At 47.7% G+C, this 57,671-nt stretch carries 58 protein-coding genes; 53 read left to right on the top strand and 5 right to left on the bottom strand.

What is annotated here, in order from left to right:
• The first annotated feature begins 47 nt into the window (after positions 1–47).
• From rpsG to AAE250_RS13845, 34 genes are all read left to right on the top strand, one after another.
• Positions 48–524, top strand: coding sequence for a 30S ribosomal protein S7 (gene rpsG / locus AAE250_RS14010; RefSeq protein WP_004291247.1), 477 nt, complete (start codon positions 48–50; stop codon positions 522–524).
• Positions 525–581: 57 nt separating this feature from the next.
• Positions 582–2,699 carry an elongation factor G gene (gene fusA, locus AAE250_RS14005; protein ID WP_342289063.1) on the top strand — a complete coding sequence of 706 codons (2,118 nt, stop codon included), beginning with the start codon at positions 582–584 and terminating at the stop codon, positions 2,697–2,699.
• Between the two features lie 86 nt (positions 2,700–2,785).
• A complete protein-coding gene (rpsJ, locus tag AAE250_RS14000) occupies positions 2,786–3,091 on the top strand; it encodes a 30S ribosomal protein S10 (RefSeq protein ID WP_106040861.1) in 306 nt (101 codons plus the stop codon).
• Between the two features lie 19 nt (positions 3,092–3,110).
• A complete protein-coding gene (gene rplC, locus AAE250_RS13995) occupies positions 3,111–3,728 on the top strand; it encodes a 50S ribosomal protein L3 (protein ID WP_342289061.1) in 618 nt (205 codons plus the stop codon).
• The gene (rplD, locus tag AAE250_RS13990; protein WP_342289060.1) at positions 3,728–4,354 is read left to right on the top strand and encodes a 50S ribosomal protein L4; all 627 of its coding nucleotides are present in this window, start codon (positions 3,728–3,730) and stop codon (positions 4,352–4,354) included. The genes rplC and rplD overlap by 1 nt, the downstream gene beginning before the upstream one ends.
• Before the next feature lie 16 nt (positions 4,355–4,370).
• Positions 4,371–4,664: a 50S ribosomal protein L23 gene (gene rplW / locus AAE250_RS13985; RefSeq protein ID WP_342289059.1), complete on the top strand. Its 294-nt coding sequence runs from the start codon at positions 4,371–4,373 to the stop codon at positions 4,662–4,664.
• Between the two features lie 5 nt (positions 4,665–4,669).
• On the top strand, positions 4,670–5,494 hold the full coding sequence (gene rplB, locus AAE250_RS13980) for a 50S ribosomal protein L2 (protein ID WP_342289058.1): 825 nt from the start codon (positions 4,670–4,672) through the stop codon (positions 5,492–5,494).
• A gap of 20 nt (positions 5,495–5,514) precedes the next feature.
• Complete coding sequence (gene rpsS / locus AAE250_RS13975) at positions 5,515–5,784, top strand: 30S ribosomal protein S19 (protein ID WP_342289057.1); 270 nt, start codon at positions 5,515–5,517, stop codon at positions 5,782–5,784.
• A gap of 36 nt (positions 5,785–5,820) precedes the next feature.
• Positions 5,821–6,231 (top strand): 50S ribosomal protein L22, encoded by a 411-nt coding sequence (gene rplV / locus AAE250_RS13970; RefSeq protein WP_004291236.1) that lies wholly within the window; start codon positions 5,821–5,823, stop codon positions 6,229–6,231.
• 5 nt (positions 6,232–6,236) lie between these two features.
• The gene (rpsC, locus tag AAE250_RS13965) at positions 6,237–6,968 is read left to right on the top strand and encodes a 30S ribosomal protein S3 (RefSeq protein ID WP_005656540.1); all 732 of its coding nucleotides are present in this window, start codon (positions 6,237–6,239) and stop codon (positions 6,966–6,968) included.
• Between the two features lie 21 nt (positions 6,969–6,989).
• Positions 6,990–7,424: a 50S ribosomal protein L16 gene (rplP, locus tag AAE250_RS13960; protein ID WP_004291234.1), complete on the top strand. Its 435-nt coding sequence runs from the start codon at positions 6,990–6,992 to the stop codon at positions 7,422–7,424.
• 5 nt (positions 7,425–7,429) lie between these two features.
• Positions 7,430–7,627, top strand: coding sequence for a 50S ribosomal protein L29 (gene rpmC, locus AAE250_RS13955; protein ID WP_294601874.1), 198 nt, complete (start codon positions 7,430–7,432; stop codon positions 7,625–7,627).
• The gene (gene rpsQ / locus AAE250_RS13950; protein WP_005825701.1) at positions 7,624–7,893 is read left to right on the top strand and encodes a 30S ribosomal protein S17; all 270 of its coding nucleotides are present in this window, start codon (positions 7,624–7,626) and stop codon (positions 7,891–7,893) included. Before rpmC ends, rpsQ begins: the two co-directional genes overlap by 4 nt.
• Positions 7,894–7,895: 2 nt before the next feature.
• Positions 7,896–8,261, top strand: coding sequence for a 50S ribosomal protein L14 (rplN, locus tag AAE250_RS13945; RefSeq protein ID WP_004296340.1), 366 nt, complete (start codon positions 7,896–7,898; stop codon positions 8,259–8,261).
• Positions 8,262–8,281: 20 nt separating this feature from the next.
• Positions 8,282–8,602 carry a 50S ribosomal protein L24 gene (rplX, locus tag AAE250_RS13940; RefSeq protein ID WP_294601873.1) on the top strand — a complete coding sequence of 107 codons (321 nt, stop codon included), beginning with the start codon at positions 8,282–8,284 and terminating at the stop codon, positions 8,600–8,602.
• Positions 8,602–9,159, top strand: a complete 558-nt coding sequence (gene rplE / locus AAE250_RS13935; RefSeq protein WP_294601871.1) for a 50S ribosomal protein L5 — start codon at positions 8,602–8,604, stop codon at positions 9,157–9,159. Before rplX ends, rplE begins: the two co-directional genes overlap by 1 nt.
• 4 nt (positions 9,160–9,163) lie before the next feature.
• A complete protein-coding gene (gene rpsN, locus AAE250_RS13930; protein WP_294601869.1) occupies positions 9,164–9,463 on the top strand; it encodes a 30S ribosomal protein S14 in 300 nt (99 codons plus the stop codon).
• Between the two features lie 54 nt (positions 9,464–9,517).
• A complete protein-coding gene (rpsH, locus tag AAE250_RS13925; protein WP_004291226.1) occupies positions 9,518–9,913 on the top strand; it encodes a 30S ribosomal protein S8 in 396 nt (131 codons plus the stop codon).
• An 18-nt stretch (positions 9,914–9,931) separates the two neighbouring features.
• Complete coding sequence (gene rplF, locus AAE250_RS13920) at positions 9,932–10,501, top strand: 50S ribosomal protein L6 (RefSeq protein WP_294601866.1); 570 nt, start codon at positions 9,932–9,934, stop codon at positions 10,499–10,501.
• Positions 10,502–10,521: 20 nt separating this feature from the next.
• Complete coding sequence (gene rplR, locus AAE250_RS13915) at positions 10,522–10,866, top strand: 50S ribosomal protein L18 (protein ID WP_294601864.1); 345 nt, start codon at positions 10,522–10,524, stop codon at positions 10,864–10,866.
• Positions 10,867–10,871: 5 nt separating this feature from the next.
• Entirely contained in the window at positions 10,872–11,390 is a 519-nt protein-coding gene (gene rpsE / locus AAE250_RS13910) for a 30S ribosomal protein S5 (RefSeq protein WP_005656517.1), read from the top strand.
• Between the two features lie 11 nt (positions 11,391–11,401).
• The gene (rpmD, locus tag AAE250_RS13905; protein ID WP_294601860.1) at positions 11,402–11,578 is read left to right on the top strand and encodes a 50S ribosomal protein L30; all 177 of its coding nucleotides are present in this window, start codon (positions 11,402–11,404) and stop codon (positions 11,576–11,578) included.
• A 30-nt stretch (positions 11,579–11,608) separates the two neighbouring features.
• A complete protein-coding gene (gene rplO / locus AAE250_RS13900; protein ID WP_005825692.1) occupies positions 11,609–12,055 on the top strand; it encodes a 50S ribosomal protein L15 in 447 nt (148 codons plus the stop codon).
• A gap of 4 nt (positions 12,056–12,059) precedes the next feature.
• Positions 12,060–13,403: a preprotein translocase subunit SecY gene (gene secY, locus AAE250_RS13895; RefSeq protein WP_294601856.1), complete on the top strand. Its 1,344-nt coding sequence runs from the start codon at positions 12,060–12,062 to the stop codon at positions 13,401–13,403.
• A 13-nt stretch (positions 13,404–13,416) separates the two neighbouring features.
• Positions 13,417–14,217 (top strand): type I methionyl aminopeptidase, encoded by an 801-nt coding sequence (gene map, locus AAE250_RS13890; protein ID WP_294601855.1) that lies wholly within the window; start codon positions 13,417–13,419, stop codon positions 14,215–14,217.
• 9 nt (positions 14,218–14,226) lie between these two features.
• The gene (gene infA / locus AAE250_RS13885) at positions 14,227–14,445 is read left to right on the top strand and encodes a translation initiation factor IF-1 (RefSeq protein ID WP_002558052.1); all 219 of its coding nucleotides are present in this window, start codon (positions 14,227–14,229) and stop codon (positions 14,443–14,445) included.
• An 8-nt stretch (positions 14,446–14,453) separates the two neighbouring features.
• Positions 14,454–14,570, top strand: a complete 117-nt coding sequence (gene ykgO / locus AAE250_RS13880) for a type B 50S ribosomal protein L36 (RefSeq protein ID WP_002558051.1) — start codon at positions 14,454–14,456, stop codon at positions 14,568–14,570.
• 34 nt (positions 14,571–14,604) lie between these two features.
• Positions 14,605–14,985, top strand: coding sequence for a 30S ribosomal protein S13 (gene rpsM, locus AAE250_RS13875; protein ID WP_004291218.1), 381 nt, complete (start codon positions 14,605–14,607; stop codon positions 14,983–14,985).
• A gap of 11 nt (positions 14,986–14,996) precedes the next feature.
• A complete protein-coding gene (rpsK, locus tag AAE250_RS13870) occupies positions 14,997–15,386 on the top strand; it encodes a 30S ribosomal protein S11 (protein WP_002558049.1) in 390 nt (129 codons plus the stop codon).
• A 116-nt stretch (positions 15,387–15,502) separates the two neighbouring features.
• Complete coding sequence (rpsD, locus tag AAE250_RS13865; RefSeq protein WP_342289056.1) at positions 15,503–16,108, top strand: 30S ribosomal protein S4; 606 nt, start codon at positions 15,503–15,505, stop codon at positions 16,106–16,108.
• Positions 16,109–16,119: 11 nt separating this feature from the next.
• The gene (locus AAE250_RS13860) at positions 16,120–17,112 is read left to right on the top strand and encodes a DNA-directed RNA polymerase subunit alpha (RefSeq protein ID WP_342289055.1); all 993 of its coding nucleotides are present in this window, start codon (positions 16,120–16,122) and stop codon (positions 17,110–17,112) included.
• Positions 17,113–17,115: 3 nt separating this feature from the next.
• A complete protein-coding gene (gene rplQ / locus AAE250_RS13855; RefSeq protein WP_294601850.1) occupies positions 17,116–17,625 on the top strand; it encodes a 50S ribosomal protein L17 in 510 nt (169 codons plus the stop codon).
• Positions 17,626–17,763: 138 nt separating this feature from the next.
• Entirely contained in the window at positions 17,764–18,180 is a 417-nt protein-coding gene (locus tag AAE250_RS13850) for a hypothetical protein (protein WP_294601848.1), read from the top strand.
• A gap of 108 nt (positions 18,181–18,288) precedes the next feature.
• Positions 18,289–18,828: a hypothetical protein gene (locus AAE250_RS13845; protein ID WP_294601846.1), complete on the top strand. Its 540-nt coding sequence runs from the start codon at positions 18,289–18,291 to the stop codon at positions 18,826–18,828.
• Between the two features lie 44 nt (positions 18,829–18,872).
• Here AAE250_RS13845 and AAE250_RS13840 read toward each other — a convergent pair whose 3' ends face one another.
• A complete protein-coding gene (locus AAE250_RS13840; RefSeq protein ID WP_294601844.1) occupies positions 18,873–20,765 on the bottom strand; it encodes a MutS family DNA mismatch repair protein in 1,893 nt (630 codons plus the stop codon).
• A 163-nt stretch (positions 20,766–20,928) separates the two neighbouring features.
• Here AAE250_RS13840 and AAE250_RS13835 point away from each other — a divergent pair, with 163 nt between their 5' ends.
• Positions 20,929–21,573 (top strand): DUF6563 family protein, encoded by a 645-nt coding sequence (locus AAE250_RS13835; protein WP_294601842.1) that lies wholly within the window; start codon positions 20,929–20,931, stop codon positions 21,571–21,573.
• Positions 21,574–21,592: 19 nt separating this feature from the next.
• A complete protein-coding gene (locus AAE250_RS13830; protein ID WP_294601840.1) occupies positions 21,593–22,045 on the top strand; it encodes a DUF6078 family protein in 453 nt (150 codons plus the stop codon).
• Between the two features lie 324 nt (positions 22,046–22,369).
• On the opposite strand, the gene AAE250_RS13825 is transcribed toward AAE250_RS13830, so the two are convergent.
• Complete coding sequence (locus AAE250_RS13825; protein ID WP_294601838.1) at positions 22,370–23,104, bottom strand: hypothetical protein; 735 nt, start codon at positions 23,102–23,104, stop codon at positions 22,370–22,372.
• Between the two features lie 411 nt (positions 23,105–23,515).
• Here AAE250_RS13825 and AAE250_RS13820 point away from each other — a divergent pair, with 411 nt between their 5' ends.
• From AAE250_RS13820 to AAE250_RS13760, 13 genes are all read left to right on the top strand, one after another.
• Positions 23,516–25,495, top strand: a complete 1,980-nt coding sequence (locus AAE250_RS13820; protein ID WP_294601835.1) for a urocanate hydratase — start codon at positions 23,516–23,518, stop codon at positions 25,493–25,495.
• Positions 25,496–25,558: 63 nt separating this feature from the next.
• Positions 25,559–26,455 (top strand): glutamate formimidoyltransferase, encoded by an 897-nt coding sequence (gene ftcD / locus AAE250_RS13815; RefSeq protein WP_294601833.1) that lies wholly within the window; start codon positions 25,559–25,561, stop codon positions 26,453–26,455.
• Between the two features lie 6 nt (positions 26,456–26,461).
• Positions 26,462–27,715, top strand: coding sequence for an imidazolonepropionase (gene hutI, locus AAE250_RS13810; protein WP_294601831.1), 1,254 nt, complete (start codon positions 26,462–26,464; stop codon positions 27,713–27,715).
• Positions 27,716–28,039: 324 nt separating this feature from the next.
• Entirely contained in the window at positions 28,040–28,669 is a 630-nt protein-coding gene (locus AAE250_RS13805; protein ID WP_294601830.1) for a cyclodeaminase/cyclohydrolase family protein, read from the top strand.
• On the top strand, positions 28,666–30,162 hold the full coding sequence (hutH, locus tag AAE250_RS13800; RefSeq protein ID WP_294601828.1) for a histidine ammonia-lyase: 1,497 nt from the start codon (positions 28,666–28,668) through the stop codon (positions 30,160–30,162). Before AAE250_RS13805 ends, hutH begins: the two co-directional genes overlap by 4 nt.
• Positions 30,163–30,319: 157 nt before the next feature.
• Positions 30,320–30,982: a TetR/AcrR family transcriptional regulator gene (locus tag AAE250_RS13795; protein ID WP_294601826.1), complete on the top strand. Its 663-nt coding sequence runs from the start codon at positions 30,320–30,322 to the stop codon at positions 30,980–30,982.
• A gap of 25 nt (positions 30,983–31,007) precedes the next feature.
• Positions 31,008–32,366, top strand: coding sequence for a TolC family protein (locus AAE250_RS13790; protein WP_294601824.1), 1,359 nt, complete (start codon positions 31,008–31,010; stop codon positions 32,364–32,366).
• Positions 32,367–32,381: 15 nt separating this feature from the next.
• A complete protein-coding gene (locus tag AAE250_RS13785) occupies positions 32,382–33,398 on the top strand; it encodes an efflux RND transporter periplasmic adaptor subunit (RefSeq protein WP_294601822.1) in 1,017 nt (338 codons plus the stop codon).
• Positions 33,399–33,423: 25 nt separating this feature from the next.
• The gene (locus tag AAE250_RS13780; protein ID WP_294601820.1) at positions 33,424–36,594 is read left to right on the top strand and encodes an efflux RND transporter permease subunit; all 3,171 of its coding nucleotides are present in this window, start codon (positions 33,424–33,426) and stop codon (positions 36,592–36,594) included.
• 25 nt (positions 36,595–36,619) lie between these two features.
• A complete protein-coding gene (locus AAE250_RS13775; protein ID WP_294601818.1) occupies positions 36,620–36,913 on the top strand; it encodes a PG0541 family transporter-associated protein in 294 nt (97 codons plus the stop codon).
• A 124-nt stretch (positions 36,914–37,037) separates the two neighbouring features.
• Positions 37,038–38,417 (top strand): SGNH/GDSL hydrolase family protein, encoded by a 1,380-nt coding sequence (locus AAE250_RS13770; RefSeq protein WP_294601816.1) that lies wholly within the window; start codon positions 37,038–37,040, stop codon positions 38,415–38,417.
• Positions 38,404–39,321 (top strand): SGNH/GDSL hydrolase family protein, encoded by a 918-nt coding sequence (locus AAE250_RS13765; RefSeq protein WP_446715759.1) that lies wholly within the window; start codon positions 38,404–38,406, stop codon positions 39,319–39,321. Before AAE250_RS13770 ends, AAE250_RS13765 begins: the two co-directional genes overlap by 14 nt.
• Positions 39,311–40,780, top strand: a complete 1,470-nt coding sequence (locus AAE250_RS13760) for an MBOAT family O-acyltransferase (protein WP_294601814.1) — start codon at positions 39,311–39,313, stop codon at positions 40,778–40,780. The genes AAE250_RS13765 and AAE250_RS13760 overlap by 11 nt, the downstream gene beginning before the upstream one ends.
• A gap of 74 nt (positions 40,781–40,854) precedes the next feature.
• On the opposite strand, the gene AAE250_RS13755 is transcribed toward AAE250_RS13760, so the two are convergent.
• A complete protein-coding gene (locus AAE250_RS13755; RefSeq protein ID WP_294601812.1) occupies positions 40,855–42,408 on the bottom strand; it encodes a cellulase family glycosylhydrolase in 1,554 nt (517 codons plus the stop codon).
• A gap of 73 nt (positions 42,409–42,481) precedes the next feature.
• Positions 42,482–46,474, bottom strand: a complete 3,993-nt coding sequence (locus AAE250_RS13750; RefSeq protein ID WP_294601811.1) for an ATP-binding protein — start codon at positions 46,472–46,474, stop codon at positions 42,482–42,484.
• A gap of 259 nt (positions 46,475–46,733) precedes the next feature.
• On the opposite strand from AAE250_RS13750, the gene AAE250_RS13745 reads away from it, so the two are divergent.
• The 4 genes from AAE250_RS13745 to AAE250_RS13730 are packed head-to-tail and all read left to right on the top strand — an operon-like array spanning position 46,734 to position 55,218.
• Positions 46,734–49,919 carry a SusC/RagA family TonB-linked outer membrane protein gene (locus AAE250_RS13745; protein ID WP_294601809.1) on the top strand — a complete coding sequence of 1,062 codons (3,186 nt, stop codon included), beginning with the start codon at positions 46,734–46,736 and terminating at the stop codon, positions 49,917–49,919.
• 50 nt (positions 49,920–49,969) lie between these two features.
• A complete protein-coding gene (locus AAE250_RS13740; RefSeq protein WP_294601807.1) occupies positions 49,970–51,649 on the top strand; it encodes a SusD/RagB family nutrient-binding outer membrane lipoprotein in 1,680 nt (559 codons plus the stop codon).
• A gap of 32 nt (positions 51,650–51,681) precedes the next feature.
• On the top strand, positions 51,682–52,932 hold the full coding sequence (locus tag AAE250_RS13735; RefSeq protein WP_294601805.1) for a hypothetical protein: 1,251 nt from the start codon (positions 51,682–51,684) through the stop codon (positions 52,930–52,932).
• Between the two features lie 24 nt (positions 52,933–52,956).
• Positions 52,957–55,218: a glycoside hydrolase family 3 C-terminal domain-containing protein gene (locus AAE250_RS13730; RefSeq protein ID WP_294601879.1), complete on the top strand. Its 2,262-nt coding sequence runs from the start codon at positions 52,957–52,959 to the stop codon at positions 55,216–55,218.
• A gap of 46 nt (positions 55,219–55,264) precedes the next feature.
• Here the strand turns inward: AAE250_RS13730 and AAE250_RS13725 are convergent, their stop codons facing one another.
• Positions 55,265–56,947 (bottom strand): beta-N-acetylhexosaminidase, encoded by a 1,683-nt coding sequence (locus AAE250_RS13725; RefSeq protein ID WP_294601803.1) that lies wholly within the window; start codon positions 56,945–56,947, stop codon positions 55,265–55,267.
• Positions 56,948–57,671 lie beyond the last annotated feature (724 nt).

Genomic DNA, 57,671 nt, shown 5'->3' with positions numbered 1-57,671 from the left:
GAAGACAGAGTAAACAACCAAGAACGAAAACATTATTCTTTCAGAAAATGAGAAAAGCAAAACCAAAAAAACGCGTTATCCTGCCGGATCCCGTGTTTAATGATGTAAAAGTTTCCAAATTCGTGAATCATTTGATGTACGACGGAAAGAAGAACACTTCTTATGAAATCTTCTACGCTGCTCTGGAAACAGTGAAGAACAAAATGCAGAATGAAGAGAAATCCGCTCTTGAAATCTGGAAAAAGGCTTTGGACAATGTGACTCCTCAAGTCGAAGTGAAATCTCGCCGTGTGGGTGGTGCTACTTTCCAGGTTCCTACCGAAATCCGTCCTGACCGCAAGGAATCAATTTCCATGAAGAATTTGATTATTTTCGCCCGCAAGCGTGGCGGTAAGTCAATGGCTGATAAATTGGCTGCTGAGATCATGGATGCGTTCAATGAACAAGGAGGTGCTTACAAACGTAAAGAAGATATGCACAGAATGGCAGAAGCTAACCGTGCGTTCGCTCATTTCAGATTCTAATACTATAAGACATAACCAATTAATAGATTAAAAACTTAAAGTAAAGGGAATTAGAAAATGGCAAAGCATGATTTACATTTGACGCGTAATATCGGTATCATGGCTCATATCGATGCCGGAAAAACAACAACCTCTGAACGTATCCTGTTCTATACGGGTTTGACCCACAAAATCGGTGAGGTACATGATGGTGCCGCTACGATGGACTGGATGGAGCAAGAGCAAGAACGTGGTATTACTATCACTTCTGCTGCTACTACTACCCGTTGGCAATATGCAGGTGATACTTATAAAATCAACTTGATTGATACTCCGGGACACGTTGACTTCACTGCTGAAGTAGAACGTTCACTGCGTATATTGGATGGCGCTGTTGCTACTTACTGTGCAGTAGGTGGTGTAGAACCGCAGTCTGAAACCGTATGGCGTCAAGCTGACAAATACAACGTACCGCGTATCGGTTACGTTAACAAAATGGACCGTTCGGGTGCTGACTTCTTTGAAGTTGTTCGCCAGATGAAGGACGTGCTGGGTGCTAATCCGTGCCCGATCGTAGTTCCTATCGGTGCAGAAGAAACTTTCAAGGGCTTGGTAGACCTTATCAAGATGAAAGCTATCTACTGGCACGATGAGACAATGGGAGCTGACTACACTGTAGAAGAGATCCCTGCGAACCTGATGGACGAAGCTAACGAATGGAGAGATAAAATGCTTGAAAAGGTAGCTGAGTATGATGATGCTTTGATGGAGAAGTATTTCGACGACCCTTCTACTATTACTGAAGAAGAAGTGTTGAGAGCTCTTCGCAACGCTACAGTGCAGATGGCGATCGTTCCGATGCTGTGTGGCTCTTCATTTAAGAATAAGGGTGTGCAGACCTTGCTTGACTATGTTTGTGCATTCCTGCCGTCTCCGCTGGATACGGAAAATGTAGTCGGTACAAATCCTAATACGGGTGCTGAAGAAGACCGTAAACCGGATGAAGACGAAAAGACTTCTGCTCTTGCATTTAAAATCGCTACTGACCCGTATGTGGGCCGTTTGACTTTCTTCCGTGTTTATTCTGGTAAGATTGAATCTGGTTCATATATTTATAATAGCCGCTCTGGTAAGAAGGAACGTGTTTCCCGTCTGTTCCAGATGCACTCAAATAAGCAGAATCCGGTTGAAGTGATCGGTGCCGGTGATATTGGTGCAGGTGTTGGCTTTAAGGACATCCACACTGGTGATACTTTGTGTGATGAAACAGCTCCGATTGTATTGGAATCTATGGACTTCCCGGAACCGGTAATCGGTATCGCAGTTGAGCCCAAAACTCAGAAAGACATGGATAAGCTGTCTAACGGTTTGGCTAAGTTGGCTGAAGAAGACCCGACGTTCACAGTGAAAACTGACGAACAGACTGGTCAGACAGTTATCTCCGGTATGGGTGAGCTTCACTTGGATATCATTATCGACCGTCTGAAACGTGAGTTTAAGGTTGAGTGTAACCAAGGTAAGCCGCAGGTTAACTACAAAGAGGCTATTACGAAGACTGTTAACCTCCGTGAAGTTTATAAGAAACAATCCGGTGGTCGTGGTAAGTTTGCTGATATCATTGTGAACATCGGTCCGGTTGACGAAGACTTTGTACAGGGCGGTCTGCAATTCGTAGATGAAGTGAAGGGCGGTAACATTCCTAAGGAATTTATCCCATCTGTGCAGAAGGGTTTCACAACTGCTATGAAGAACGGTGTGTTGGCTGGCTATCCGCTGGATTCACTGAAGGTGACTCTGCTCGATGGTTCATTCCACCCGGTTGACTCTGACCAGTTGTCTTTCGAAATCTGTGCTATCCAGGCTTACAAGAATGCTTGTGCTAAGGCAGGTCCGGTTTTGATGGAGCCTATCATGAAGCTGGAAGTTGTAACTCCGGAAGAAAATATGGGTGATGTTATCGGTGACTTGAACAAACGTCGTGGCCAGGTAGAAGGTATGGAGTCCAGCCGTTCTGGTGCCCGTATCGTAAAGGCTATGGTGCCACTGGCAGAAATGTTTGGTTATGTGACCGCTTTGCGTACCATCACTTCAGGTCGTGCTACTTCAACCATGACTTATGATCATCACGCTCAGGTTTCTAATTCCATTGCGAAAGCTGTATTGGAAGAAGTAAAGGGACGTGCTGATTTACTCTAAAAAATACTTGAAGTCCGTAGGCTAGCGAATGACTCTTAGCCTACGGAACTTCATCTTATATAACACTATTAATAATTAAAACAGTAATGAGTCAAAAAATTAGAATCAAACTGAAATCTTACGACCACAACTTGGTTGACAAGTCAGCTGAGAAGATCGTAAAAACGGTGAAGACGACAGGCGCTATCGTTAGTGGTCCTATTCCTCTCCCTACGCACAAGCGTATCTTTACCGTGAATCGTTCGACTTTCGTTAATAAGAAGTCGCGTGAACAATTCGAACTCTCTTCTTATAAGAGATTGATCGACATCTATAGCTCAACGGCTAAGACAGTAGATGCTCTGATGAAGTTGGAGTTGCCGAGTGGTGTGGAAGTAGAAATCAAAGTGTAAGTATTAAAAATTAAGTGAAATGCCAGGATTATTAGGAAAAAAAATCGGAATGACATCCGTTTTCAGTGCCGAGGGTAAGAATGTACCATGCACTGTTATCGAAGCAGGTCCTTGTGTTGTTACTCAAGTGAAAACTGTAGAAAATGACGGCTATGCAGCTGTTCAGCTGGGCTTCCAGGACAAAAAAGAGAAGCACACTACAAAGCCTTTAATGGGCCACTTTAAGAGAGCTGGAGTAACTCCCAAGAAACACTTGGCTGAGTTCAAAGAGTTTGAGACGGAGTTGAATCTGGGTGACACTGTTACCGTAGAATTGTTCAATGACGCATCTTTCGTAGACGTTGTTGGTACTTCCAAGGGTAAAGGTTTCCAAGGTGTTGTAAAGCGTCATGGATTCGGTGGTGTAGGTCAGAGTACTCACGGTCAGCACAACCGTGCCCGTAAACCGGGTTCTATCGGTGCTTGTTCTTACCCTGCAAAAGTATTCAAAGGAATGCGCATGGGTGGACAGCTTGGTGGTGACAGAGTAACTGTTCAAAACCTGCAGGTATTAAAAGTAATTGCAGAACATAACCTTCTTTTGATTAAGGGTTCTGTTCCAGGTTGCAAAGGTTCAATCGTAATAATTGAGAAATAATGGAAGTTAACGTATATAACATTAAAGGTGAAGACACTGGGAGAAAGGTTACGTTAAACGAATCTATCTTCGGAATTGAGCCCAATGACCACGCTATCTACTTGGACGTTAAACAGTTTATGGCTAATCAGCGTCAGGGTACACACAAATCGAAAGAAAGAAGCGAAATCAGTGGTTCTACTCGTAAAATCGGTCGTCAGAAAGGTGGCGGTGGTGCACGTCGTGGTGACATGAATTCACCGGTACTTGTTGGTGGTGCTCGCGTATTCGGTCCGAAACCGAGAGATTACTACTTCAAATTAAATAAGAAAGTTAAGGCTTTGGCTCGTAAGTCGGCTTTGTCATACAAGGCTCAGAATAATGCAATCGTAGTTATAGAAGACTTCTCTTTTGAAGCTCCGAAAACTAAAGATTTTGTTGCAATGACAAAAAATCTTAAAGTTTCTGACAAAAAGCTGCTTATGATTTTACCAGAAGCAAATAAAAACGTATATTTGTCGGCTCGTAACGTGAAGGGTGCTAACGTGCAGACTATCTCAGGGTTAAATACTTACAGAGTATTGGACGCTGGGGTTGTTGTGTTTGCTGAGAGTGCACTTTCTGCTATCGACAATATCTTAATGTAAAAAGGAGGCTTAAATAATGGGAATTATTATTAAACCGTTAGTGACAGAGAAAATGACTGCAATTACTGATAAGGCGAACAACCGTTTCGGCTTTATCGTGCGTCCTGAAGCTAATAAACTGGAAATTAAGAAGGAAGTTGAAGCCCTTTACAACGTTACAGTAGTTGATGTGAATACAATGAAGTATGCCGGCAAAAACAAGAGCCGCTATACGAGAGCTGGTATCATCAACGGACGTACGAATGCGTTCAAGAAAGCTATCGTTACGTTGAAAGAAGGAGATACTATTGATTTTTATAGCAATATTTAATAAAAATGGCAGTACGTAAATTTAAGCCCACAACACCGGGGCAAAGACATAAAATTATTGGTACTTTCGAAGAGATTACTGCACGAGTACCAGAAAAGTCTCTTGTATTTGGTAAGAAGTCTTCAGGTGGTCGTAACAACACAGGTAAGATGACCATGCGCTACATCGGTGGCGGTCAGAAGAAGATTATCCGTATCGTAGATTTCAAGAGAAATAAAGACGGTGTGCCTGCAGTGGTTAAAACAATCGAATACGATCCGAACCGTTCGGCTCGCATCGCTCTGTTGTTTTATGCAGATGGAGAAAAGAGATATATTATTGCTCCCAATGGATTGCAAGTTGGTACGACTTTGATGTCAGGTGAAACTGCTGCTCCGGAAATCGGAAACGCGCTTCCGCTTCAGAACATTCCGGTCGGTACTGTAATTCACAACATTGAATTACGTCCGGGTCAAGGCGCTGCTTTGGTTCGTTCGGCTGGTAATTTTGCTCAGTTGACTTCAAGAGAAGGTAAATACTGCGTTATCAAGTTGCCTTCTGGTGAGGTTCGTCAGATCCTCAGTACTTGTAAGGCTACTATCGGTAGTGTAGGTAACTCAGATCATGGATTGGAAAGTTCAGGTAAAGCTGGACGTTCTCGTTGGTTCGGACGTCGTCCGCGTAACCGTGGTGTTGTTATGAACCCGGTTGATCACCCGATGGGTGGTGGTGAAGGACGTGCTTCAGGAGGACACCCGAGATCTCGTAAGGGATTGTATGCTAAGGGTCTTAAGACAAGAGCTCCGAAGAAACAATCGTCTAAGTATATTATTGAGAGAAGAAAGAAGTAATCTGATTAATTGAGTAAATTATGAGTCGTTCATTAAAAAAAGGTCCGTATATTAACGTTAAGCTTGAGAACAAAGTGCTTGCCATGAATGAATCGGGCAAGAAAGTGGTAGTTAAGACCTGGGCCAGAGCTTCAATGATTTCGCCTGATTTTGTAGGGCATACGGTTGCAGTTCACAACGGAAATAAATTTATTCCTGTTTATGTTACCGAAAATATGGTAGGACACAAGTTGGGTGAATTCGCTCCAACTCGTACTTTCAGAGGACACGCTGGTAACAAGAAAAAATAAAACAGGATTTATCTGAAATAATAAAGTAATAATATAATGGGAGCAAGAAAAAAAATATCGGCTGAAAAAAGAAAAGAAGCCCTTAAGACCATGTATTTTGCGAAATTGCAAAATGTTCCTACTTCCCCCCGTAAAATGCGTCTCGTGGCTGACATGATTCGTGGGATGGAGGTGAACAGAGCGCTCGGCGTACTGAAGTTCTCTTCTAAAGAGGCTGCTGCCAGAGTAGAAAAGTTGCTGCGCTCTGCAATTGCTAACTGGGAGCAGAAAAACGAACGTAAAGCTGAAAGCGGTGAATTGTTCGTAACCAAGATTTTTGTTGATGGTGGTGCTACACTCAAAAGAATGAGACCGGCTCCGCAGGGTAGAGGTTACAGAATTCGTAAACGTTCAAACCACGTAACGCTGTTCGTTGGTTCTAAAAGTAATAACGAAGATCAAAATTAAGGTAAATGGGACAAAAAGTTAATCCAATAAGCAACCGTTTGGGAATTATCAGAGGATGGGATTCCAATTGGTATGGTGGAAAGAATTACGGCGATTCTCTGTTGGAAGATAGTAAGATTCGCAAATATTTGAATGCTCGTCTTGCTAAAGCCAGCGTTTCAAGAATTGTAATCGAACGTACACTGAAACTCGTGACTATTACCGTTTGTACTGCACGTCCGGGTATCATTATCGGTAAAGGTGGCCAAGAAGTTGACAAACTGAAAGAAGAGTTGAAGAAGGTCACTGATAAGGATATTCAGATTAATATCTTCGAAGTGAAAAGACCTGAACTGGATGCTGTTATCGTGGCTAACAACATCGCCCGCCAGGTAGAAGGTAAAATTGCCTACCGTCGTGCCATCAAGATGGCTATCGCCAATACAATGCGTATGGGTGCGGAAGGTATCAAAATTCAGATTTCAGGACGTTTGAATGGTGCAGAAATGGCCCGTTCTGAAATGTATAAGGAAGGAAGAACTCCGTTGCACACTTTCAGAGCAGATATCGACTACTGTCATGCAGAAGCATTGACAAAGGTTGGTCTTCTCGGTATTAAAGTTTGGATTTGTAGAGGTGAAGTTTATGGTAAGAGAGAATTGGCTCCGAACTTTACGCAAAGCAAAGAAAGTGGTCGTGGAAGCAATAGCGGAAACAATGGCGGAAAGAACTTCAAAAGAAAGAAAAATAATCGCTAACGAATTTGATTTTTAGGAATTATGTTACAACCGAAAAAAACAAAATTCAGAAGACAACAAAAAGGCCGTCAAAAAGGTAATGCCCAAAGAGGAAACCAACTGGCTTTCGGCTCTTTTGGTATTAAGGCCTTGGAAACGAAATGGATTACAGGCCGTCAGATTGAAGCTGCGCGTATTGCAGTAACGAGATATATGCAACGTCAAGGACAGATTTGGATTCGTATTTTCCCGGATAAACCCATTACAAGAAAGCCTGCTGATGTACGTATGGGTAAAGGTAAAGGTGCTCCGGAAGGATTCGTGGCTCCTGTTACACCCGGTAGAATTATTATCGAAGCTGAAGGAGTATCTTATGAAATCGCAAAAGAAGCTTTGCGCTTAGCTGCACAGAAGCTTCCTATCACAACGAAGTTTGTGGTTAGACGTGATTATGATATTCAAAATCAAAATGCGTAAGAAGTATGAAAATAGCAGAAATTAAAGAGATGACTACCAACGATTTGGTAGAAAGAGTAGAAGCAGAAGTAGCTAATTACAACCAAATGGTTTTAAATCATTCTATTTCTCCTTTGGATAATCCTGCTCAGATCAAACAATTACGCAGGACTATTGCGCGTATGAAAACTGAAGTGCGCCAAAGAGAACTTAACAATAAATGATGAGCTTGATGGAAGCAAGAAATTTAAGAAAAGAAAGAACTGGGGTTGTGCTGAGCAATAAAATGGACAAGACCATTACAGTAGCGGCTAAGTTTAAGGAAAAACACCCCATATATGGTAAGTTCGTTAGTAAGACGAAAAAGTACCATGCTCATGATGAAAAGAATGAGTGCAATATCGGTGATACTGTACACATCATGGAAACTCGTCCTTTGAGCAAGACTAAGAGATGGAGATTGGTAGAAATAATTGAAAGAGCTAAGTAATTATGATACAAGTAGAATCCAGACTTACAGTATGTGACAACAGTGGAGCGAAAGAGGCTCTCTGTATCCGCGTTTTAGGCGGTACAGGTCGTCGCTATGCTTCTGTAGGGGACGTGATTGTAGTTTCTGTAAAGAGCGTCATCCCTTCAAGTGATGTTAAAAAAGGTGCAGTGTCTAAGGCTTTGATCGTACGTACTAAGAAAGAAATCCGTCGTCCCGATGGTTCTTATATACGTTTTGATGATAATGCTTGCGTGTTGTTGAACAATGCAGGTGAAATTAGAGGTAGTCGTATTTTCGGTCCGGTAGCTCGTGAACTTCGTGCTACTAACATGAAAGTCGTTTCACTCGCTCCTGAAGTACTTTAATTTTGTAAAAGATTTAAGTAATGAGTAAATTACATATTAAAAAAGGCGATACAGTTTACGTAAATGCTGGTGAAGACAAGGGTAAGACTGGTCGTGTATTGAAAGTTCTTGTGAAAGAAGGTCGTGCAATCGTTGAAGGTATCAACATGGTATCTAAGAGCACAAAACCGAATGCAAAGAACCCGCAAGGTGGCATCGTGAAGCAGGAAGCTTCTATCCATTTGTCAAACTTGAACCCGGTTGACCCAAAAACTGGTAAAGCAACGCGTGTTGGTAGAAAAGAAAGTGCCGATGGTACTTTAGTGCGTTATTCTAAAAAATCAGGAGAGGAGATTAAGTAATGAGTAATACTGCTAGCCTAAAGAAAGAATATGCAGAGCGTATTGCGCCTGCATTGAAATCACAGTTCCAGTATTCTTCTACAATGCAGATACCCGTACTTAAGAAGATTGTTATCAATCAAGGTTTAGGTATGGCCGTTGCTGATAAGAAGATTATCGAAGTGGCAATTAATGAAATGAGTGCTATCACTGGTCAGAAAGCCGTAGCAACCATTTCTCGTAAAGATATCGCAAACTTTAAGTTGCGTAAGAAAATGCCGATTGGCGTTATGGTAACTTTGCGTCGTGAGAGAATGTACGAATTCCTCGAGAAGTTGGTTCGTGTGGCTCTGCCTCGTATCCGTGACTTCAAAGGTATTGAAAGTAAGTTCGATGGCAAGGGTAACTATACCCTTGGTATTCAGGAACAAATCATTTTCCCTGAAATTAATATCGATAGTATTACCAGAATTCTCGGAATGAATATTACCTTTGTAACCTCTGCGCAAACAGATGAAGAAGGGTATGCCTTGTTGAAAGAATTTGGTTTACCGTTTAAGAACGCTAAAAAAGATTGATAATATGGCAAAGGAATCAATGAAAGCACGTGAAGTAAGACGTGCTAAATTAGTAGCCAAATATGCCGAGAAAAGAGCTGCATTGAAGCAAATCGTTAGAACCGGTGATCCTGCTGAAGCTTTTGAAGCTGCACAGAAATTGCAGGACCTGCCTAAGAACTCTAATCCGATTCGCCTGCACAACCGTTGTAAGTTGACTGGTCGTCCGAAAGGATATATCCGTCAATTCGGTGTCTCCAGAATTCAGTTCCGTGAGATGGCCTCTAACGGTCTTATTCCCGGCGTAAAGAAAGCAAGCTGGTAATTTTGTTTTTTAAATATTGTCAGGGTAGGCCTGATTAATTTAATTTATTTTTATATGACTGATCCAATAGCAGATTATTTGACGAGGTTGCGGAACGCTATTCAAGCGAAGCACAGAGTTGTGGAAGTTCCGGCTTCAAATTTGAAAAAAGAAATCACTAAGATTCTTTTTGAAAAAGGCTACATTCTTAATTATAAGTTTGTAGAAGATGGTCCCCAAGGCACAATTAAGGTTGCCTTGAAGTATGATCCGGTAAATAAGGTTAACGCTATCAAGAAGCTGGAGAGAATTTCTTCTCCGGGTTTGCGTCAATATACCGGTTACAAGGATATGCCGCGAGTTATTAATGGTTTGGGTATTGCTATAATATCTACTTCCAAGGGTGTAATGACCAACAAAGAAGCCGCTGAACTGAAGATTGGTGGTGAAGTTTTGTGTTATGTATATTAATAGGAGGAGGAATTAGCAATGTCAAGAATAGGAAAATTACCCATTAGTATTCCCGCTGGAGTAACAGTTACTCTAAAGGATGACGTGGTTACCGTTAAGGGACCCAAAGGCGAAATGAGCCAATATGTAGATCCTGCTATCAATGTTGCCATCGAAGATGGTCAAGTTGTACTGACCGAGAATGAAAATGCAATGCTGGATAATCCCAAGCAAAAACATGCATTTCACGGTTTGTATCGTTCATTGGTTCACAACATGGTTGTTGGTGTATCAGAAGGATATAAGAAAGAGTTGGAACTCGTCGGTGTAGGTTACCGTGCTTCTAACCAAGGAAATATCATTGAACTGGCTTTAGGTTATACACATAATATCTTTATACAGTTGCCTCCTGAAGTGAAAGTTGAGACTAAGTCTGAAAGAAATAAGAATCCTCTTATCATTTTGGAATCTTGCGATAAGCAATTGCTTGGTCAAGTTTGCTCTAAAATACGTTCTTTCCGTAAGCCTGAACCGTATAAGGGTAAGGGTATTAAGTTTGTTGGCGAAGAAATTCGTAGAAAGTCTGGTAAATCAGCCGGTGCTAAATAATCATTTAAATTGATATTATTATGACAACAAAAATAGAAAGACGAATTAAGATCAAATATAGAGTACGCAATAAAATTTCAGGTACTACTGAATGCCCGCGTATGAGTGTATTTAGAAGTAATAAGCAAATCTATGTTCAGATTATCGACGACTTGTCTGGTAAGACATTGGCTGCCGCTTCTTCTTTAGGGCTGACTGAAAAGATGCCGAAGAAGGAACAAGCTGTCAAGGTAGGTGAACTGATTGCAAAAAAAGCTCAGGAAGCAGGTATTACTACTGTTGTTTTCGACCGTAATGGTTACTTGTATCATGGGAGAGTAAAAGAGGTAGCTGATGCTGCCCGTAACGGTGGACTTAAATTTTAATCATTATGGCAGGACTTAATAATAGAGTTAAGATTACGAACGATATAGAACTGAAAGACAGATTGGTTGCTATTAATCGTGTAACCAAAGTAACCAAAGGTGGTAGAACTTTTAGTTTCTCTGCTATTGTGGTAGTAGGTAACGAAGAAGGTATCATCGGTTGGGGCCTTGGTAAAGCCGGCGAAGTAACAGCTGCTATTGCCAAAGGTGTAGAATCTGCAAAGAAGAACCTGACGAAGGTGCCTGTACTGAAAGGTACAGTTCCCCACGAACAGTCTGCTAAGTTTGGTGGTGCCGAGGTATTCATCAAGCCGGCTTCTCACGGTACTGGTGTTGTAGCTGGTGGTGCAATGCGCGCAGTGTTGGAAAGTGTTGGTGTAACGGACGTTTTGGCTAAGTCAAAAGGTTCTTCTAACCCGCACAACTTGGTGAAGGCTACTATCTTGGCGTTGAGCGAAATGCGCGATGCTCGTATGGTTGCTCAGAACAGAGGAGTTAGTATGGAAAAAGTATTTAGAGGATAAGGAGGAATAATATGTCGACTATAAAGATTAAACAAACTAAAAGTAGAATTGGTGCTCCTGCTGATCAGAAGAGAACTCTCGATGCACTGGGACTTCATAAGTTGAATCGTGTGGTTGAACACGAATGCACTCCTTCAATTCTTGGAATGGTGGATAAGGTTAAACACTTGGTTACCATTGTTAAGTAATTATTTGTTGAATATAAAACGAATTACAATATGAACTTAAGTAATTTAAAACCTGCAGAAGGATCTACTAAAACAAGAAAGAGAATTGGACGTGGTCCGGGTTCTGGCTTGGGAGGTACTTCTACTAGAGGTCATAAAGGAGCTAAATCAAGATCTGGATACTCTAAGAAAATCGGTTTTGAAGGTGGTCAGATGCCTCTTCAACGTCGTGTTCCTAAGTTTGGCTTTAAAAATATCAATCGTGTAGAATATAAAGCTATCAACTTGGATACAATTCAGAAACTGGCTGAAGCTAAGAATTTGCAGACTGTAGGTATCAGTGACTTCATTGCTGCTGGTTTCATTTCTGCAAGCCAGTTGGTAAAAGTATTAGGTAACGGAACTTTGACTGCTAAGTTGGATGTACAAGCACATGCATTCTCTAAGACTGCTGTTGCTGCCATCGAAGCTGCTGGTGGACAAGTAGTAAAACTCTAATTCAATGAGAAAAGCTATTGAAACATTAAAGAATATATGGAAAATTGAGGATCTGAGACAACGGATCCTCATTACCATATTGTTTGTGGCAATTTACCGTTTCGGTTCGTATGTCGTATTGCCGGGTATCAACCCGTCAATGCTAGCACAGTTGCATCAACAAACAAGCGAAGGTCTTCTAGCCTTGTTAAACATGTTTTCCGGAGGAGCATTCTCCAATGCATCTATCTTTGCATTGGGTATTATGCCGTACATCTCTGCCTCCATCGTAATTCAGTTGCTGGGTATTGCGGTTCCGTATTTCCAGAAGTTGCAGCGCGAGGGTGAGAGTGGCAGAAGAAAAATGAATCAATATACGCGTTATCTGACGATTCTTATTCTTTTGGTTCAGGCTCCTTCTTATTTGCTCAATCTTAAAATGCAGGCTGGTCCTTCTTTAAATGCTTCATTAGATTGGACTCTGTTTATGTTTACTTCTACCATTATTTTGGCGGCTGGAAGTATGTTTATTTTGTGGCTTGGTGAGAGGATTACAGACAAAGGAATTGGTAACGGTATCTCTTTGATCATTATGATTGGTATCATTGCCCGTTTGCCGCAGTCTCTGTTCCAGGAATTGATTTCCCGTATGACGGATAAGACCGGTGGTTTGGTTATGTTCTTGATTGAACTCGTAGTCTTGTTGGTTGTTATTGCATTTGCTATCCTTTTGGTACAAGGTACCAGAAAGATCCCTGTACAATATGCCAAAAAGATTGTGGGTAACAAGCAATATGGCGGTGCCAGACAATATATTCCTTTGAAAGTTAATGCTGCTAATGTGATGCCTATCATTTTTGCTCAGGCGATCATGTTTATCCCCATTACTCTTGTAGGATTCTCTAATGTAGGCAATGCAAGCGGCTTTGTACGTGCATTGACCGATCATACAAGTTTTTGGTATAACTTTATTTTTGCAGTGTTGATCATACTGTTCACGTATTTCTATACTGCAATTACCATTAATCCGACTCAGATGGCTGAGGATATGAAAAGAAACAACGGTTTCATTCCGGGCATCAAACCGGGAAAGAAGACTGCCGAGTATATTGATGTTATTATGTCACGTATTACTTTGCCGGGTTCTTTCTTCTTGGCCTTGGTTGCTATTATGCCTGCATTTGCAGGAATATTTGGTGTGAAAGCTGAGTTTGCTCAATTCTTCGGCGGTACATCTTTGTTAATTCTTGTAGGTGTGGTTCTTGATACACTCCAACAGGTTGAAAGTCATTTGTTGATGAGACACTATGACGGTCTGCTGAAATCTGGACGTATTAAGGGTCGTACTGGCAATGTAGCTGCATATTAATCTTTTTTGAAGAATGATATTTCTTAAAACAGAAGATGAAATAGAGCTGCTCCGCAAGAGTAATTTACTTGTTGGAAGAACGTTAGCTGAAATAGCTAAGGTGATAAAGCCGGGGGTAACTACAAAAGAGCTGGATAAGGTTGCGGAAGAGTTCATTAGAGATAATGGTGCTGTTCCTACTTTTAAGGGTTTTCCAAACCAATATGGTAATCCATTTCCAGCTTCTGTTTGTACATCTGTGAATGAGCAGGTAGTACATGGTATTCCAGGAGATGATGTAGTACTGAAAGATGGTGATATTGTGTCGGTTGATTGTGGTACTTACATGAATGGCTTTTGTGGTGATTCAGCTTATACATTTTGTGTGGGTGAAGTTGATGAGGAAGTTCGTAAATTACTGAAGGTTACTAAAGAAGCATTATATATAGGAATACAGAATGCCGTTCACGGCAAGCGGTTAGGCGATATCGGTTATGCGATACAGCAACATTGCGAGTCTAATTCTTATGGTGTGGTGCGTGAGTTTGTTGGTCATGGTATCGGTAAAGAAATGCATGAGGATCCTCAAGTCCCTAATTACGGTAAACGTGGTTATGGAACGTTATTGAAAAAGGGTCTTTGCATTGCAATTGAACCGATGATAACCTTGGGTAGCCGACAAATAGTAATGGAGCGTGATGGCTGGACAGTCAGAACTAAAGACCGCAAGTGTGCAGCTCATTTTGAGCACACGATAGCAGTCGGAACTGGTGAAGCTGATATATTGTCATCTTTCAAATTCATTGAAGAAGTATTAGGAGATAAAGCAATTTAAGAAATTAATATGGCAAAGCAATCTGCAATAGAACAAGATGGAGTTATAGTTGAAGCATTGTCTAATGCAATGTTTCGTGTTGAATTAGAAAACGGACATGAGATTACTGCACATATTTCCGGTAAGATGCGGATGCATTACATCAAGATCCTGCCAGGGGATAAAGTAAGAGTCGAAATGTCTCCTTACGATTTATCGAAAGGAAGAATTGTATTTAGATATAAATAAATTAAGATATGAAAGTAAGAGCATCCTTAAAGAAACGTACGCCAGAGTGTAAGATCGTTAGACGTAATGGCCGTTTGTATGTTATTAACAAGAAAAATCCTAAGTATAAACAACGTCAAGGATAATATTATTATTTTTGCAAAAAAAATAATTTAGTATATGGCTATAAGAATAGTTGGTGTCGATTTGCCTCAGAACAAAAGAGGTGAAGTTGCGTTGACCTATGTATATGGTATAGGTCGTAGTAGTTCAGCAAAGATTTTGGATAAAGCAGGTGTTGACAGAGACCTGAAAGTAAAAGACTGGACGGATGATCAGGCTGCCAAGATTCGTGAGATCATTGGTGCAGAGTATAAAGTTGAAGGTGATCTTCGCTCTGAAGTTCAATTGAACATTAAGCGTTTGATGGATATCGGTTGCTACCGTGGTGTTCGTCACCGTATCGGTCTTCCTGTAAGAGGCCAGAGTACAAAGAATAACGCTCGTACTCGTAAGGGTAGAAAGAAAACCGTTGCTAATAAGAAAAAAGCTACTAAATAATAATTGTTGATATGGCAAAAAAAACAGTTGCAGCAAAAAAGAGAAATGTAAAGGTAGATGCTAATGGACAGTTGCATGTTCATTCATCTTTCAACAACATTATTGTTTCTCTGGCAAATAGTGAAGGTCAGATTATCTCTTGGTCTTCAGCCGGAAAAATGGGATTCAGAGGTTCTAAGAAGAACACTCCTTATGCAGCACAGATGGCTGCCCAGGATTGTGCAAAAATAGCATACGATCTTGGCTTGAGAAAGGTAAAAGCATATGTGAAGGGTCCAGGTAACGGACGTGAGTCTGCTATTAGAACTATCCACGGTGCAGGTATTGAAGTTACTGAGATCATTGACGTAACTCCGCTCCCACATAATGGTTGTCGTCCTCCGAAAAGACGTAGAGTTTAAGATTTACCTTTAATAAAAATGATACTTGATTTTGTTTTTGGATTGTAAAATTTCTCTCTACAATCGCGGCTGCAACAAATTGAGTTCATGAATAAACAATTAAATATTTAAAAGAAATGGCTAGATATACTGGACCAAAATCAAGAATAGCCCGTAAGTTCGGTGAAGGAATCTTTGGAGCAGATAAAGTATTGTCAAAGAAGAACTATCCTCCCGGACAGCATGGAAATTCAAGAAAGAGAAAAACTTCTGAATATGGTGTTCAACTTCGTGAGAAACAGAAGGCCAAATACACCTATGGAGTTTTAGAGAAACAATTCCGTAATTTGTTTGAGAAGGCAGAAACCGCTAAAGGTATTACCGGTGAAATTCTTCTTCAATTGCTGGAAGGTCGTCTTGATAACATCGTATTCCGTTTGGGAATTGCTCCTACTCGTGCAGCTGCTCGTCAGTTGGTGAGCCATAAGCATATTACTGTAGATGGCGAAGTTGTGAATGTTCCTTCGTATGCAGTGAAACCGGGTCAAGTGATTGGTGTTCGCGAAAGATCCAAATCTTTGGAAGTTATCGCTAACTCATTGGCTGGTTTTAACCACAGCAAGTATCCTTGGTTGGAATGGGATGATAACTCTAAGGTTGGCAAATTGCTGCACGTACCTGAAAGAGCAGACATTCCTGAAAACATTAAAGAGCATTTGATCGTAGAATTGTATTCTAAATAATAATTAATTTCATGGCGATATTAGCATTTCAAAAACCTGATAAAGTATTAATGTTGGAAGCGGATTCTAGATTCGGAAAATTCGAATTTCGTCCGTTGGAGCCCGGTTTCGGTATTACCGTGGGTAATGCACTGCGCCGCATCCTGCTTTCGTCATTGGAAGGTTTTGCTATCACCACTATCAAGATAGACGGTGTTGAGCATGAGTTTTCCAGTGTACCGGGAGTAAAAGAGGATGTTACTAACATTATCTTGAATCTGAAACAGGTGAGATTCAAGCAAGTAGTTGAAGAATTCGAGAGTGAGAAAGTAACTATTACAGTCGAGAATTCAAGTGAATTTAAAGCAGGTGACATAGGTAAGTATTTGACTGGATTTGAAGTGTTAAATCCTGAATTAGTTATTTGTCATTTAGATTCAAAGGCTACTATGCAGATCGATATTACGATCAACAAAGGTCGTGGTTATGTTCCTGCTGACGAAAACCGCGAATATTGCACCGATGTGAACGTAATTCCTATCGATTCTATTTATACCCCGATACGTAATGTGAAGTATCAGGTAGAAAACTTCCGTGTAGAACAGAAGACTGACTACGAGAAACTGGTACTTGAGATTAGTACCGATGGTTCCATACATCCGAAAGAAGCTCTGAAAGAAGCTGCGAAAATTCTGATTTATCACTTCATGCTCTTCTCTGATGAGAAGATTACGTTGGAGAACAACGACGTTGACGGCAATGAAGAGTTTGATGAAGAAGTATTGCACATGCGTCAGTTGCTGAAGACCAAGCTTGTTGATATGGATCTCTCAGTGCGCGCCCTCAACTGTTTGAAGGCTGCTGATGTAGAGACTCTTGGCGACCTGGTACAGTTCAACAAGACGGATTTGCTGAAGTTCAGAAACTTCGGAAAGAAATCGCTTACCGAGCTTGATGATTTGCTGGAAAGTCTGAATCTGTCGTTTGGAACCGATATTTCTAAATATAAATTAGATAAAGAATAAAAAATGAGACATAATAAGAAATTCAACCATTTGGGTCGTACTGCCTCTCATAGAAACGCTATGTTGGCTAATATGGCGTGTTCTTTGATTAAGCACAAAAGAATCACTACGACCGTAGCAAAGGCTAAAGCTCTGAAGAAGTTTGTTGAGCCTTTGATCACAAAAGCTAAAGACGACACGACTAACTCTCGTCGTGTAGTATTTAGCAATTTGCAAGACAAGTATGCTGTAACTGAGTTGTTTAAAGAAATCTCTGTGAAGATTGCCGATCGTCCGGGTGGTTACACTCGTATCATCAAGACTGGCAACCGTCTGGGTGACAACGCAGAAATGTGCTTCATTGAACTCGTTGATTACAACGATAACATGGCTAAGGAAAAAGTTGCTAAGAAAGCTACTCGTACCCGTCGTTCAAAGAAGACTGCAGAAGCTGCACCTGCTGTTGAAGCTGCTCCGGTTGCTGAAGCGCCTGTTGCTGAGGAAGCAAAAGCAGAAGAAGCCAAAGCTGAATAATTCAACTATTCTTTTTATATATGAAAGCCGTCCCAGAGATTGGGGCGGCTTTTTTGTTGTATTAATCGTTGAATAAACATTAAAAGATGTGTGCATTAAACAAATCAATGTTGGAAACTGTTATATTTGCATTGCGATATGGCTAGATTTGTTCGATTCATAGGATTCCTGGTGCTTGCATTGGCTTTATGGCAGGTTGCGGGCGATACATTTATCGGTGAAACGGTAGATGCGGGGAAGGCTGTGAATGAAAAGACGGTTGCGGTATACAATCAGCAAGATAACTCCTGCATTGCAGCTCCCCAATTACCTTATCTGCCGGATGCAGAACTGGCAGGTACCGGCGGACAGTCTCAGTTGTTGACTTTTTCGCGTTTACAACGTTCCTATACTACAAAATATATTTTCTCTCTGAGAGATTGGATAGATAAGGTGGCTCAGCGGGCTGCTGTCCTGTCTCTGCATCGTGAAAAGCTCTACGATGCTACTGCTTATTATCGTTGCCAACCTGTGTGTGAATATTATATTTTCACACTAAGGCGTATCCTTATTTAGTGTTTTATTGAATTCGGTCTCGTTCCTTGTGTGAAGCGAAGCTTATACATGCAGGGGAGTATTGTATTTTTTCTATTTCAAATAAAACAATTAAATAAATCATATATTATGGCAACTAAAACTATTGATGCAACCCTTTTTGCGTCTACACACCCCGATATCGCTAAGCGTACCAGTATTTCCGGACTTATCTTTTCAGTGGCTATGCTGCTGGTAGGTCTTTTTGTTTTTGCATCTATCTTTGAGATGAGTGATAAATCTTCCACTGTCAGCATGGCTTTGATGGTGTTGGGCACGGCTCTTGTCCTGCTTGGTGTATTCCGTCTGTTCTGGAAATCGAAAGAAATTGTTTATCTGCCCACGGGGAGTATTGCGAAAGAACGTAGTATTTTCTTTGATCTGAAGTATTTGGGCAAGCTTACGGATATGCTTGAGAATGGCCAGTTGAGTGGTGATGCTGCGGTAAAGAGTGAAGCCAGCGGAAATGTACGTATGGATGTGATGATTTCGCAGGACAATAAGTTTGCTGCGGTGCAGTTGTTCCAGTTCGTACCCTATACCTATACGCCGGTGACTTCTGTACGTTACTTTACAGGCAGTGATGCGGTTTCTGTATCAACATTCTTGTCTAAATGTAAAATGGCATAACCCGTGAGGGTGACTCAGACTTGACTTTAAGCTAGAGATGGGGATTAGTCGGCAACGGCAATCCCCATTCTTTTCATCAGGAAACATGCATTCATATTCCGGGCGATACCCGGGCGCAGACGGTACGAGAAGGTTAGCTCATTGTTCGTGATGTCTGCCTCGAAGCAATAGTTGCGGATGTCTTCGGGGAAGAGGTCGATGAGCGTTCCCAGCAGCAGGTCGTGGGTGGCGATGATACCGTTGGCTTGCAGCGCCATGAATTGCTTGATGAGGGCGAAAGAGCCTTTCTGCTTATCCATGGAATTGGTTCCTTTCAGAATTTCGTCGAGGATGATGAAAAGTTCCTCGCCTGCCTGCAATTTGTCTATGATGAGTTTGAGACGTTTGAGTTCGGCAAAGAAATAGGATTCGTTGTCGTTCAGCGAATCGGAAGTACGCAGGCTGGTGATGAGCTGCGCCGGATAGATCTCCATTTGGCGGGCACAAACGGGAGTGCCGATGCAGGCAAGGAGATAGTTGATGCCTACGGTACGTAGGTAAGTGCTCTTGCCCGCCATGTTGGCACCGGTGATGATGATGAAGAAGGGCCGTTTCTCCATATCGATGTCGTTGCGTACGCAGCGGTCGCGGTGCATTAACGGATGCCCCAGGGCCTCGGCGCGCAGGCGGAAAGGAAGGACGGGCTTGCCGGAGAGGGTTTCGGCACGGAAAGGAGTTCCAGGGTGCGAGGCATTCTTTCCAGAGGTGATATCCGCCTTATCCAGCAGAGTGGGGAAGACATAGTCCGGATGGTTATAGGCAAACGTTGCGAGCGAGTTCAGCGTATCAATCAGTCCGATGGCGGTGAGCCAGTGAGGCAGTTCGGTGGCATATTGCTCTTTCCAGGCTTCAATGCGCATGATTTGGCGTAACTCCCAAAAGAAGAATCCGTTCAGGATGGCGTACATAAATGCATTGTTTCGCTGGTCGAGTTCATTCATCAGCTTGCTCAACTGCCGGATGGAGTGGGAGGCTTTCCGTTTTTCTCCACCAATCTCTTCCTTTATCTCTTTGAGCAATTCCGATTGCACCGGCTTTTCCTCCATGAGGCGAAGCAGGACGGCATAGGTGGAAAGTATCTGCAATTTCTTTCCGTAGATGGCTTGTATTTTGGTAATACGGCCTGTGAAGCTGAAACTGGCGATGACAAAGCACGTCCAGATGATGCCATAAGTCCCTCCGGACAGTATTCCGGCTATAACCAGTCCGATGCAGATAGCGTTTGTTGCCACTACCAATGGCGGCAAGGCACGCAGCAGTTTTTGGGTCCGGAATACGCTCGGACTTTTTGCCCAGGCGTTCAGTTCCGTCTCATCGGCGGCTTTCCCTTTGTGCAGCAGCCCCAGGATGCGGAAGCGCTGCCGGAATTCCAGTTCCGGTGCAAGCTCTTGCACGGCTTCCTGCCGTTTTTGTATTTCTTCTTTCTTTTTCAGATGCACGTTCAGCCAGGATGCCAGCCGGCTTTTTCCTAACTGGGTACACGTCCGGTTGATGTATTGATACAGAGAATGCGGGCCGAATACGTCTAAGTCGTAAGTGTACAGATGTGTAGGGTCCATGAACTCCTCTCCGTCATCAAAAGCAGAAATGTCGTAATTCAGCGCTGCGAGTTCCTGTTCGTTGATTTCTATCTCCTTTTCCAGGTAATCCTTCCGGTAGAACAGACGGTTGTGATATTTAATCAGCAGCACGAAGGGCAGGAGCGTAACGAGCACAATGCCTCCCAATACCGCCCAGCTTTCCGCCCGGAAATAGATAATTCCCGCTACTCCGGCGCAGAACAACAGCAGTCGCAGGGTGCCGATGCGGTAAATCTGTTGCTGTACTTTATTTAATTCATGCTTTGCCTGCTCCGCAATGTCGTGGTAAGTGGCACTTATTTTATCTATCGTATTCATTGGTGCTATACATGTTAAGTTGCGGCAAAGATATGCATTTACAATTGTTTTCTTTATCTTTTAGGAACATCTGCCTATCTTTTTCCCACGATTTTTTGTCTACTTCCTATAAAAAGTGTACCTTTCGCTCACTAAAACAAAGTTTCAGAAGAGGAGGCCGGATATGAAAAGGTGGTGGCTGTTAGGCATTTTGACACTGTTGCTGGTTTTGCCAGGTGCAGCCCAGCAGGTGATGTATTCCAATTTGAAAGGACTGGTGGAAGGCCGTGGCGATACGGTTACTACACTGAAAGTTGAGAAGCGCTCCAAAAATCAGATATACTTGATGGGCGGTGCCGATTACCGCATTATGGCGGACGATAATCCCGGTCTTTGCCGTTATCTGAAATCCCGTTGCTATGCTGTGCAGATAGATACGTCGCTCTACGTCAACTGCAGGAAGATGCGCTACAAGCGCTACCGTTTCGGGCAATGGTATGCACCGGCCCTATGGCTGAAAGAAAAGATTTACTTTTGTGCGCAACCCGTAGGACAAGCAGCCACCAGTACCATGACTCCCGATGATGCTACGCGGCTGGGTGGCGAAGTGGGCGATGCCATCAATGCTTCGGGGCTGGTTCATGCCCGCGTATATTACGAATTGAATCCCGAAACCGGAAAATCCGAGTTCGTGGGGCGCGAGCGGATGCTGCAGCTGCTGGAAGAATATCCCGAACTGCGCGCCGGATTCGAGAAAGAAACAAGCGAGGCGGCAGAGGTCATCGGCAGGTATCTGCGGGCACTCCGGTCGTCAGCTACTAATCATTAAATCACTAATTACTAATAAAATGATATTATTGCAAGACGTGCCCGATGGGTACGAATACTGCCTTGCGGGTAAAGACAAGTGCCCCAAGGCATCCTCCTGCCTGCGGGCCATAGCGGCACAACTGCTGTCTGAGAGTGAAGAAACACAGCCTAAATCCCTCCGTGTGGTGAATCCCTTTTACGTCGACCGTTTGTCCGACCTTTCAACCTGCGAACGCTACCGTTCCAACGAACCGTTGCATTATGCCCGCGGTATGTCCCGCCTTTTCGATGATATTCCTTTGAAGCTGGCATCCGCAGTACGTTCCAGGGTCATGGGGTGCTTTTCGTGCGAACGTTATTATTACCATTGCCGTAAGGGCGAACGGTTGATTACCCCCGAAGAACAGCAGCGGATAGCCGGAGTGTTCAGGGCTGCCGGGATAGGGACAAAGCCGAAATTCGACAGTTATGAGTACAGGCTGGCTTGGTAAGTCCGGTTTGTAGGTGCAGCCTGTATAGAAAGCTGTAAAGACGCCATCAGTCTGCGGTATCGACGCAAGCTGATGGCGTTGTTGTATGCAGCAAGTTGCAGAGTTACCGCAAACAAGTTGCAGAGCTGCTGCATATAAGTTGCAGAGACACTGCAAACGAGTTGCAGAGCTGCTGCACATTAATTTGCAGCGGCTCTGTAGCTTATATGCAGCGTCACTGCAAGATGTATGCAGTAGCTTTGCAGTATGGATGCGCTGAGTTACAACCCTTTATCGGGGCAGCACGAACATACTGATTGGAATAACAAATGTTTCTGTTTCCGATTATTCAATCCTTATGCCGGGTTTCTGGAAGTCATTCCGGCTCATTTTTATCAGCTGTTTCTTCTCGCTTCCGTCATCAATGACAAGGGTCAACGAGTCATTCCATTGCGCGAGAGAAGAAAGGGAAGAGATGTCGCACGACACAGTGCGGTGGCTGCTGTTTGTTTTCGTCCAGCCGTCGGGGATGCGGGGATTATAGCAGAGTTGCAGTCTGAGGGTGTCCGGCTCTTGTTTTGCTACGTCGTATACCAGGTTCACTTCTCCGTTGTGGCTTTCTCCGCTTATGTCATTGAAGGTGGCGAATCCTGCCGATAAATCGACATAGCCGGCGGAGGCATAACCTACCGTCAGTGACCGGGGAATGGCGCAATTCTCCTTGTCGGTGATGTGCCCGGCCGCTGCCTCCTCTTGGGAGAGGGGATGAATCACGTCGTAGGCTTCAATCGCATGGACACGTACATTGTCTATATATTTTATACCGTTGGCAGAGGTGGTCCAGTCGCTTTCCATATAAGAGAAAGAGAAGTAGCCTCTCTCTTTGTCGGCAAGTTCCGCACTGTAGGAAATGGCTAATCCGCCATGCCCCAAGTAGCAGTAATATCCATCTTCCGGGTTTCCTGCAATGGTTGCCACGTCTGCAAATCCTCTGGAACCGTCATCCTTCATCAGATCCGTACAACCTGCGAAGCCAAGCACGCAAGCCAGTACGACGATACTTGAAAGTAAATTCTTCATAGCTTTCTCCTTTAAATTAGACATGAGTTATATTTTTTAGACAGAAGAACAAAAGAACATATTCATGATATGCTATAGCTTATATTTTCTAATTTGTTCTTTTGTTCTTCTGTCTAAAATAATTCTTTTGTCATTTACCTCATAACCTGTCAAAACGGAGTCAATCTCAACTCCTGATTCGCATTATTAATTAATCTCCCTCGCTTCCCGGAGAGATGCATACAAATATACGTATTTTTGTGATTGTCCGTAGCAACATAGGGCCTAATTTTCATGGCTTCCTCCCTCTCTTTGACTAAAAGATAAATAACTGCCTCTACCTATTGCGAATATCGGGATTTATTTTTATATTGCGGCAGATATCAGCCGGTAATAACTGACAATTTGTAACCTTACTATATCCTAATTATTATGGAGATAACCATCAATAAAACATTGCCCCCTTATCCCTCCTTCATCGAGGGCATCCGCCGGGCACCCGACCGTGGCTACACCCTTACCCCTGCGCAGACTGCCACGGCGCTGAAGAACGCATTGCGCTATATTCCCAAGGAATTGCACGAAACGCTTGCCCCCGAGTTTATGGAAGAACTCCGCACCCGTGGGCGTATCTACGGCTACCGCTACCGTCCGCAGGGCGACCTCAAGGCGAAGCCCATCGATGAATACAAAGGAAACTGCATCGAAGGCCGTGCCTTCCAGGTGATGATTGACAATAATCTTTGTTTCGACATTGCCCTCTATCCGTACGAATTAGTTACCTACGGCGAGACGGGGCAGGTGTGCCAGAACTGGATGCAGTACCGCCTTATCAAGCAATACCTCGAAGTGCTGACGCGCGAACAGACACTCGTCATTGAAAGCGGACATCCGCTGGGACTGTTCAAGTCGAAGCCCGAGGCACCCCGCGTCATCATCACCAATGCGCTGATGGTGGGGCTTTACGATAATCAGGACGACTGGCACACCGCCATGCAGATGGGCGTTGCCAATTACGGGCAGATGACTGCCGGCGGCTGGATGTACATCGGTCCGCAAGGCATCGTGCACGGCACATTCAACACTTTGCTGAATGCCGGACGCCTGAAACTGGGCATTCCGCAAGACGGAGATTTGCGCGGACGTCTTTTCATTTCCTCCGGTCTGGGAGGCATGAGCGGCGCACAGCCCAAGGCTGCCGAGATGGCAGGAGCGGTGGCAATCATTGCCGAGGTAGATGCTTCGCGCATCGAAACCCGCCACAAGCAGGGATGGGTGGGACGCGTCACCGATTCTTTGCCCGAAGCATTTCGCTTGGCGCGCGAAGCGATGGACAGCCGCCAACCTCTCTCCATAGCCTATCACGGCAATGTGGTGGACTTGCTGGAATATGCCGTGCGGGAGCGTCTTCCCGTCGACCTGCTTTCCGACCAGACTTCCTGCCATGCTGCCTACGACGGTGGCTATTGCCCTGCCGGTCTGACCTTTGAGCAGCGCACCGCGATGCTGCACGAGAACCCGAAGCAGTTCCACCGCCTGGTGGATGCTTCGCTGTCGCGTCACTTTGCTGCGATCAAGACACTCGTAGGCCGGGGTACTTACTTCTTCGACTACGGAAACTCCTTTATGAAAGCCGTTTACGATGCCGGCGTGAGCGAGATTGCCCGTGACGGCGATACGAAGAATGGCTTTATCTTCCCCAGCTACGTAGAAGATATCATGGGGCCGGAGCTTTTCGATTACGGCTACGGGCCCTTCCGCTGGGTATGCCTCAGCGGTAAACACGAAGATTTGGTGAAGACCGACCGGGCTGCGATGGAGTGCATCGACCCTACGCGGCGCGGGCAGGATTTGGATAATTATAACTGGATTCGTGATGCCGAGAAGAATAACCTGGTGGTGGGCACGCAAGCCCGAATCCTCTATCAGGATGCCGAAGGACGCATGAACATTGCACTTCGTTTCAATGAAATGGTACGGAACGGGGAAGTCGGCCCTATTATGCTGGGACGCGACCATCACGACGTCAGCGGTACGGACTCGCCTTTCCGTGAGACGGCGAATATCAAAGACGGCAGCAATGTGATGGCCGATATGGCCGTGCAGTGTTTTGCCGGAAATTGTGCGCGGGGCATGAGCCTTGTGGCCTTGCACAATGGCGGCGGCGTGGGCATCGGAAAAGCCATCAACGGCGGCTTCGGCATGGTGTGCGACGGTTCGCAGCGGGTGGATGAGATTCTCCGCTCTGCCATGTTGTGGGATGTGATGGGAGGCGTGGCACGCCGTTCGTGGGCACGCAATCCGCATGCCATGGAGACGAGCGAGGCGTTCAACCGCACGCATGCCGAGGGGTATCATATTACAATGCCGTATGTGGCGGATGAGGAATTGATAAAGAAATGTATAAGATAAATGATAATTTAGGGGCGCTCCGCCCGCTAAATTCCCATTTATTCAACTAAAAACAATTACGATATGAACAAAATTATGGAATGCGTCCCCAACTTCAGCGAGGGACGCGACTTGCAGAAGATAGACCAAATAGTAGCCCCTTTCCGGGGCAGACCGGGTGTGAAGTTGCTGGACTACAGCAACGACGAAGACCATAACCGCCTTGTCGTTACCGTAGTAGGCGAGCCAGAACCGCTACGCGATGCCGTGCTCGCAGCCATCGGTGTTGCCGTGCAACTGATCGACCTCAATCATCACACCGGACAGCACCCCCGCATGGGAGCCGTAGATGTAGTGCCCTTCATCCCCATCAAGAATGTAACGATGGACGAAGCTATCGCCCTCTCCAAAGAAGTAGGCGAGGAGGTAGCAAAACGTTACAATCTCCCCGTCTTCCTGTACGAGAAATCCGCTTCCGCCCCGCATCGCGAGAACCTTGCGGCAGTCCGTAAGGGCGAGTTCGAAGGAATGGCAGAGAAGATAAAACAACCGGAATGGCATCCCGACTTCGGTCCGGCCGAGCGCCATCCTACCGCAGGAACGGTAGCCATCGGCGCCCGTATGCCGTTGGTGGCGTATAACGTCAACCTCAATACCCCCAGCCTGGAGATTGCCCACGACATCGCCAAGAAGATCCGCTTCATCGGCGGTGGCTTGCGCTATTGCAAGGCGATGGGCGTGGAGCTGAAAGACCGCGGCATCACACAAGTCTCCATCAATATGACGGACTTTACCCGTACCGCTCTCTACCGCGCTTTCGAACTGGTACGGATCGAGGCGCGCCGCTATGGCGTCAGCATCGTAGGTAGCGAAATCATCGGACTGGTGCCTATGGAAGCCTTGATCGACACCGCCTCCTACTACCTGGGACTGGAGAATTTCTCGATGGAGCAAGTGCTGGAAGCAAGAATAATGGAATAAGAAATTATGGCAGAAAACCTGATTATATTCAATGCGCGTGTTGTGACGCCCCTCGGCTTTTCCGCCCGTCGCGGCAAGGAGATGGGAGAGTTGCACATCATTGACAACGCTACGGTGGAAGTAACCAACGGCATCATCACCTATGTGGGCGAGAACCGCGGAGAGCAACGCGATGGCTATTACCAGCGCTACTGGCACTACAATGCCCGCGGCAAGTGCCTGCTGCCCGGCTTTGTCGATTCGCACACGCATTTCGTGTTTGGCGGCGAGCGTGCCGAAGAATTCTCTTGGCGGCTGAAAGGCGAGAGCTATATGTCCATCATGGAGCGTGGCGGCGGAATTGTAAGCACCGTGAAAGCGACCCGTGCCGAGAACTTTATCAAACTGCGCAGCCGTGCCGAAAACTTTCTGAAGCAAATGACCGCCATGGGCGTGACCACCGTAGAAGGCAAAAGCGGCTACGGGCTGGACCGCGATACGGAACTCATGCAACTCCGCGTGATGCGCAGCCTCAATAACGATGAGCACAAGCGGGTGGATGTTGTCTCTACTTTCCTCGGCGCGCATGCCGTGCCCGAAGAATACAGCGGACGCACGGACGAGTACGTAGATTATATTATCAAGGAAGTAATGCCCAGCGTCGTGCAGAACGACCTGGCCGAATTCTGCGATGTCTTCTGCGAGCAAGGCGTCTTCTCCATCGAACAATCCCGCCGTCTGTTGCTTGCTGCCCGGGAGATGGGGCTTGCCCTGAAACTCCATGCCGACGAAATCGTTCCTTTGGGCGGTGCCGGACTGGCAGCCGAACTTTCAGCCGTTTCGGCCGACCATCTGCTGCATGCCTCCGACGCCGATATCCGTGCGATGGCAGAGAAGAACGTAGTGGCTACCCTGCTACCGCTGACCGCCTTTGCCCTGAAAGAACCATACGCCCGCGGGCGCGAAATGATTGATGCCGGTTGTGCCGTAGCCCTTGCTACCGACCTTAATCCCGGCAGTTGCTTTTCCGGTTCCATCCCCCTCACGTTTGCCCTGGCGTGCATCTATATGCAGTTGAGCATCGAGGAAGCCATCACCGCACTGACGCTGAACGGTGCCGCTGCCTTGAAGCGTGCGGATAGCATCGGCAGCATCGAGGTAGGGAAGAAGGGAGACTTTGTAGTGTTGAATACCGATAATTATCATTTCCTTCCTTATTATATAGGGATGAATTGTGTCAATACTACGATTAAGGAAGGCGTACTCTATCCGGTAGTATGATATAGTAAATAAGACTTTGATACATAATATTTAACCATGCGAATCAGTAGTTGAAACTGATTCATAACGATGATAGAAATGAATGAAATGATAAACATGAGTATCTCAAACTCTCCCGCCTGAAAGGGGGAGTACCCCGTAGGGGGGAGGGGGGCTTACATAAGCAGAGAGTAACTTTGCAATAGATAAGTCCCTGCGGATGTAAGACCCCTCCGCCCTACGGGCACCTCCCCTTTCAGGCGGAGGAGTTGGAGATACTCTTGCTCATATCCTGTCAAAACGGAGTCAATCTCAACTCCTGATTCGCATTAATACTTAAACATCATGTTAGCAGAACTAATAGTAAAAGAGTTTTTGAATAAAGTAGCGGGCAGTGATCCCGTTCCCGGCGGAGGAAGCATCGCCGCCTTGAATGGCGCCATCGCCTCCGCTTTGGCAGCGATGGTTGCCAACCTCACCATCGGCAAGAAAGGTTATGAACCTCACGAAGAACTGATGCGCTATATCTCCGAAGTAGCCATGCGGCAGAAAGATACTTTTGTTGCCGATATAGACCGTGACTCCGAAGCCTACGACGGCGTATTTGCCTGCTTCAAGATGCCCAAAGCTACCGATGAAGAAAAAGCAGCCCGTAGCGCCGCCATTCAGGAGGCTACCAAGCATGCCGCTCTTGTACCGATGCAGGTGGCCCGCAATGCCTACGAACTGATGCCGATTATAGCGGATGTGGCCCGCCTGGGCAACCGCAATGCCGTGACCGATGCCTGCGTAGCCATGATGTCCGCCCGTTCTGCCGTTCTGGGCGCGCTGATGAATGTACGCATCAACCTCGGTTCGCTGAAAGACAAAGAATTCGTAGCCAAGCTTCAGGCCGAAGCCGACGAGCTGGAACGTCTTGCCTGCGCACAGGAAAAAGAATTATTGGACGAAATCAATCAAGAACTGAAACTATGAGCAATGTCTATTACGTAGGTTCCGGTGAGCTTACTTTCGACCTCATCGAACGCATTATCAACGAAAACCTGAAGCTGGAATTGGCTCCCGAAGCCAAACAGCGCATACAGAAATGCCGCGACTATCTGGACAAGAAGATTGCAGCATCCGACGAACCTCTGTACGGAATTACTACCGGTTTCGGCTCTCTGTGCAGTAAGAATATCTCGTCCGACGAGTTGGGCACCTTGCAGGAAAACCTGATAAAGAGCCATGCTTGCAGCGTGGGCGAGGAGATACGCCCCGTCATCGTCAAACTGATGATGCTGCTCAAGGCACATGCCCTTTCCCTGGGACATAGCGGCGTGCAGGTCATCACCGTGCAACGCATTCTCGACTTCTTCAACAACGACGTGATGCCCATCGTCTACGACCGCGGCTCATTGGGAGCTTCCGGCGACCTTGCCCCGCTTGCCAACCTCTTCCTGCCCCTTATCGGCGTAGGCGACGTTTATTATAAAGGTAAGAAACGCGAAGCCATCAGCGTGCTCGACGAATTCGGCTGGGAACCCGTAAAGTTGATGAGCAAGGAAGGACTGGCACTGCTCAACGGCACGCAGTTTATGAGTGCCAACGGCGTGTTTGCCATCCTCAAAGCCTTCCGCCTCTCCAAGAAAGCCGACCTGATTGCCGCCCTCTCCCTCGAAGCCTTCGATGGACGCATCGACCCGTTTATGGACTGCATCCAGCAAATCCGTCCGCACAAAGGTCAGATAGAGACGGGTGCAAACTTCCGTAAACTGCTGGAGGGCAGCGAACTGATAGCTCGCCCCAAGGAGCATGTGCAAGATCCGTATTCTTTCCGTTGCATCCCCCAGGTGCATGGTGCCACGAAAGATGCCATCCGTTACGTAGCCTCCGTACTGCTGACGGAAATCAACTCCGTGACGGACAACCCCACCATCTTCCCCGACGAAGACCGCATCATCTCCGGCGGCAATTTCCATGGTCAGCCGCTTGCCATCTCCTATGACTTCCTCGGCATCGCCCTTGCCGAACTGGGCAATATCTCCGAGCGTCGCGTCGCCCAGCTCATCATGGGGTTGCGCGGACTTCCCGAATTCCTGGTAGCCAATCCCGGACTGAACTCCGGCTTCATGATACCGCAATATGCTGCCGCTTCGATGGTGAGCCAGAACAAGATGTACTGTTATGCAGCCAGCAGCGACTCCATCGTTTCCAGCAACGGTCAGGAAGACCACGTCAGCATGGGTGCCAATGCAGCTACAAAGTTGTATCGCATCATGGACAACCTGGAACATATCCTTGCCATCGAACTGATGAATGCCGCCCAAGGCATCGACTTCCGCCGCCCGCAAAAAACATCTCCTGTCCTGGAACGCTTCCTGCACGAATACCGCAAGGAAGTCCCTTTTGTGAAGGACGATATCGTGATGTATAAGGAAATCCATAAAACCGTTGCTTTCCTCAACCGGACGAAGTTCGACTATTAGAACTTCCCAATAAATCTGCCGGAAACCTAATTTTTATTAATCTCTAAACAAAAGAAAGAAAACTCAATTGGTGAATTGAGTTTTCTTTCTATCTTTGCCTCGTTTTATTCCGATAATGAATAGAAAAACAGTTATTTTGAATAAGAAAGGAAGAAAAATGAGCGAACACACAAAGCATTCAGCATCAAGGTCGGAACTGAGGGAACGAATCATTCAGACCGCCGTGGAATCGTTTAGTGCACATGGAATCAAAAGTATCACAATGGATGATATTGCTGCTTCTTTGGGTATATCCAAGCGTACTCTTTATGAAGTGTTTTCCGACAAAGAGTCGTTGCTGGAAGAATGTATTCTGAAAAGCCAGCAGGATACCGATGCTTGGCTCAAAGATATTCTGGCAACTTCCAATAATGTGCTGGAAGTTATACTGAGATGCTATCAGTGGAGTATAGAGAAATTCCATGCAACAAATAGGAAATTCTTTGAAGATCTCAAAAAGTATCCCAAAGCTTATGAACTGGTGAAGAAAAATCATAACCGCAGTTCGGAAGATACGGTCAATTTCTTTAAAGAAGGTGTGAAGCAAGGCATTTTCCGTGGTGACGTGAACTTTGCCATTGTCAACCAGCTGGTACGCGGTCAGCTCGACTTGCTGATGAACTCCAACATCTGTGACGAATATTCTTTCCTTGATGTTTACGAATCTATTATGTTTACCTTCTTGCGTGGCATTTCTACGGAGAAAGGTGCTCATGAGTTGGAAAACTTTATTATCGAATACCGTGAAAAACACACACATAGTGACGAGACAGAAAAATAATTAATCAACAACCTATTATTTATTTATGAAGATGCAGAGATTTTGGGTAGGCAAAGCACTACTGTTTGCTGCTGCCGTGCTCTATGCCGGTGGTTATGCACAAGCACAAGAGGCGAAGGATACCCTGACCCTGAACCTTGACAAGGCGTTGGAGATTGCTCTAAGTGAGAATCCGACCATTAAGGTGGCGAATGAGGAGATTGCCTTGAAGAAAGTGACTCATCAGGAAACCTGGCAAAACCTGCTTCCGCAGGCAAGTATCGATGGAACATGGAGCCATACGATTACAGCCGCCCAGCTTAATCTGGGAGGACAGTCTTTCAAAATGGGTATGGACAACTCCAATACTGTAAGTGGCGCACTGAACATCAGTCTGCCTATATTTGCCCCAAGCGTATATCGGGCTATGTCGATGACAAAGACTGATATCGAGCTGGCAGTGGAGAAATCGCGTGCTTCCAAGCAAGACTTGGTGAACCAGGTGACGAAGGCATACTACCAGCTGATGCTTTCGCAAGACTCTTACGACGTGTTGCAGAAGAGCTATAAACTGGCAGAAGACAATTATAACATCGTTAATGCCAAGTATCAGCAAGGAACCGTCAGCGAGTTCGATAAAATCAGTGCCGAGGTACAGATGCGCAGCATCAAGCCGAATGTGATTTCCGCAAACAATGCTGTGACATTGTCAAGATTGCAGCTGAAAGTGCTGATGGGAGTTACTGCCGATGTGGAAATCAAGATTGATGACAATCTGAAGCAGTACGAAACGGATTTGTTTGCCAATCAGCTGGAACAAACCACTGAAGGACTGGTAAACAACACTACGATGAAGCAGTTGGATTTGAACTGGAAGACACTTCAGCAGAACATCAAGACGTTGCGTACCAACTTCATGCCTACATTGGCTATGAACTATTCTTATCAGTATCAATCTTTGAACAATGAGAATTGGGATGTCTTCAGTTACGACTGGGGTGGCAGTTCTTCGCTGGTATTCAGCCTGAGTATTCCTTTATATAAGGCAAGCAATTTCACCAAGTTGAAAACGAACCGCATCCAGATGCGTCAGTTAGAGCAGAACCGTATCGACACGGAACGTAAGCTGAATATGCAGATCACCAGCTATCAGAAGAACATGGCCGCCAGTTCGGAGCAGGTTGTCAGCAATCGTGAGAACGTGATGCAGGCGCAGAAAGCCGTGCAGATTGCCGGTAAGCGCTATGAAGTAGGTAAGGGCACGGTGCTCGAACTGAACACGTCGCAAGTGCAGCTCACCGAGGCGGAACTGACTTACAACCAATCCATTTACGACTATCTGGTGTCTAAGGCCGACCTTGACCAGGTGCTGGGAAGAGATTATATAATTAATAAACAGAAATAAAAGAAAAACAACGATATGAAAAAAGGTTTTCAATTGATTGCCCTGCTGACTGTTGCACTGCTGGGCGCATGTAGTGGAGATAAAGACAAAACTGCTGCAGAGAAAGTAGACGAAAAGCCGAGAGTGAAGTTAGCCGATGTAGTTGCCCGTCCTGTGGACCAGATCCAGGAATATACGGCTACGGTAGAGGCTGAAGTGAAAAACAATATCGCTCCCTCTTCTCCGGTGCGCATCGATCGCATCTTTGTAGAAGTGGGTGACCGTGTGTCCAAAGGACAAAGATTGGTCAGCATGGATGCTGCCAACCTGAAGCAGATAAAGTATCAGCTGGACAACCAGCGGATAGAGTTTAAGCGCATTGACGAACTCTATAAGGTGGGAGGTGCGTCCAAATCGGAATGGGATGCCGCCAAGATGAATCTTGATATCCGCGAGACTTCCTATAATAACCTCTTGGAGAATACTGCATTGCTCAGTCCCATCAACGGTGTGGTGACAGCACGTAACTATGATAATGGTGATATGTATAGTGGTGGAGAGCCTGTACTGGTAGTAGAACAAATCACTCCGGTAAAATTGTACATCAATGTGTCCGAGGGTTACTTTACGAAAGTGAAGAAAGGTGCTCCCGTGTCTGTAAAAATAGACGTTTACGGTGATGAGGAGTTCGAAGGTAAAATAAGTCTTATTTACCCCACTATTAATCCTGCTACCCGTACTTTCCAGGTAGAAATTCAGCTTGTCAACCGTGACCAGCGTGTCCGTCCGGGAATGTTTGCCCGTGCTACATTGAACTTCGGTACACAAGAACATGTGGTGGTACCCGATTTGGCTATTGTGAAGCGTGCCGGTTCTGGTGACCGCTATGTCTATGTATATAAGGATGGCAAAGTATCTTATAATAAAGTGGAACTGGGCCGCCGTATGGATACTGAGTATGAGTTGATTTCCGGTGTGGATAATAACTCACAGGTCGTTATTGCCGGACAGACAAAACTGGCCGACGGGGTAGAAGTCGAAGTAGAAAAGTAATGATTAACGTAAATCCTTAAGAAACATGAGTTTATACGAAGGAGCGGTTAAAAAACCGATTATGACCTCGCTCTGCTTCCTGGCAGTAGCGTTATTTGGTCTGTTCTCTTTATCGAAATTGCCGGTAGACCTTTATCCGGATATTGAGACCAACACCATTATGGTGATGACCTCGTATGCGGGTGCCAGTGCATCGGATATTGAGAACAACGTGACCCGTCCGTTGGAGAATACGCTGAACTCTGTCAGCAATCTGAAGCATATCACCTCCCGTTCATCAGAAAATATCTCTGTAATTACGCTGGAGTTTGAATACGGATATGACATCGACGTGCTGACCAATGATGTGCGCGATAAACTGGACATGGTAAGTTCACAGCTTCCGGATGAAGTGGAAACCCCTATCATCTTTAAGTTCAGTACAGACATGATTCCTATCCTGCTGCTTTCTGTGCAGGCGGAGGAGAGCCAACCGGCACTCTATAAGATATTGGATGACAATATTGTGAACCCGTTGGCGCGTGTGCCGGGTGTGGGTACGGTATCCATCTCGGGTGCACCCAAGCGTGAGGTGAACGTTTATTGTGACCCCAACAAGCTGGATGCTTATAACCTTTCTGTGGAAACCATCAGTTCCATCATCAGTGCCGAGAACCGCAATACGCCGGGTGGTACTTTCGATGTGGGAAACAACACCTATTCACTGCGTGTGGAGGGTGAGTTCAAAGATCCCAAAGAGATGGAGAACATCGTGGTGGGTACGCACAACGGAGCTTCCGTTTATCTGCGTGATGTGGCAACGGTAGTAGACTCTGTGGAGGAGCGTGCACAAAAGACGTACAGCAACGGTGTGCAAGGTGCTATGATTGTAGTACAGAAGCAGTCGGGCGCCAATTCCGTAGCTATTTCGCAGAAAGTTATCGACATGTTGCCGCAGCTGCAAAAGTCGCTGCCCAGTGATGTGAAGTTGGGCATCATTGTCAATACTTCCGATAACATCTTGAATACTATTGACAGTTTGGAGGAAACCATTATATACGCCATGCTGTTCGTAATCCTGGTTGTATTTGTCTTTCTGGGGCGTTGGCGTGCTACGGTCATCATCTGTATCACTATTCCGATGTCATTGGTTGCTTCGTTTATCTATCTGGGCATTATTGACGGCGGTTCGCTGAATATTATCTCGCTCTCTTGTCTCTCCATTGCCATCGGTAATGTGGTGGATGACGCGATTGTGGTACTTGAAAATGTGACTACCCATATTGAGCGAGGGGCGGAACCGAAACAAGCGGCGGTACATGGCACGAATGAGGTGGCCATTTCCGTAATAGCCTCTACGTTGACCATGATTGCGGTATTCTTCCCGTTGACGATGGTAAGCGGTATGTCCGGTGTATTGTTCCGCCAGTTGGGATGGATGATGTGTGTGATTATGACTGTTTCCACTGTTTCGGCTTTGTCATTTACTCCGATGATGTGTGCGCAACTCTTGCGCTTGCAGAAAAAACAGAGCAAGATGTTCATTGCCTTTTACAAACCGATCCAGCGTGGACTCGACGCCCTTGATGTATGGTATCAGAATCGCTTGAACTGGGCTGTACGCCATCGGAAGACTATCGTTGTGGGCTGTGCCGTTTTCTTCGCGGCAAGTTTGTTCTGCGCCAAGTACATTGGTACGGAGTTCTTCCCGGCAGCCGACAACAGCCGTATCGGTGTGAAGCTTCAGTTGCCTATCGGTGCCCGTGTGGAACGTGCGCAGGCATTGGCTTCGGAGCTGACGGATAAGTGGATGAAGCGTTACGAAGGTGTGATGAAAGTCTGCAACTATACTGTGGGACAAGCCGACTCGGACAATACATTCGCTTCTATGCAGGATAATGGCAGCCATATCATCAGCTTCAACATCAGTTTGGTGAGTCCGGGTGACCGTGATGTGACGCTGGAGGCAGTCTGCGATGAGATGCGTGAAGACCTGAAAGCCTATCCCGAGTTGGACAAGGCGCAGGTAATTCTTGGTGGTAGTACCGGTGGCATGAGTGCCCAGGCCAGTGCCGACTTTGAGGTTTACGGTTATGACTTTACTGCTACCGACCAAGTATCGGCCGAACTGAAAGAGAAGTTATTGCAAGTGAAAGGTGTGAGTGAGGTAAACATCAGCCGTCAGGATTACCAACCCGAATACCAGGTGGACTTCGACCGTGAGAAGTTGGCATTGCATGGTCTGAACCTGTCGACGGCTTCGAGCTACCTTCGTAACCGCGTGAATGGTGCTTTGGCTTCCTATTATCGTGAGGACGGTGACGAGTACGATATCCGGGTGCGCTATGCCCCTGAGTTCCGTACCAAGATTGAGGATCTGGAGAATATACTTATTTATACTCCTTCCGGAGAAGGCATCCGTGTGAAAGATCTTGGTAAAGTAGTCGAGCGTTCGGCTCCTCCTACTATCGAGCGTAAAGACCGTGAACGTATTGTAACTGTATCTGCTGTCATCTCCGGTGCTCCGCTGGGCGATGTTGTGGCCGAAGGTAATGCCATTATCGACAAGATGGATCTTCCGAGCGGTGTTTCTATCCAGATTTCGGGTTCGTACGAAGACCAGCAGGATTCGTTCTCCGACTTGGGTACACTGGCCGTACTGATTGTCATTCTGGTATTTATTGTGATGGCAGCCCAGTTCGAGTCTCTGACCTATCCGTTCATTATCATGTTCTCCATTCCGTTCGCATTCAGCGGTGTGTTGATGGCGCTCTTCTTTACGGGTACAAACCTGAACGTAATGAGTTTGCTGGGTGGAATTATGTTGATCGGTATTGTGGTGAAGAATGGTATTGTGCTTATCGACTACATTACGCTTTGTCGTGAGCGTGGTATGGCGGTACTTCATTCTGTAGTTACGGCAGGCCGTAGCCGTCTGCGTCCGGTATTGATGACTACGTTGACTACCATCCTCGGTATGGTGCCGATGGCTGTAGGACAGGGCGAAGGTGCTGAAATGTGGCGTCCGCTGGGTGTTGCCGTGATTGGCGGTCTGACGGTGTCTACTATTCTGACGTTGATTCTGGTTCCTGTGCTTTATTGCTCGTTTGCCGGCATCGGTATCAAGCGTACACGTGGCAAGATTAAGAAAGATCGTGAGTTGAACGACTATTATTTGTCACATAAGGACAAGATGACGAAACCGAAGAAACAATGATTGTAACTTGTAATTAGTAATTGATATGAAATCAGTATTTATCACATTCGACCAAGCGTTCTTTGAGCGCATTATGGCATTACTCGACCGACAGAACTGTCGTGGCTTTAGCTATTGGCAACAAGTGCAGGGGCGCGGCAGCAAGACGGGTGAACCGCACTATGGCAGCCACGCATGGCCCAGTATGTGTTCTGCCATCATCACCATAGTGGAGGATGCCAAAGTAGACCCGCTACTTGATGCACTCCACAAAATGGATGTGGAGACCGAGCAATTGGGACTCCGGGCTTTCGTCTGGAACATTGAAAAGACTATTTGATAGCCCTTGAGATCTTGATAAATTGTTATCCCCGGAGAAAAAAGATGTTTTCTTCGGGGATAATTCTTTTTGTCTGTATATGTTTTTCCCTCCTATTCTCTATCTTTGCGCCCGGATTCGAGTTATGAAGAAGAATGTATTGGTACATACGGGTATATTGGCGTTCATCGTGATGGGTGCGCTGCTGTTGTTGCATCTGCTGCCGGGCATGACGATAGGCGGGCATGTGCTGAGGCGTGTGGATATACTCAGTGATATACGTCCTCCTTCTTCCAAACCGGTCAGTGAGCAACCGGACAGCCTGTTGCCTCCTCCGCCCAAGGTGAAACCTGCGTTTGTAGATACTTGCCGCTCGGGTATGACCTGCATTGAGGATTATAGCGACTCCACCCTACGGGGTATGACACTGTTCTACCGGGCACTCGATGAACTTGCCCGAAAGCCCCGGCCTGTGCGCATTGCTTATTTCGGCGATTCCTTCATCGAAGCCGATATCTTGACGGCCGATCTTCGTGAGATGCTTCAGAAGAAGTATGGAGGTTGCGGTGTGGGCTTCGTTACTATCACTTCCATGACCAGCGGATTCCGTCCTACGGTGCGTCATTCTTTCAGTGGGTGGCAGAGTCACTCTGTGATGGATTCGGTATTCTTCGACCGCAACAAGCAAGGCGTTTCGGGACATTACTTCATTCCCACCGTCGGTGCATCTGTAGAGCTGAAAGGGCAGAAGACGTATGCTTCGCGACTTGATACCTGCCAGCGTGCCAGCATCTTCTTTTATAATCGGGGAGAGGTTACTCTTTCCGTCAGTGTAAACCGGGGCGAGAGCACTACCGAGACTTTTGCGCCAATCGACGACTTGCGGGAAATGAGTGTGGAAGGCAACATCGGCTCGGTACGTTGGACGGTAGAGGGAGCTGATTCTACACTATTCTATGGGCTGGCGATGGACGGGCTCACGGGCATTGCGCTGGACAACTTCTCGTTGCGTGGCAGTTCCGGACTTTCGTTGCGTTCGGTTCCTGTGTGGATGATGCGCGAGTTTAATGAGCAGCGGCCCTATGATTTGATCATCCTGCAATTCGGACTGAATGTAGCTACCGAGCGCGGACGGAATTATGATAGATACATTGCAGGCATGCAGACTACGTTGCAGCGCTTGAAGGAGGCATTTCCGCAAGCGGGTATCCTGGTGGTCAGCGTGGGCGACCGCGATTATAAGACGGAAGATGGCGAACTGCGCACAATGCCCGGCATCAAGAATCTGGTGCGCTACCAACAGAATCTGGCAGCGGATGAGGCGGTTGCCTTCTGGAATATGTTCGAAGCGATGGGCGGAGAGGGCAGTATGGCGGAGATGGTGCATGCCAAGCCGTCTCAGGCTAATTATGACTACACGCATATCAACTTCCGGGGCGGAAAGCGCCTGGCAGGACTGATGTATGAGGCGCTGATATATGGTAAGGAGCAGTATGACAGGAGGATGGAGTATGAGGCGGAATAGACTATCGTTCGTTATCTTTTTCTTGCTGTGTTTCCTGTCCCTTCATGCCCAGGATGCACTCCCTTCCCGTTCTCTTGTCAGCAAAGCCGCGGCAGATTGTGACACCCTTTATCTCTATTCCCAGCGTACGGACACGGTTGCTGTGCCTATAGTTGTTCTGCCCACCGCTTTTCATCAGCTGAGGGAGAATGAACTGACGGACAGCCTCGGCATCCTTCGTCCCTTTTGGGAGAAGCTGCGTCTGGTTCGTCTCGGCACTTTTACCGCAGATACTCTCGGCACTTCTTCCGATACCCTCCGTATTGTGCATATTGGCGACAGCCATATCCGCGGGCATATCTTCCCCCGCACTACCGGCGAGTTGTTGCAGCAAACGTTCGGTGCCATCTCTTATACCGATGTCGGCATCAACGGCGCTTTCTGCACCACCTTCACCCGTCCGGACCGTGTGAAAGCGATTGCCGCCCTGCATCCCGACCTGCTGATACTCTCTTTCGGTACCAACGAGAGCCACAACCGCCGCTACAACGCGCAACTGCATTATCACCAGATGGACGAACTGGTGCGCATGCTTCGCGAGAGCCTGCCGGATGTACCTATGCTGATGACAACGCCTCCCGGTTCCTACGAAAGTACACGTGTGAGCCGTCGGCGCCGCACTTACAAGATTAATCCCCGCACTGCCATCACGGTGCAGACTATCCGCCGCTATGCCGATGCAAACGGCCTGGCTGTGTGGGACATGTACGAGATTCTGGGTGGCATCCGCCGTGCCTGTCTCAACTGGCAGGAGGCCGGACTGATGCGTCCCGACCATATCCATTATCTGCCCGATGGCTATCACCTGCAAGGAGAGTTATTCCATCAGGCCTTACTAAAAGCTTACAACGACTATGTGGAATAGGCTAACGGATATTTTTACTTACGACCCGCAGGCACCGATGATATTCAGTAGTGGTATTTTCCTGTGGCTGTTTGCAGCATTTATCTTCTTCTACTTGCTGCTGCAACGGCGTGCAACGGCACGTTTGATGTTTGTTACGCTGTTTTCCTATTACTTCTATTATAAGAGTAGCGGTACTTATTTCTTTCTGCTTGCCCTGGTCACGGTGAGCGATTTCCTGATAGCTCATTTTATGGACCGCACTACCACCCGCTGGCGGCGCAAAGCATGGGTGGTGCTGAGCCTCACCATCAACCTGGGATTGCTGTGCTACTTCAAATATACCAATTTCCTTTTAGATTTCTTTGCTTCCCTTACAGGCGGCAAGTTCGAGGCAATGGATATCTTTTTGCCTGTGGGCATTTCATTTTTTACATTCCAGTCGCTGAGTTATACCATTGATGTGTATCGCAAGGAGATAACGCCCCTTACCAATCTGCTGGATTATGCGTTCTATGTCTCTTTCTTTCCGCAACTTGTAGCAGGTCCCATTGTGCGTGCACGCGACTTTATTCCGCAGATACGCCGTCCGCTGTTCGTATCGCCGGAGATGTTCGGACGGGGTATCTTCCTTATTGCCAGCGGTCTTTTCAAGAAGGCAATCATTTCCGACTATATCAGTATCAACTTTGTGGAGCGCATTTTCGACAACCCTACGCTTTACTCCGGAGTAGAGAACCTGATGGGCGTTTACGGTTATGCCTTACAGATTTATTGCGACTTCTCGGGATATAGTGATATGGCTATCGGCATTGCCTTGTTGCTGGGGTTTCACTTCAATATAAATTTCGATTCTCCCTATAAGTCCGCTTCCATTACGGAGTTCTGGCGTAGGTGGCACATCTCGCTGTCCAGCTGGCTGAGGGATTATCTGTACATTTCACTGGGAGGCAACCGCAAAGGGAAAATCCGGCAGTATGCCAATCTTATCATCACCATGTTTTTGGGTGGATTGTGGCACGGTGCTTCCTGGAACTTTGTGCTTTGGGGAGTAATGCACGGGGTGGCGCTTGCTGCACATAAATTCTGGATGACGCTTACCGGACGCAAAAAAGGAGAGCGGAGCCACGGCATTCGTCGGTTCTTCGGCATCGTCATCACTTTCCACTTTGTATGTTTCTGCTGGATCTTTTTCCGTAATGCGGAGTTTTCTACTTCGATAGATATGCTGAGGCAGATATTCACTACGTTCCGTCCGCAGCTGTTCCCGCAGTTGGTAGAGGGATATTGGGAGGTATTTGCATTGATGGCATTAGGCTACTTCCTGCACTTTGTACCGGACAGTTGGGAACGTGCCTGTACAAAAACAGTAATCCGCCTCCCCCTGCTGGGAAAGGCGGTACTGATAGTTGCTGTGATTTATCTGGTCATTCAGATGAAAAGTTCGGAAATCCAGCCGTTCATTTACTTCCAGTTCTGACAAGCAGAAGGACCGGCACCGGGGAACGGGTGGCTCGACACCGGGGAACATGGCCTCCGGCACCGGGGAAGCAGTTATTGCGGAGCACGGTCATATACACTCTTGAGAGTGTATGAGGCATCGTCGGAGAAGTAGCCTTTGGTCATGACATCTATCACTTCCTTTCCATTGTTGAAATAGACTCCTGTGGCATGATTCATCAAGCCTGAGCATTCGCGTCCGGCACCGGCGTTGCCGTTGTCCCAGTAGAATACGGACATGCCATGCGTGCGTGCCGCTTTGCATACGTATTCCAGATAGTATTTGCGAAATGATTCGGGACGGCTGCTGCTGCGGTGCACGCATCCCATCTCACCGATGTATACGGGTATACCTTTCTCTACGTACGTGCTCCTCAGTGCGGTGAAGATTCCATTCAGGTGTTCTTCGTCTCCCCAATTCTCCTTCTTGCCGGTAGCGCCGGTGTGCCCCCATTCGCTGAACTTGTCTTCCAGTGCGAAGGTGGCAGGGTCGTAGTAGTGCACCGATACCAGCAGACGGTCCTTCGCCGGATCGGTGGGGAGTTTCAGATGCTTCATTGTGAGGTCGGGATTGGTGCTGTAGCCACTGATGCCTAAGTAGCGCGTGGCATTGTTCCCACCGGTAGCACGCACGGCGTCTACGAATACTTGCTGCCATTCGTTGAGTATGGCATATTGCTTGCCGCCGTCGGTGGTGTTGGTGCCCGAACCCCATCTTCCGTCGTGTATTTCGTTGAGGCCTTCGAATATCAGAAAGTCCCCTTTTTCCTTGAAGCGTTCGGCTATCTGTGTCCACATGGCTCTGAGCTGTTCTTTGATGGAGGTGTTGGCGGTTTCGTCTTTCGCAGCTGCTACGATGTCGAGCCAGTGGTGCTCCTCAGAGCCGTCTCCATTGACCTGCCGATGTCCGTCGTGGTGGATGTTGATGATGGCTTTCAGTCCGGCTTGCTCGGCATAGCCCACAACCTCTGCAGCACGTTCAAGCCAGGCGGCATCGATGGTGTAGCCGGGCGCTTCGCCCACTTTTCCCAGCCAGGTGATGGGGATGCGTACGGATGTAAATCCGGCATCTTTCACTTTATTGAGTGTTTCTTGGGTAGCTTTGCCGTTGCCCCACGAGGTTTCGTCGGCTACTTCGTTCGCATGGGCATCGAGCTGATTGCCCAAGTTCCATCCGAGTCCCAGCGCTTTCGCCACTTTCACGGCGGGCAGGTTTTCGTCTATGGCAGTTTCGTTTTCCGGTTCGTCGCTTTGGGCCTGGCCGATGGTGACGGTTTCTTTCTTTTCGCCGGCTGTGATGGTGATGATTGCTTCTCGGGCATTGCCTTCGTTGGCCTGCGCCGTGAATACGAATGAAGTAAACTCATTAAGCGGGGTACTCGACTTCAGTGTCATCCATCCGGCATCGGACTGGGCTGTGGCGGCGGGGTACGACGCTACGCTGATGATTACTTCGCCGCCGGTTGCCGGGAGGGTTTGAGACGATACACTTTTTACGGTGAGATACGGGGACTCCTCTTCGGGAGTGTTTGAAGAGGAGCAGGATAAGGTGACTGTAGCCAATAGCAGAGCCATTACCTTTTTCCGGGAGATGAATTTGGTGTTCATAAAACTTGGTATATAGATTTATGGCGGCAAAGTTAACGGCAGCAAGGTTGCAAAGAGTTTGAATGCTTGCATATCAAGGTTTGAAATCCTGCAAATCAGCTTGTGCCTGCCCTTTCTCTCCGGTATATCGGCTGGGCTGGACGCCGAAATACTTCTTGAACAAGGTGCTGAAGTATTTGGAATTGACAAAGCCCGTGCGTATGGAGACATCGGTCACCGGTACTCCTTGCAGCAGCAGGGTGGCCGCCTGCTCAAGGCGTATCATGCGGATGAAGTCCTGCGGCGTATGGCCGGTAAGGGCTTTCAGCCGCTCGTGGAAAAGGGTGCGGCACATGGCCATGTCGCGGCAGAGCCGGTCGATGTCGAATTCCAGGTTGTCCATGTTCTCCTTCACGATTCGGGTGGCTTTTTCTACAAATGCGCTGTCGGCGTCGTTGGGCACGGTAGATGGTACGGGCATCTCTTCCGGAGATTTGCCGGAGGATGCCGGTTCGTGAACCGGAGCAGCAAGGGGACGTTGCAGGGCAATCTGGGTGTAGTATCGTTGCAGCCGCTTGCGGTTGTCTATCTGCGCCCTGACCTTTGCCTTCAGCACATCTATGTCGAAGGGTTTGGTGATGTAGTCATCAGCTCCCTTCTGTAATCCTTCTATGATGGCTGTCCTGAAGCTTTTGGCGGTGAGCAGTATTACCGGTATGCCCGAGGTGGCGGGATTGCTCTTTATCCGGTGGCACATTTCGTCGCCCTGCATGCCGGGCATCATGACATCCGATAGTACTAACCCGGGATATTGGGTTTCCATGTATTCCAGTGCTTCTGCTGCGTTGGACTTGTCCGTCACCCGGTAGAGCGGTTCGAACATCCGGCGCATATAGAGGCGGAGTTCATTGTTGTCTTCCACGATGAGCAGGGTGTCTTTGTCGGAGTCATCGGATGCGGTGTCTCCGGCAAGGGCGACGGGTGCTTCTGCGATTGGGGCGGCAACGGGTGCAGCGGCATCTTCGGTGGTGGCTTTATTGAGGATGAGTGTGAATTCCGAACCTTGGTTTAGGACGGAGGCGACTTCGATGTCACCTTTCAGCAGGGCGGCAAACCGCTTGGCCTGTTGCAGCCCCAGTCCGACGCCGGAAGTGCCGGAACTGACGGCATTGCTGGCACGGAAGAAGCTGGTGAACAGTTTCTTTTGCTCTTTTGGGGAGATTCCGATGCCCGTGTCGCTTACGGTAATCTTTACTTTCTCGCCTTCGGTCTTTACGCGAATACTGATTTTACCTTCTGCCGGGGTATACTTGAGGGCATTGGATAAAAGATTGGTGAGTATCCGGTCCAACAGCTTGGTATCGGCCGACACGCATAACCGGCTGTCTATGATGTCTGCCTGTAAAGTCTGATGTTGTTGCTGGCATAGGGGTTGGAAGACTATGACAAGGTTGTCGATGACCCGGCCGAGCGGTACTGCCTCTATCCGGGGCTCTATGCCGGAATATTCCGTCCGCTCGAAGTCGAGCAACTGCGACAGCATGTCCAGCAGCTTGTTGAGGTTGAGGTGTGCGAGTCGTACGGCTTGTATAGCGCCTTCATGGAGCGTGGAGTCATGATATAGTTCGTCCAAGGGGGCTTTGACAAGCGTCAGTGGGGTGCGGATGTCGTGGGCTATGCTGACGAAGAAGGCTATCTTCTCATTCATATAGCGGCGCATCAACTGCTGCTGCTTGTTCTTTATGATTATCCCTGCGATGCTGCACAAGGTTGCGGCGTACAGCAGCCAGGCCCACCACGTATTCCACCAGGGTTGGCGGATTGTGATGTCTACCGTCCGGCTACTCAGAATGAGGCCGCTGTTGAGGCTGCGCGACCGCATGCAGAGTTTGTATTTGCCCGGTCCTACGTTGGTGTAACGCAGCTGGTCGTTGTCTTCTTGTTTGTTCCAATTACGGTCGAAGCCTTGGAGCATGTATTCGTATGTGATGTCTCCTTGATAACGGAAACTTACCGATTCGAATCCTATGGTGAACGAGTTGTGACGGTAGGATAGGGTGATGGTGCCGTCTGCCAGCATCTGCATGAGTTTCGGATGCATGGCCGTGGATTCTTCGGTGTCGATATTGTCTATCCGGAAGTTGGTGAACTGTAAGGGTGGAGCCTGATAGGAGGAGGGCAGGATGCTTGGCTTGAAGATGAGTACACCGGTGGTGCTGCCCAATGCTACGCGTCCGTCGGCCAGCATGATGGCAGCGGCGCGGTTATAAAATCTCGCCTTGACGTGCTCGAAGTTCTGGTTATACACCTTCATGGATGAATCCGGAGGAAGGCATGCCAAGCCGTGGTCGGTGGTTATCCACAACATTTGGTTGCAGTCGATGAGTAAGGCGCTCACACGGTTGGAAGGTAACCGCTGTTCGGTGGAGAATATTTTCTTTTCGGCAGTGCGCAAGTTGCACAAATAGAGCCCTCCACCATCGCTGCCCAGCCACACATGTTCGTGGTCCACAAAGGCTATAGCCTGGATGAAAGCATTGAAATCTTCTCCCTGGCTGTCGATGCTCCTGAATAGATGTACCTGTTTGTCGGTCTGCTTGTCTATCAGTACCAGGCCGTCTACTGTGCCTACGGCAATAGTGTGGGAATCTTTTTGTGCTATGCAGCGTACTTTCATTACGTTGTATGATTTCCACTGCCGGGTGGAGTGTTCCAGTCGCAGCAACTGATTGTCCATGGTGCCCACCCATAGGTCACGGTCTGTGTCGAACCGTAGTGTGGAGAGATAGTCGGAGGGCAGGTCGCTGTTGGCGTTGAGGTAATGGTGCAATATCTGTCCCTGATTGTTGAGGAGGAAAACTCCGTTGCCATAGGTACCTGCGGCGATGATGTCTTTGCAGTCGGCCGAGATGCTCAGTACTACGTTATCTGTGAGGATTTGCCTGCATTGGTTGGTATTTGGGTTATATATGCTGATACCGTTATCGGTGGCAATCCAGAGTTCTCCGTTATCCAGTTCGCAAAAGGCGTTCACGTTGTTGTCGGCCAGTGACGGTTCAATTCCCTCGCGGTGTTTCAGCAGGGTGGTAGTGGTCTCTTCGGGTGTCATGAAGAATGCGCCGCCTGTGTAGGTGCCCACCCAGATGTTGCCCTCGTGGTCGCGACACAAGGAGTATACTCCCATGGCGTTGAGCATCCGGTTGGAGCGTGTGAAGAGGGGGGAAGATTCGCCGGTGGAGCTGTTATAGGTATAAACTCCGTCACCGTCGAATCCGAGCAGGATGGTTGCCGGTGCCACTTCTACCATGGAGCGGATGGGGGTGTGGGGCAGTGGGGCGGTACTTGTCGGCAGGGATTGCCATGAACTGAGGCTGATACACCTCACGCCGCGGTTGAAGGTGCCCACCAGTAGCGTGTCGCTGCCCGAAGGCGCCAAGAGACTCTGCACGTAGGTGTCCGGACAGAGCTGATGTAGCAATTCTCCTTCTCGGGAGTAGATGTGCAGGCCGTGCGTGGTGCCCACAGCAATGCCTTGAGGCAGTTCTGTGATATATGTGACATAGTAGCCGGAGGCAATCTGTGTGGGAGTCTCGTTGGCTCGGCAGTAGTAGAGGCCGGAATCGAGTCCTATCCACATATTGTCCTGCGCGTCAATGAAGAGGTGCGAGAGGACCAGTCCGGCGCGAATGTGTTCTGCCAGGTCGAGATGAAGTTCGAATTGCTCGGTGAGCGGGTTGTATCTATAGATTCGTCCTACATTGTTATAGGCATAAAGTGAATTGTCGGGGCCTATGGCCAGCATGGTGGTGCTTCCCGAAGCATCAGATTTTTTGGGGCTCTCTCCCAGGCTGTAGCTCTTCATCGAACGGCCGTTGAAGCGGTTGATACCATCAAGTGTAGCCATCCATATAGCTCCCGATTTATCTGTGGTGATGGAGAATATACGCAGGCTGTTCAGTCCCTCTTTGGTACCAAGTTGCAGGCTGGAAAATCGCCGGGCATACCTTTCTGCATTGGCTGTGGCGGCAAACAGCATGAGAAAGAGTAGGGTCAGAGCCAGTACAGCTCGTTTGGTGGTGTGGTGCATTTACTGTGCAATGTTGATTAACAGATGCAAAAATACACTAACTGCCTGAATGTTCAAAGCAATCATTCTGATAAGTTTCAGGATTTGTTTGAAAATTAATTCATAATATTCCTGTTTTTATCTGCTAACTCAGCGACCTTCCGGAGGATATGTAGAGGTTCAAACCCGATATGTAGGGATTCAAACCTGTCGGACGGATATTCTGATGACCTTTGTGCCCGAACCGAGAATCGATTTACCAATTTTTATTAATAATATTATGAAAGTAAAGAATTGCAAGAACACGTTACTCTGCGGCACACTTTCCCTTTGTTTATGGGGAGGCTTTTTGCCGGTGAAGGCTGCTTCATTTGAAAGGTTTGCCATCGAACAGCAGAGCAAGAAAGTGACAGGTACTGTGAAAGACGAGTTTGGACCGGTGGCAGGTGCCTCGGTCGTTGAAAAAGGAACCGGTAATGGCATTGTTACCGACCTGGACGGAAAATTCAGTTTGGACGTCGCTTCAGGCGCCACGTTAGTCATCAGTTTTGTGGGGTATAAGCAGCAGGAGGTGAAAGTGGGCAATGCCCCGCTGAACATCACGCTCGAAGAAGACAGTAAGCTGCTGGGTGAAGTTGTGGTGACAGCTTTGGGCATCAAGCGCGAGCGCAAGGCTTTGGGATATGGTGTAGCCGAGGTGCAGGGCGAAGCGTTGACCAAAGCCAAGGAAACGAACGTAATCAATTCGATGGCGGGCCGTGTACCGGGTCTGGTGGTGAGCCAGACGGCAGGCGGAGCTTCCGGTTCTTCGCGCGTAATTCTGCGCGGTAGTACCGAAATGACCGGCAATAACCAGCCACTGTATGTGATAGACGGTGTGCCTTTGGATAACACCAACTTCGGTAGTGCCGGTACCTACGGCGGTTTCGACCTTGGCGACGGCATTTCAAGTGTCAATCCCGACGACATTGAGAGTATGTCGGTACTGAAAGGTCCTGCCGCGTCTGCCCTCTATGGTAGCCGTGCCAGTCATGGTGTGATTCTTATCACTACTAAAAAAGCCCATAAGGACAAAGTCAGTGTGGAGTACAACGGTACGCTGACCTTCGATACGCAGCTGGCCAAGTGGGATGATGTGCAGCAAATCTATGGTATGGGAAACAACGGTACTTATCCCATCAACGCCGTTTCCAGTACGAATATGAGCTGGGGTGCCAAGGCCGACGGTTCCAACATGCTGAAGTATTTCGACGGCGTGGAGCGTCCTTACCTCATCGTTCCCGACAATACTTCCCTGTTCTTCCGTACCGGTCTCACCGCTACTAACAGTGCCATCATCGGTGTGAACAACGGCAAGACCGGCATCCGTTTCACCTATACCGATATGCGCAACAAGGATATTGTACCCAAGACCCACATGAGCCGCGACATCTTCAACCTGCGTGCCAATACCACTGCCGGTAAGTTCGACCTGGACTTCAGCGGAAACTACACCCGTGAAGACGTGAAAAACCGTCCCGCATTGGGCGACAGCAAGTCGAACATTGGCAAAAACCTGATGACACTGGCTACTACCTACGACCAGGCCTGGCTCAAGTCCTACCAGGATGCCAACGGTGAGTATGCCAACTGGAACGGTATGGACCCCTATAACGTAAATCCTTACTGGGATGTCTATAAGAACTCGAACGTATCGAAGAAAGACTTGTTCCGTTTCAACGGCAAGGCTGCCTGGAACATCAATCAGCACCTGAAAGTACAGGGAACAGTGGGCGCCGAACTCAACTGGTTTACTTTTGAAGACTTCAAGGCCCCTACCACTCCGGGATATGAGTCCGGTTACCTGCAGAGCAGCAGTTTCCGCAACCGCATGTACAACTTCGAGCTTCTGGCCCTCTATAACAACTCCTGGGGCGACTTCGACTTCAATGCCACGTTGGGCGGCAACGTATACAAGGTGAACAACCAGACCATCGTCACCACTGCCAAGGACATGAAGATTCGCGATGTAGTGGCCCTGATGAGCTTTAACGAAGTCAGCGTAGAGCCTCAGAGCTATCGCAAGCAGATTAACTCCGTTTATGGTGCCATCAACCTGGGTTGGAAACACATGCTCTATCTGGATGCTACCCTGCGTGGCGACCAGTCTTCCACACTGCCCGTAGGCAATAACATGTACGTCTATCCCTCTTTCTCCGGCAGCTTCGTCTTCTCCGAACTGCTGAAGTTGGGTGATAGGCTTCCTTACGGAAAGGTACGTATGTCGTGGGCGCAGGTGGGTAGTGATACCGACCCCTATCAGCTCGGACTGGTGTATACCAAATCGAAGTTTACCTATCCCGGCTATACCATCGGTTACATCAGCAACGGCACCATCCCCAACAAGGATCTGAAGCCTACCAAGACCAACTCAATGGAAATGGGTCTGGAACTGAAATTCCTGAAGAACCGCATCGGCCTGGACTTCACTTATTACAGCCAGCTCAGTAAGAACCAGATTATGGGCATGGCCAGTTCTTCGACTTCCGGCTACGGCTATCGCCTGATCAATGCCGGTGAGATTGAGAACAAAGGTGTTGAAATAGCCTTGAACATTCGCCCCATTCAAGTGAAGGATTTCTCATGGGACTTGAACTTCAACTTCTCGAAGAACAGCAATAAGGTGAAGAGACTGGTGGACGACATGGATATGTTCGAACTGGAGAAGGCTACATGGCTCGACGTGCAGGTGGCTGCCAAGGTGGGCGAAAATTTCGGCTCCATCGTAGGCCCCGACTTCCAGCGCAACGGAAACGGTGACATCCTCATTGACCCGGCAACCGGACTGCCTATGTACGACAAGAGCAACCATGTGCTGGGCAATGCTTCCTGGGACTGGACCGGCGGTGTTTATACCAACTTCTCTTACAAGAATATCTCGCTTTCTGCCGTATTCGATGTAAAGGTGGGTGCCGACCTCTATTCCATGTCGGCACGTGCTGCCCACGAAACCGGTAAGAGCATGGCCACCCTGGAAGGTCGCGAAGCATGGTACAAGTCCGAAGAAGCCCGTCAGGCTGCAGGCTATGCCAAGGATTCTCCCGACTGGACACCCACCGGCGGTTTCATTGCCCCGGGTGTGATAGATAACGGAGACGGCACTTATCGCGAGAACGACATCGTCATCAACCCCGAAACATACTGGATGAATGTTTGCCGCAATGCGCCTTCCATGTTCATCTACGACAACTCTTATGTGAAGTGCCGCGAAATCACGCTGAGCTATACCTTCCCCACGACCTGGCTGAAGAAAGTAGTGAACGGTCTGACGGTATCGTTTGTTGCCCGTAATCCGTTCATCGTCTGGAAGAATATTCCGAACATCGACCCGGACTCCAACTATAACAATACTACCGGTATGGGTATGGAGTATGGCTCATTGCCTTCGCGCAAGAGCTACGGCTTCAATGTCAATGTAAAATTCTAAGAGACCCCGTATAATTTATCCAATACATTATTTTAAAGAAGATATATACAATGAGACATTATAAATCATATATCACAATGGCGTTGGCGGCATGTACCCTGCTTTTTGCTTCTTGTAGCGACGAGTATATGGAGAACATGAATACCGACCCCTCAAAGCCCGCCACCATCGACCCCAATGCACAGCTTACCACTGCCCAGCTCCATACTTATGGTGACCTGGAGGTGAGCGAAACTTACCGTAGTTATATCTATGCCTTCAACCAGCAACTGATGGGATGCTGGAATACCACGAACTATGGCGGTCGTCATACCCTTGACCTTAACGAGATGGGGCATATATGGAAGAACTACTATCTGAAGAATATCAAGGACCTTACCGATGCACAGGCGCGTACCATGGACGATGACGAGAAGGTGAATATCAATGCGGCTGTCCGCATTTATCGTGTCTATCTCATGTCGCATCTTACCGATATTTATGGCGATGTGCCCTACTTTGAAGCAGGAAGAGGCTTCATTGACGGTAAATTTACGCCCAGATATGATACTCAGGAAGAGATATACAATGACTTTTTCGTAGAACTTGACGCTGCAGTAACTGCCTTTGATGCTACTAAAGACCGCATTACCGGCGACGTAATCTACAGCGGTGACATAAACAAGTGGAAGAAGTTGGCCAATTCGCTTCGCCTGCGTTATGCCATGCGTATCTCTGATGCCAACCCGCAGAAGGCTCAGGAAGAATTTGAAAAAGCCTTGGCAGCAGATGGCGGCATCATTACATCGGGTGCTGATGACGCGCTGATTCCTTATTTGGATATTGCCTTCGACTTCGGTGGTGAAAGCTATACCGACTATCGTCGCAACGCTTTGTCGCAACGTCTGTATGGTAACGATCCCCGTAATAACCCCAGTTTCATCTGCTCTACTCTTTATAACCAGTTGTTCAATACCGGCGACCCCCGTTTCACTGCCATCATCCGGTTCTACTACGACCAGATTATGAGCACCACCAGTACCGAAGACCGTATCGACATTACCGAAGAGGTGCTGGCCAAGAACATGGCGCATCCGCGAGATCCGGGAGCATTCTTCTATGAACCCTGGCCCGAAGCTTATGAGAGCGACCTTATAAAAGAACTTCAGGAAAGCAATCCTGCCATTGATAAAACTTCCATGGATACCGAAACGGAACCCAAGCTGGCCAGCAACTTCCTGGAGGGTGAGAACCCCGGTGTGGTTATTACTTCGGCCGAAGTGGACTTCCTGTTGGCGGAGGCTGCCCTGAAGGGTTGGAATGTGGCAGGTTCTGTAGAAGAACATTATAAGAAAGGTGTGCGTGCCGCCATGGATTTTCTTACGGATAACTATGGCTGCGCCAAGGTGACCGATGAGGGGTTCAATAACTATATGAACAATAACGGCATCGGCTATACTGCCGAGCAGAAAAAGGCATCCATCAATACACAGGCATGGATTCTGCATTTCACCAATCCGCTGGAATGCTGGGCCAATCTGCGCCGTTCCAACTATCCGCAGCTCAAGTCGCCTGCCGAATATGGTTTCAGCCAGGTTCTGACCGGTGGGGCGGAAATTCCCGTTCGCCTTTGCTATCCTGTGCTCGAATCTTCGTACAACAAGAAGAACTACGAAGAAGCATTGAGCCGCATGGGAGGCAACAATAGCTGGAATACACCCGTATGGTGGGATAAAAACAATGCTCAATAAATTCTTATTTCAACATCAAATTAAGTATCAATATGAAAAAGATATATATCATGCTGCTTTCCCTGCTGGCGTTCAGTACCCTTTTTACGGGATGCAGCGAAGAAGAACCGTTTTCTACTGCTACGGCCAGTGACGAACCACGCATCCTCGACCCCACTTTCCCGGACAGGGTGAACGGCAATTTGCCTACGTTTGCCAATTTCAGCCGCGACGGTCAGTTTTCGATGAAACTCACTGTGACTCCCGCAGATTACACTACGGTGACTTGGTTCATCGATGGCGAAGAGGTGGCTACCGGCACCGAAATAGAGAAGGAATTCCTGGCAGGAACCTATCACCTCAAGGTGACGGTTACCACCGATGCCGGCAAATCTACTTACCGTGAAGGCCTTATTCAGGTAAATCCTTTGGCGGATGATCCCGGTGCTACCGAGGTGGCTTTTGAACGTATCGTGGCTCCCGGCAGCAAGGCTCGTCTTTATGGCAACAACCTCGACAAAGTGACGGGCATCATTATCGGAGATAAACATGCTACGGACATTGCCAGTGTGGAAGACGAAGCCGGTAACTATGTGGAATATACTGTGCCTGCCGACTTGGCGGAAGGTGATTACCGTGTTCTCTTCACCGATGCCGGAGGTAATGAGTATGGTGCCGATAAAGTAAAGGTGACCAAGGCAGCCATGATTACGGCAGGTGCCGACCGCGCCACTGCTGCTGCGGAATGGGTGATGACCGGTATTAATCTGGATATGGTGGCTTCCATCACCGTCAACGGCGTGGAAGTGACGGAATTTGTAGACCAGACTGCTGCTGCTCTTACGCTGATTTGCCCTGAAGTGGCAGAAGGAGAATATGCCGTGACCGGTAAGACCAAGGCGGGTGAAAGCGTGCAATTCTATGTCAATGGCGAAGTGTCAACGGAACGGACGGTTGTCATTTCTTCCGAGAAAGCTTTGTGGGAAGGACACCACTATGTATCTTGGGATAAAGCCGACGGCGATCCAAACAAGACATTCAACCTCATTCCTATGGAAGTGATTACTGCACTTAAACCGGGAACCGTTCTGCGTGTTTACTATTCCATAGAACCTACCGCCGAATATCATCAGATGCAGCTTGCTACCGGTTGGTGGACAGGGCTGGAGGACAAGATTGAGTTTACTGAAGGAGGTGTTTATGCACTGACCCTTACACAAAAAATTATCGACCAGATAGCGGCTGAGGCAGGATTCCTCTGCGTAGGGCATGGCTATTATGTTGACTTGGTAACTGTTCAATAACTTTTGATAGAGATTATGACAAAGATGAATAATCGCATTTCGCGGTTCGTACTATTACTTTCTGTACTGACGACAAGCCTCAGTGCACAAGTACCTTTGTATCAGAATCCCGACGCGCCCATTGAAGAGCGCGTCGAGGATGCGCTGAACCGTATGACACTCGAAGAGAAAGTGGCACTCTGCCACGCGCAAAGCAAGTTTTCCTCAGCCGGTGTGCCTCGTTTGGGCATCCCCGAAGTATGGATGAGCGATGGCCCCCATGGCGTCCGTCATGAGTTCGAGTGGAACACTTGGAACTATGCCGGTTGGACAAATGACTCTATCACGGCTTTTCCTGCCCTTACGGCTCTTGCCGCTACCTGGAATCCGGACATGGCCGCACTTTATGGCAAGTCCATCGGTGAGGAGGCACGCTATCGCGAGAAAGACGTGTTGTTGGGACCCGGCGTCAATATTTACCGCACTCCCCTCAACGGACGCAACTTCGAGTATATGGGCGAAGACCCCTATCTGGCTGGGGTGATGGCAGTGCCTTACGTCAAGGAGTTGCAGAAAAACGGTGTTGCCGCTTGTGTCAAACACTTTGCACTGAATAATCAGGAGCAGTGGCGCGGCACCGTCGATGTGGAAGTGAGCGACCGTGCCCTTTACGAAATCTATCTGCCTGCTTTCAAGAAGGCTATAGTAGAAGGAGGAGCATGGGGTGTCATGGGTGCTTATAACAAGTACCGTGGTCAGCATTGCTGCCACAATGCCCGTCTGCTCAATGACATTCTGCGCGGCGAATGGGGATTCGACGGTTGCGTCATTACCGACTGGGGAGGTGCCCATGATACCAAGGAAGCAGCTCTTAATGGACTCGACATCGAAATGGGGTCTTACACCAACGGCCTGACTTCGGATAACAGTTTGGGCTATAACCGGTACTATCTGGCCGATCCTTACCTGGAAATGCTGAAGAAGGGAGAACTGCCGATGTCGTCGGTAGATGCGAAAGCAAGGAATATACTCCGTCTGATTTTCCGTACTTCGCTCGACCGGGATAAACCATACGGTTCACTTTGTACTAAGGAGCATTACGATGCTGCCAAGGCTATCGGTGATGAGTCCATCGTGCTTTTGTATAACAATGGCATCTTGCCCTTGCAGGGCGATAAGTATGGTAAGATTCTGGTGGTGGGCGACAATGCCACCCGTCGGCTTACCGATGGCGGCGGTTCGTCGGAACTCAAGCCCAAGGATATGATTTCACCGCTCGACGCATTGCGTACCCTTTATGGCGACAAGGTAGAATATGCCCAGGGGTATGCTTGCGGGCGTCCCTTCTTCGGGCATGAAGAGGTGATTCCGCAGCAGGTGATGGATTCTTTGTGTGCTGAGGCTGTGGCTAAGGCGCGTCAGGCGGATGTCATCATCTATGTGGGGGGCTTGAACAAGAATGCCTTTCAGGATTGCGAGTCTACCGACCGCAAGTCCTATAACCTGCCTTTTGGTCAGGATGAACTGATAGAGGCGCTCGTGGCGGTCAATCCCAATCTTGTGATTGCCAACATCAGCGGTAATGCTTATGCCATGCCTTGGCTGAAGAAGGTTTCCGCTGTGCTGCACATATCTTATCTGGGCACTATGGGCGGTGCGTCTATCGCTGATGTCATCAGCGGCAAGGTGAATCCGTCGGGAAAACTTCCCTATTCTTTCCCGGTGAAACTGAGCGACTGCGCTGCGCATACCTATGGCGAAGGTGCTTATCCGGGCATTGATGCCGGTAGGGAAGCGGACAACTCCCTGACAGACTATCAGCGTAATGTGGGCGTCAGCCCCAGGGAAGAATATAAGGAGGATATCCTGGTGGGCTATCGCTGGCACGATACCAAAAAGATTCCTGCTCTTTTCAGCTTCGGACATGGGCTGAGCTACACTTCCTTCGAATACGGAAAATCCCTACTGTCGGCGAAAGAGATGGACGAAAAGGGGAGTATTAAAGTTACGGTGCCTATAACCAACACCGGTACGAAGAGTGGCAAAGAGGTGGTACAACTCTATCTCGGAGATCCGAAGTGCAGTGTACTTCGTCCGCTGAAGGAGTTGAAGCACTTTGCCAAAGTAGCAGTTGCTCCCGGTGAAACTGTTCAAGTGGAATTTGTCATTACCCCCGATGATCTCAAGTTCTACGATGAGGCTAGCCGCCAATGGGTGGCAGAGCCGGGAGTGTTCAATGTGTATATCGGAGCTTCATCTGCCGATATCCGCTGCAAGCATTCTTTTAAGTATCTGTCCGGCCTTTGATAATATATATATGGGCTTGTCCGACTGCTCGGACAAGCCCTTTTTTCTATTCCACTGCTGAATCGGCAGGGCGTTCTTCCTTCTTCTCGAACGCATGCTTGCAGTAATTAACTCCGTCTCTGTCATAGAACTTCACAAGGCGCGGCAGGCGCTGGTTCAGGAAGTCCTCGTAATTCTTTTTCTCCGGTTGCATCCACTGTACTTCGGCAAGGGCAGCCATGCGGGGAAGTACCATATACTCTACATGTTCGGGAGTAGCAATGTATTCGGTCCACAGATTGGCCTGTGCGCCGAGGATGTGCTTGGCTTGTTCTTCGGTGAGCGAGGCGGTGGGTTCCAGACTGTATACTTTTTCCAATGGCACATATCCGCCGATGCCGAGGGGCTCGTTGGCGGTGTCGTCAGTCTGGTAGTAGTCGAAGTAACAGAAATTGTTGGGCGTCATGATGACGTCGTGTCCCAGTTGGGCGGCTTTGATGCCTCCGGCAGAACCGCGCCAAGACATGACGGTAGCGTTCGGGGCGACGTCGCCTTCCAAAATCTCATCCCAGCCGATGATGCTGCGTCCCTTTGAGTTGAGGAACTTCTCGATGCGCGTCATGCAGTAGCTTTGCAGGCGGTCTTCGGCGGTATGTTCCTTGTCGGCTTTCAGACCTTCGGCTTTGATGCGTGCCTGGCACTTTGGACATTTCTGCCAGCGGGTGCGCGGTGCTTCGTCACCGCCGATGTGGATCAGTTTGGAGGGGAATATCTCGATGATTTCGGCCATCACGTCTTCCAGAAATTGCATGGATTGTTCGTTGCCGATGCACAGCACATCTTCGAATACGCCCCAGCGCGGACATACTTCGTACGGGCCGCCGGTGCAACCCATTTCGGGGTATGCGGCAAGTGCGGCCAGCATGTGTCCGGGGAGGTCTACTTCGGGGATGACGGTGATGTAGCGTTCCTGAGCGTACTTCACTATCTCGCGGGCTTGCTCTTGGGTGTAGAATCCACCATAGGGAGTGTTGTCATACTCTTGGGTATTCCGGCCGATGACGGTGCGGTTGCGTATGGAACCTATTTCGGTCAGTTTGGGGTATTTCTTTATTTCGATGCGCCAGCCCTGGTCTTCGGTGAGGTGCCAGTGGAAGGTATTCATGTTGTGCAGCGCCAGCAGGTCGATGTATCTTTTGATGAACTCGACGGGGAAGAAGTGGCGGCCTACATCAAGGTGCATGCCCCGGTAGGCAAAGCGGGGAGCATCCTTGATGGTACCGGTGGGCAACAGAATGTTTGCTGTCTCCGTATCGGTGGGAGGCATGGATTTACGCAGAGTCTGGATGCCGTAGAATACTCCGTTCTCGGTCTGTCCCTTGATGGTGACTGCTTCGGGGGTTACGTCGAGTACGTAACCTTCTTTATTTTCAATGCCGGGGTCGAGGCTCAGCATGATGGATTTCTTTCCGGCTGCTTCGCCCGGGGCGATGGCTTTGGTTTTCGGGGTTCCGTTTATCACCTGGCCTATGTATTGCGCCAGGAACTCGGCATTGCGCTTCAATAGGTCGTTTCCTTCGGGATAGGCGATGGTGGTGCTTTTACTCAGTCGGAACGAGCCGTCTTGGGTCGGATTTACCTCTTGGGGGAGGGGAACGATTGTTTGGAAGTTTGCTTCTACACTTTTTTGGCAAGATGAACAAGCCAAGGCGATGACGCCTGCAAGGAGCATTTGGTTAAGTTTTCTCATAATACTGTATTGATTAAGTTAGTAGCGATCTTTCGCTGCCCCAAAGATAATCATTTTAAGGATTCATTCGAATAAATAGATACTACATCTTATTAAAAGTCCGTGTTCATCCGCTCAGTCCGTGTCGTCTGCGTATCTCACCGCTAAATTCCCACTTCCTTGGGCTGATAATTCTTGAGACATAAGAACAAAAGAACGGATTTAAGATGATTCTTTCTTTTGTTCTTATGTCTTAAACAAAATTATCCCTAAATAGCCTAAGAACTAACCGCAAACTTACTAATGGTTAGGACTGTAGTTACTACTTATTAATCTTACTATATCCATGTAGTTTTCTTACAATAATAATGTTGCTTTCTTACAACAGCTGTTGTAAGAAACTTCTATATCTGTAGTAAGAATAGTTTTTAGTAACTTTGCGTTCAGTTTATACTGCTTCCGAGGCTAGTTCTTCCCCTGTTTTCAGTTAGTTTTTCCCGGTCTTTCCATAAGCATTTAATATATAGCGAATTCTGAGCATTCGACCGTCGCGCTACTTCCGACTTACAGGAATTCGTCTCATCCGGTTTCATTCGCCGTCGTGGTGCCGGCCGTTCCGTGGTCTACATCCGTTCCTGATATTTGCTTGTTCCCATGCGCGCACGTATATATATAATGTATGCCTTCCGTTTCCTTATACATTATCTTCGAAAAATTATGTTCTACAACATGCTTATCAATCAGC

This window comes from Bacteroides sp. GD17 (assembly GCF_038448625.1).
GTDB lineage: Bacteria > Bacteroidota > Bacteroidia > Bacteroidales > Bacteroidaceae > Bacteroides.
The sequence above is the reverse complement of the archived record's forward strand: the minus strand, read 5'-3'. Positions and strand labels throughout refer to the sequence as shown.

What these genes read in the sequence shown, in the direction of transcription:
- rplR (WP_294601864.1), top strand. Translation starts at nt 10,522, where the DNA reads ATGACAACAAAAATAGAAAGACGAATTAAGATCAAATATAGAGTACGC.
- rpmD (WP_294601860.1), top strand. Translation starts at nt 11,402, where the DNA reads ATGTCGACTATAAAGATTAAACAAACTAAAAGTAGAATTGGTGCTCCT.
- rpsD (WP_342289056.1), top strand. Translation starts at nt 15,503, where the DNA reads ATGGCTAGATATACTGGACCAAAATCAAGAATAGCCCGTAAGTTCGGT.
- rpsK (WP_002558049.1), top strand. Translation starts at nt 14,997, where the DNA reads ATGGCAAAAAAAACAGTTGCAGCAAAAAAGAGAAATGTAAAGGTAGAT.
- rplC (WP_342289061.1), top strand. Translation starts at nt 3,111, where the DNA reads ATGCCAGGATTATTAGGAAAAAAAATCGGAATGACATCCGTTTTCAGT.
- rplW (WP_342289059.1), top strand. Translation starts at nt 4,371, where the DNA reads ATGGGAATTATTATTAAACCGTTAGTGACAGAGAAAATGACTGCAATT.
- AAE250_RS13755 (WP_294601812.1), bottom strand. Translation starts at nt 42,408, where the DNA reads ATGAACACCAAATTCATCTCCCGGAAAAAGGTAATGGCTCTGCTATTG.
- AAE250_RS13850 (WP_294601848.1), top strand. Translation starts at nt 17,764, where the DNA reads ATGGCTAGATTTGTTCGATTCATAGGATTCCTGGTGCTTGCATTGGCT.
- AAE250_RS13740 (WP_294601807.1), top strand. Translation starts at nt 49,970, where the DNA reads ATGAGACATTATAAATCATATATCACAATGGCGTTGGCGGCATGTACC.
- hutH (WP_294601828.1), top strand. Translation starts at nt 28,666, where the DNA reads ATGAGCAATGTCTATTACGTAGGTTCCGGTGAGCTTACTTTCGACCTC.
- AAE250_RS13725 (WP_294601803.1), bottom strand. Translation starts at nt 56,947, where the DNA reads ATGAGAAAACTTAACCAAATGCTCCTTGCAGGCGTCATCGCCTTGGCT.
- infA (WP_002558052.1), top strand. Translation starts at nt 14,227, where the DNA reads ATGGCAAAGCAATCTGCAATAGAACAAGATGGAGTTATAGTTGAAGCA.
- rplV (WP_004291236.1), top strand. Translation starts at nt 5,821, where the DNA reads ATGGGAGCAAGAAAAAAAATATCGGCTGAAAAAAGAAAAGAAGCCCTT.
- AAE250_RS13840 (WP_294601844.1), bottom strand. Translation starts at nt 20,765, where the DNA reads ATGAATACGATAGATAAAATAAGTGCCACTTACCACGACATTGCGGAG.
- rpsJ (WP_106040861.1), top strand. Translation starts at nt 2,786, where the DNA reads ATGAGTCAAAAAATTAGAATCAAACTGAAATCTTACGACCACAACTTG.
- rplN (WP_004296340.1), top strand. Translation starts at nt 7,896, where the DNA reads ATGATACAAGTAGAATCCAGACTTACAGTATGTGACAACAGTGGAGCG.
- AAE250_RS13780 (WP_294601820.1), top strand. Translation starts at nt 33,424, where the DNA reads ATGAGTTTATACGAAGGAGCGGTTAAAAAACCGATTATGACCTCGCTC.
- secY (WP_294601856.1), top strand. Translation starts at nt 12,060, where the DNA reads ATGAGAAAAGCTATTGAAACATTAAAGAATATATGGAAAATTGAGGAT.
- AAE250_RS13860 (WP_342289055.1), top strand. Translation starts at nt 16,120, where the DNA reads ATGGCGATATTAGCATTTCAAAAACCTGATAAAGTATTAATGTTGGAA.
- AAE250_RS13790 (WP_294601824.1), top strand. Translation starts at nt 31,008, where the DNA reads ATGAAGATGCAGAGATTTTGGGTAGGCAAAGCACTACTGTTTGCTGCT.
- ftcD (WP_294601833.1), top strand. Translation starts at nt 25,559, where the DNA reads ATGAACAAAATTATGGAATGCGTCCCCAACTTCAGCGAGGGACGCGAC.
- rplQ (WP_294601850.1), top strand. Translation starts at nt 17,116, where the DNA reads ATGAGACATAATAAGAAATTCAACCATTTGGGTCGTACTGCCTCTCAT.
- rpmC (WP_294601874.1), top strand. Translation starts at nt 7,430, where the DNA reads ATGAAAATAGCAGAAATTAAAGAGATGACTACCAACGATTTGGTAGAA.
- AAE250_RS13835 (WP_294601842.1), top strand. Translation starts at nt 20,929, where the DNA reads ATGAAAAGGTGGTGGCTGTTAGGCATTTTGACACTGTTGCTGGTTTTG.
- rpsG (WP_004291247.1), top strand. Translation starts at nt 48, where the DNA reads ATGAGAAAAGCAAAACCAAAAAAACGCGTTATCCTGCCGGATCCCGTG.
- AAE250_RS13750 (WP_294601811.1), bottom strand. Translation starts at nt 46,474, where the DNA reads ATGCACCACACCACCAAACGAGCTGTACTGGCTCTGACCCTACTCTTT.
- rplO (WP_005825692.1), top strand. Translation starts at nt 11,609, where the DNA reads ATGAACTTAAGTAATTTAAAACCTGCAGAAGGATCTACTAAAACAAGA.
- map (WP_294601855.1), top strand. Translation starts at nt 13,417, where the DNA reads ATGATATTTCTTAAAACAGAAGATGAAATAGAGCTGCTCCGCAAGAGT.
- rplP (WP_004291234.1), top strand. Translation starts at nt 6,990, where the DNA reads ATGTTACAACCGAAAAAAACAAAATTCAGAAGACAACAAAAAGGCCGT.
- AAE250_RS13735 (WP_294601805.1), top strand. Translation starts at nt 51,682, where the DNA reads ATGAAAAAGATATATATCATGCTGCTTTCCCTGCTGGCGTTCAGTACC.
- hutI (WP_294601831.1), top strand. Translation starts at nt 26,462, where the DNA reads ATGGCAGAAAACCTGATTATATTCAATGCGCGTGTTGTGACGCCCCTC.
- rplX (WP_294601873.1), top strand. Translation starts at nt 8,282, where the DNA reads ATGAGTAAATTACATATTAAAAAAGGCGATACAGTTTACGTAAATGCT.
- AAE250_RS13830 (WP_294601840.1), top strand. Translation starts at nt 21,593, where the DNA reads ATGATATTATTGCAAGACGTGCCCGATGGGTACGAATACTGCCTTGCG.
- rpsC (WP_005656540.1), top strand. Translation starts at nt 6,237, where the DNA reads ATGGGACAAAAAGTTAATCCAATAAGCAACCGTTTGGGAATTATCAGA.
- ykgO (WP_002558051.1), top strand. Translation starts at nt 14,454, where the DNA reads ATGAAAGTAAGAGCATCCTTAAAGAAACGTACGCCAGAGTGTAAGATC.
- AAE250_RS13775 (WP_294601818.1), top strand. Translation starts at nt 36,620, where the DNA reads ATGAAATCAGTATTTATCACATTCGACCAAGCGTTCTTTGAGCGCATT.
- rplE (WP_294601871.1), top strand. Translation starts at nt 8,602, where the DNA reads ATGAGTAATACTGCTAGCCTAAAGAAAGAATATGCAGAGCGTATTGCG.
- AAE250_RS13770 (WP_294601816.1), top strand. Translation starts at nt 37,038, where the DNA reads ATGAAGAAGAATGTATTGGTACATACGGGTATATTGGCGTTCATCGTG.
- AAE250_RS13785 (WP_294601822.1), top strand. Translation starts at nt 32,382, where the DNA reads ATGAAAAAAGGTTTTCAATTGATTGCCCTGCTGACTGTTGCACTGCTG.
- AAE250_RS13845 (WP_294601846.1), top strand. Translation starts at nt 18,289, where the DNA reads ATGGCAACTAAAACTATTGATGCAACCCTTTTTGCGTCTACACACCCC.
- AAE250_RS13805 (WP_294601830.1), top strand. Translation starts at nt 28,040, where the DNA reads ATGTTAGCAGAACTAATAGTAAAAGAGTTTTTGAATAAAGTAGCGGGC.
- rpsN (WP_294601869.1), top strand. Translation starts at nt 9,164, where the DNA reads ATGGCAAAGGAATCAATGAAAGCACGTGAAGTAAGACGTGCTAAATTA.
- rplD (WP_342289060.1), top strand. Translation starts at nt 3,728, where the DNA reads ATGGAAGTTAACGTATATAACATTAAAGGTGAAGACACTGGGAGAAAG.
- AAE250_RS13760 (WP_294601814.1), top strand. Translation starts at nt 39,311, where the DNA reads ATGTGGAATAGGCTAACGGATATTTTTACTTACGACCCGCAGGCACCG.
- rpsQ (WP_005825701.1), top strand. Translation starts at nt 7,624, where the DNA reads ATGATGAGCTTGATGGAAGCAAGAAATTTAAGAAAAGAAAGAACTGGG.
- AAE250_RS13730 (WP_294601879.1), top strand. Translation starts at nt 52,957, where the DNA reads ATGAATAATCGCATTTCGCGGTTCGTACTATTACTTTCTGTACTGACG.
- AAE250_RS13745 (WP_294601809.1), top strand. Translation starts at nt 46,734, where the DNA reads ATGAAAGTAAAGAATTGCAAGAACACGTTACTCTGCGGCACACTTTCC.
- rpsH (WP_004291226.1), top strand. Translation starts at nt 9,518, where the DNA reads ATGACTGATCCAATAGCAGATTATTTGACGAGGTTGCGGAACGCTATT.
- rpsE (WP_005656517.1), top strand. Translation starts at nt 10,872, where the DNA reads ATGGCAGGACTTAATAATAGAGTTAAGATTACGAACGATATAGAACTG.
- AAE250_RS13795 (WP_294601826.1), top strand. Translation starts at nt 30,320, where the DNA reads ATGAGCGAACACACAAAGCATTCAGCATCAAGGTCGGAACTGAGGGAA.
- rplB (WP_342289058.1), top strand. Translation starts at nt 4,670, where the DNA reads ATGGCAGTACGTAAATTTAAGCCCACAACACCGGGGCAAAGACATAAA.
- rpsS (WP_342289057.1), top strand. Translation starts at nt 5,515, where the DNA reads ATGAGTCGTTCATTAAAAAAAGGTCCGTATATTAACGTTAAGCTTGAG.
- AAE250_RS13765 (WP_446715759.1), top strand. Translation starts at nt 38,404, where the DNA reads ATGAGGCGGAATAGACTATCGTTCGTTATCTTTTTCTTGCTGTGTTTC.
- AAE250_RS13825 (WP_294601838.1), bottom strand. Translation starts at nt 23,104, where the DNA reads ATGAAGAATTTACTTTCAAGTATCGTCGTACTGGCTTGCGTGCTTGGC.
- rplF (WP_294601866.1), top strand. Translation starts at nt 9,932, where the DNA reads ATGTCAAGAATAGGAAAATTACCCATTAGTATTCCCGCTGGAGTAACA.
- AAE250_RS13820 (WP_294601835.1), top strand. Translation starts at nt 23,516, where the DNA reads ATGGAGATAACCATCAATAAAACATTGCCCCCTTATCCCTCCTTCATC.
- fusA (WP_342289063.1), top strand. Translation starts at nt 582, where the DNA reads ATGGCAAAGCATGATTTACATTTGACGCGTAATATCGGTATCATGGCT.
- rpsM (WP_004291218.1), top strand. Translation starts at nt 14,605, where the DNA reads ATGGCTATAAGAATAGTTGGTGTCGATTTGCCTCAGAACAAAAGAGGT.